Below are 42489 nucleotides of genomic sequence, written 5' to 3' on the forward strand. Positions count from 1 at the left end.
CGAGCCCGGAAACGGCGCTCTCAAGGACGCGTTCGGCACCGTTCGCGAGCCCGGAAACGGCGCTCTCAAGGACGCGTTCGGCACCGTTCGCGAGCCCGGAAGCGACGCTCTCAAGGACGCGTTCGGCACCGTTCGCGAGCCCGGAAACGGCGCTCTCAAGGACGCGTTCGGCACCGTTCGCGAGCCCGGAAACGGCGCTCTCAAGGACGCGTTCGGCACCGTTCGCGAGCTCGGAAACGACGCCCTCAACCGCCCGCCCAGGGCTAGGGTTGCCGTTCTTTCATGGTCTCGTATGGCTTGAGCTCGTCATGGATGCCGCCGGACGACTTACGCCGAGTGGGACGGTTCCCTCCTCGATCGGGCAGCTTCGCCGCCCCTGGGGGTTCCTGGTATGCCCTTGGGTGTCCGGTTGAGGAGGGAACCGTCCCGCGACCCACCACGATCACCCCACGATCGATGCACCCGTGCGCCTTGCCTCCTCCCCCTCCGAGAGAGGGCCGGGGTCTGGGGCGGAGCCCCATGCTTCTCGCTGCCGCTCATCGAGGCAGGGCCGGCCGAGCGGGTGCCGCGCGGCGCTGTGCGCCGCGCGCGCGTCTTTGCCTTGGTGGAGCTGAATTCGGCAGTGTGGCCGAACCAGGCATGCGGGCCCGCGGCGCCTGTCATCATGACTGGTTGCTATTCGAGCCGCCCCGTGGGGGCGGCAACAACAGGTCGCGCTCCGGGTGGCTCTCGCCGGTGACCTTGCCCTGGACTCCGAGGTCCTGGCGGGCGGCGTTGTGGAACTCGTTGATGGCGGCGAAAATGGCGCGGTTGCGGGCGCGCCACTCGTCGAGGGTGCCGTGGACCTTGCCGCCGGCCTGCCAGTCGATTTCGATGGCTGCCGCGTTGAGCTGGTGTGCTGCCTCTACGACCTCGTCGCCGCCGAGGAGCATGATGCGCTCGAATGCGCGGCCACGCTGCCAGCCGGCGTCCGCCAGCCCAGCGATGAGCTCGTGCTCGCCCTTGTTGCTCGTGTGGATGCCTTCCTTGTGCTCGTAGAGCTGGACGGCCAGGAAGACGCACGACCTGATCTTGTCGATATAGCCCTCGTACGCGTTGAGCTTCTTCTCGTCCCACCTGGTCAGCAGCTCGTGTTGTTTCCGGTGCCGCTCCATCGCATGGTTGGTGAGGTGCGTTGTCAGCGCACCCACGAGGACGGCTGCGATCGTCACAAGCTGCTCGGCCGCGGCCATGTCGCCCCCAAGACATGAAGTTCTCTTGATGTCTTGGGGATTCTAGGAGTTGGACGGGATGGGCTGCCCTACGAACGGCTGACTTGGCGCAGGTCTGTCGGCTCGCGCTGTGGGCATGCAGGCTGAAACATTGGGGGGCGGGCCGGCTGGCGTTGTGGCCCCCGGGACGGGCGCGTGACACTGTGACAGCTGCGACGGCTGCGCCCGATGTTTCAGCCGGACCCCGGACGGAAGCGAATCCCGCTGCGTGCGGAGACCCGCGGTCGCTCAGGGGTTGATCGGTACCTCGTAGACCAGTTCGCAGAGGCCTGCGGGGAGGACGATGTCGGCTGTCTCGACCGCACGGCCGTCGTCGGCGACGTACGTGCGGCGGATGTGCGTGACGAGCGAGCCGCGCTGCACGCCGAGGAGTGAGGCTTCCTCGTCGGTCACGTGCCGGGGCTCGGGCTGTTCGGTGAAGTGGCTTACCGTGATGCCGATCTCCGCCATGCGGCTGACCACGCCGCGGCCGGCAAGAGGTCCGCCCTCCGGCAGGACGACGATCGTGCCAGCCGTGAGCTCGTAGGGCTCCCAACTGGTCGACAGCTGGATCGGCTTGCCGTCAGCGAAGTACTCGTAGGACGTGCGGACGCAGAGGTCACCCTCGGCGATGCCGAGGCGGGCCGCGATGTCAGCCGGCGCCGGAACCTTGGCGTCGGTGCGGCTTTCCCAGGTACCCCGCCGGCCGAGGCTGGTCATGTCGGCCTGGAAGGGAGAGCCTCCGCGGTCCTCGCGCGCCCGGGAGCGGACCAGTCGCAGCCGCTGGCGCGGCTCGGCGACGAAGGTGCCCGAGCCCGCGCGGCCTTCCAAAGCGCCCTGGAGGATGAGCAGTTCCTGCGCGCGACGCACGACATTGTCACCCACGCCGAACTCGCGTGCGAGCTGAGCGCGCGAGGGCAGACGGTCGCCCGGTGCCCATTCCCCGCTGGCGACGCGCTCTTGCAGGGCGTCTGCGATGCGCAGGTACGGAGGTTGCTCACGCATATGGAAAATCTAGTCCACTAGGTCTAATCTAGTTAACTAGATTCGCTCTGAGTGGCCAAGAAGCTACGGAGGGGTGTCCTGTGTTCCCGTGCGCTCGGGCACGTGCTGACGGCATCGCTGCTGGTCTCCTGGCCCTCGGGCTCGATCCGCAGATGAAGGATCACGGCAATCACGCCTGCATAGAGATGGAGGTGCCGGACTCGGCAATGGTCGAGTCGTGGGGAGGTCTCCTGGCGCTGCTGGAGACAGCCGACCAGTTCGGACTTGTCAGCAGCGCCAGCCGCGGCCTGATCGCATGGGCCGCCGTCCGCATGGATGCGCCCGCGACGGACGATGCAGTCGCCGTCGCGGGGCAGTGCCGTCAGCTGTATGGGAGCTGATCAGCGTGTTCGACCTTATCTGTCCCGCCCTGCCGCAGTACCGCGGTTCCACCGATGACAGCCGGAGGAGGTGAGCGCGGCATGGCTGTCCGATACACGCGCGTGGCCGACGACCTCCGGCGCCGGATCGGCTCCGGGGCGCTCGCAGCCGGCAGCAAGCTGCCCCCGGAAAGCGAGCTCGCCACGACCTACGAAGTCGGCTTGCCGACCCTCCGCAGGGCTCTGGAGGAGCTCCAGTCCGAAGGGTTGATCGAGAAGTTCCACGGCAGTGGGAACTTCGTTCGTCGCCCAGTCCAGCCGATCACTTACGCTGGCGGCCGCCACCCGCAGGGCCCGCCGACGGCTCACTCGTCTGCGCTGCGGATCAAGGTCAAGGTGGCCGAGGTCAAGGCGGCGGGTGAGCTCCAGTCGTTGCTCCGGGTCCGCGCCAATACCCCGGTGGTTGAGCGTCTCTACCTCAGCGAGCTGGCCGGTCGCGTGTGCAGTCTGGCGCGTGTCTACGTGCCGCGTGCGCTGGACGCTCCTCTCCCGGAAGCTCCGTGGTCGCCCTGGGGCGACGACATCCGCGCGCATCTGCTCGCGCGCGGCATCTCGTGCACGGCGACTGCCGATCGCGTCACCGCGCGCTTTCCGAGCGCCAGGGAGGCTGACGCGCTTCGCATCGTCGCCCGGATTCCTGTCCTGGCGATCGAGCGCACGTCGGTGGACAGCGCCGGACGCGTTGTGATGGGCGTGTTGCTGGTGCTCCCCAGCGATCGAGCCGAGGCGGTTTTCTCGACCGGCGGAGCCGAGTTGACGGAGGCCGGGAAGTGACGGGGCACAGCGGGAGGTCTCAGGCATGGCTGTCCCGTCACCAGAAGTCCGTCGGCGCGGCCCGAAGTCTGCTCCGAGAGTTTCTGGCCGACGTCGACGACGGGCAACTGTTCCTGAGGTCCGGCGAGCTGGTCCTGTCCGAGCTGGTCAACAACGCCCTTCAGCACGCTCGGGTGCCAGGCCGTTTGATCTTCGTCCGATTCGACATGGAACCCGGGCTGCTCTGCATCGAGGTTCACGACGCCAGCCGGCGGCTCCCGAAGATGCGCACGGCGGGCAGTGAGGACGAGTCCGGCCGCGGTCTGAGGTTGGTTGACCAACTCGCGAAGGAGTGGGGCGTGCTCCCCCGTGAGGGTGTGGGCAAGTCGGTCTGGGCGTTGGTTGCCCCGGCGGATGGGGGCGCGTCGTGAGCGCTGACCAGACCGCGCAGCATCAGCGAGAGGTCGAGGAGAACACGCCGATGCCCAGCATGAACGGTGGAGAGACCAACGCCTTCGGCCCGGTCGTGGCCTCGATCGACGGCATCATGCCCGAGGCGGAGTTCGACCGGCTCCCCGACGCGCTTGCGGCACTGCTCGGGGAGGTCGACCAGCTGACGGTGTGGGCATGGCACCGGGACTTCATTGAGTGCGGCCTCGGCCGGCCCGGTGCGGCGGGATTCATCGCGGGTCAGGTGCGGAGGGCGGGCAGCTGGACGCTGGCGCTGTACGTCGGCGACCTGTTGGAGCCTGCGGAGCCCCACATGATCAGGATCCGTCCGGCCCATACGGGCGGCACGGAGACGAACGCGCAGGCTTCTGTTCAGCCCAGCGCACTCGGCTGACGGACTTCGAACAGGGAGGGGAAGTGCAGCCGCTCCGGGCCGATCGCGCCCGTAGGCCGGCCAGGCCACCCCGGTCCTGAGGCGCTGACTACGGCTGAGCCCGGACACATCTCCAGGACGGAGAGGTGTCCGGGCTCTTGCTGTTCCGGCCGCGGGACGAATTGCTCAGGCCACGGCGGGGTACTGCCACGCCAGCCCCGCGAGCAGCTCCGCCCTGGCTTCGATGACCGCCATCCGGGCCTCGCGCTCGGCGCTGTCGACGTGGGCGGCCTGGCTGGTCACTTGGCCGGGCCACTTGCGGTAGTGCAGGCCGACTTCCGGGGAGAACCAGCCGCGGCTCACCGCGCTGAGCGCGAGGAGGAGGCCGGTGTCCTCGGAGGCAGGGAGGGCCATCCAGGCGCCGAGGGCCAGCAGCAGGTCGCGCCGGATGCAGAGCGTCGCCGGGTGGACCTGGGCGCGGTAGCCGTGGGCCTTCCAGTGATCCAGGACGGCGCCGCGTTCGATGGGGCCGGCGGGCGGGTCCTGGTCGAAGCCGACGAACGAGCCGTCCGGGAGCAGGTCAAGGACGCGCGAGGTCGTCCAGCCGATCTCGGGGTTCGAGGTGAGCGCGGCGATATCGCGGGCGAGGGCGCCGGGGGCCAGCATGTCGTCGGCGTCCAGCACCTTCACGTACTCGCCCTCGGCCCGCGCCAGCGCCATGGTCCTGGCCATGCCCGCGCCACCCGGTCGGCCTTGGCGGAAGCTGATCCGGACGTCGTCGGGGACGTAGGGGGCGACCTGGTCGCTCTTGCCGTCTTCCTGGATCAGCCAGAGCCAGTCCCAGCCCTCCGGTAGTTCCTGCTCGCAGAGCGACTTGTAGGCGTCCGGCAGGAACGGCGCGGCCGGCGGGTGGACGGCAGTGACGATGATGATGTGCCGCTGCACGGCCCTCACCACCTTTCCAGTTGAGTGGTGAAGGTCAGCTCCGTGCGGTCGCCCGGGAGGGTGACGTCAGCGATGTCCACGACGCGCCCCTTGACGTCGAAGGATGTCTTTCGCAGGACCAGGACGGCGGTGCCGGGCGGCAACTCCAGTTCCTCGGTCTCTTCGGCCGTCGGCGGCCGCGCGGTGACGCGCTCGACGATCCGGTCGACCTCTATGCCGACCGTGTGGAGCTGGTTTTGCGTCCCGCCGGGCCAGGGTTCCTTCGTGGCGTCCAGAAGGTCGGGGTTGCCCGCGATCATGTCGTGGACCAGGTACGAACGGGTGAGGTTGAAGGGGGCCGTTTCCGTGCGGTAGCGCGTACGGAAGGTGCGCTCCAGCAGCGTCGTTCCTTCCGCCACTCCGAAGGCGGCGGCCCACTCTGCGTCCGCGGTGATCCGCTGGTACTCGGCAGCGAAGACCAGGTCGTCCAGCTCCAGCCCGGTGTCGCGCTCCGTCGCACCAGTCTGTTGGCGCTCCGTCAGCGAGCCGCGCGCGCGGTCCTTCTCCCACTGGTGCCGGTCGTTGCTGCGCTGTACGAGCTTGCGGGCCTTGCGGACGAAGTTGCCGCGGCCGTGCTGCTTCTCGATCAGCCCTTCGGACTGGAGGAGGGCCAAGGCCTGGCGGATGGTCGGGAGGCTCTTGCTGTACCGCTCGACGAGGCTCGTCTCTGCTGGCAACCGGTCGCCGGGCTTCAGCTCGCCGGCCCGGATGAGCCGGCGCAGGTCGTCCGCGATGCGCTCGTACGCCTTCGCCATGGTGATCACCGTCCTAGTCGGCTAGCGGACACCAGCATACGAGTCCTCAAGAGGACTTGACGAGTTGGGGTGGCGTAGCTCATAGTCATGGGCAACTCCTAAAGAGGACCTGAAGACAGGATCTCTTGAGGAGTTGCGGGCGGCTGCGCACGGCCGGATCCGCTTCCGATCCCGAGGGGGGCCAAAATGCGACTCGCAATCGGTGACGTCGTCCGCGACCGGAGCGACATGGCGCTGGGCACGGTGGCCGGTGCCGCCGAACAGGCGGACGGCAGCGTCGTGGTGATCCAGCTCTCCGGCGGGGAGCTGCGCCAGGTTCGGCGCTACGACCTGGAGCTGGTGGGCCGCCGACCCGAGTCGGAGCCGGACGGCGGGAGTGTGGCGTCGTGGGGCGTCCGCACCTTCGCGTTCGCCGTGGCGACGCTCGGCGGCGGAGCCGAGCTGGCCTCTGGGGGCGGCTGGCTGTTGGCCTTCCTGGTCGGCCTCGGGTCCTCCTCTGCTGTCATGGCGGCCTTCCAGGCCGTGCAGCGGATGGCCGCCCCGCGGCGCATCCACGTCTGAGTAATCCGTTGCCGGCGGCAGCGGTCGACGGATCAAGGAAGCCCGCTGCCCTGGCTCTCTCCATCCCTCCAGGAGCAGGAGAAGCATGCGCACTTCGTTACACGATCGACGGCCCGACAGGGCTGATGAGTTCGAAGAGCAGGCCAGCCCGCTGTCGGCAGACGAGCAACTCCCGGAGTTTCTCCGTGAGTTGTTCGTCGGCCGGGCGGGCGAGTCCGACACTGAGCGCGCTGTTCGCGTGGACGCTGCCCGGGGCATCCTGGCGGATCTCCGCGAAGACGAGCCCGAGCTGGTCGCGTACGTCGCGGAGCTGCTGCTGGACGCCGCCACGTTCGTGACACGCTGCGCCGACTGCCGGTCTTTCCGGCCGGGGAGGGCCGCGTGAGTCGGCCGACCGTTTACAGTCCGCGGGCCGCACGGCAGTTGGACGCGGTCGCCGTAGAGCTCGCGCGGGCACAGGCCGGGCGGGACCGCGCCGAGGCCGAGGCCCTGGCGCTGAGCGCGCGTATGGCCGCCGAGCGGGGGCGCCAGGAGGCGCTAGCCGAGTTGAGGGCGGTCGCGGAGGCCGAGCGCGAGCGGCGCAGGGCGCGGCGGCGCTCCGAGCGGGCACGAAGGTGGGCCGCCCGCCGGGAAGCCCTGTTCGGCCGTGCGGTGCTGCTGGCCACTCTGGCGGTGATCGCACTGTTCGTGGTGGTGGCGCTGCCGGGGCAGATCAGCTTCCTCGCCCAGCGTTGGCCGCTGCCGATGGCGCTGGCCGGCGGCGGTGCGTTGGAGTCCCTGACGTGGGTCTTCGCACTGCAAGGCCGGGTGCGGGACGCGCGCGGCCTATCCGCGGCAGTGCACCACGCAGGCATCTGGGTTGCCGCCCTGGTTGCCGCGGGCATCAATCTCACCCACGGCGCGCAGATGTGGGGGACCGGCTTCGCGGTCGTGGCCGCGTGCGCCTCGCTCGCCGCGCCGATCACCTGGCACATGTACCTGCACTCGCAGCGGCAGGATGCCGGCGACCCGCGCCAGGCGCGGCGCGACCGCCAGCGGAGGCGCCATCACCGCAAGGTGGCGCAGACCGCGAGGTGGCTGTCCAGCGCGCTGCCTTCGGAGCTGACGCCGGAGGAGTTGTGGGCGCTGGCCTGGCGGGCGGTGCACGGTGCCGAGCCGGGGGTTACTGCGGACCTGCTCACCGCACACGCCAAGGCGTCAGGGTCGGTGGCGAAGCACCTGCGCCCGGGGGACCGGGCCGGCGTGGAACTGCTCGCCCGGCCAGCCGCCAGCTGGCCCACGCTGGGGACGACCGATGTGCGGACCGCTGTGGAAGCCGGCTTCGCCGTTGCCCGTCCGGTCGCCGAACTCCTTCAGGCCGACGCTAGCGGCTCTGCACCGGCCGTGCCGCCGGCAGGGCGTACAACGCCATACAGCCAGCTCAGAGGCCGTACAAGCGCACCACGTACGCCCCGTACAACCTCCGTACCGGGCGCGCCGGACGACGTCGCGATGGAGGCGAAACGCCGTGCGGCACGGGCCTCCATCCGGCGCACCCTTGCCGACGGCCGCGTTCCCTCGCCGACCGAGATTGGGCGGACCCACGGCATGTCCCCCGAGTGGGGTGCCAAGCAGATCCGAACCGTCCGGACGGAACGTCGATCCGGCCCCGTCGGTGCGACCGACAAGTGACCGAGTCATCCCCAAGCTGAATGGACTATGCGATGAGCCTCATCGTGACGTACGTGCACGCCTCTCCCGGGATCACGGTCACCGGGAAGCGACAGGCCGACGGTTGCCCCGTTCTGACACTGGCGACCGAGACGGGTGAGGTCGACATCTTCGGCCCGAACCCGAGGTTCGACGGTCCCGCCGCGCACCTCGCGTTCGCGGAGTCGCTGGCCCTCGCGGCGCACACGTTCCTGGAGCTTGCCCGGGACTACGCCGCCGGGGCGCAGCCGTGGCAGCTGGACCGGCCGGGCGGAGTCGAGCCGGAGAACGTCCCGGACGTCGTCGCCGAAGCCGACACGTCGCGCTCGCTCTGAGACGCCGACGAACTCCCGGAACGCGCACCGCCTGGCAGCACAGCGCGTTCCGGGCCCCTTCGCCACCGATGTGAGGAAGGATCCACAGTGAACCACGACAACGAGGACGACGACGCGCGTGAGCTGTTCGAGCGCCTCGAAGCCGAGTTGAACGCCGACCGCACCGGCCGCCCGGCCGGCCTCGGCCAGGGCGAGCAGCACAGCGCCGGTCCGGCCCTGGCCGTTAGCCACGGCAACCCGGAGACGGACTCGGTGTACGAGAGCGCACCCGCGGCCCCGGTCGACAAGCCGGCGCCCGCCGGTCCGGGGTGGCTGGAGCGCGTCCAGGCGGAGAAGCGCCGACCGGTGGTCCCGGCCTGGCTCCGGAGCAAAGCCGAGTTCCAGGCAGCGGCTCGCTGGACGGCGGGCCACTATGCCCACACCATCGCCTTCCACGCGGCCCGTCTGCCTGCCTACGCGGGCAAGCTTGCGGTGCGCTCGCCCCGCGGTGCGTCCCGCGCGATGCGGGAGTTCCGCCGTTGGACGCGCGACCTCGAAGGCGAGCCGATCCGCGCGTACGCCGTCGCCACCGAGGACGCCGAGCTGTACCTGAAGCTGACCCGTCAGCGCGACCGGCGGGTTGCCGCGCGCGGCTGGCTCACCATCCTGTACGTCCTGATCGCCGCCGCGTTCGTCCCGCTGCTGGTGCTGAGCACACCCGGTTGGATCCAACTGGCACTCGTCGCCGCAGTTGTGCTCGGCCTCGGCGCAGCAGGCGCACCGGCCGATCAGCCGCTGATCTCCCGCGCGGTGATTGCGGCGACGGTGCAGCGACTGACCTCCGAGATGGTGGAGCGGGCCCTGTCCGTGCTGGCCATCAGCGGTATCACCCAGTACCTCTCCAAGGGTGGCCGCATGGAGTTCACGGCCCCGATCACCCGCGACGGGCCCGGATGGCGCGCCGACGTCCAGCTCCCGCCCGGAGTCACGGTCGGCGAGGTGATGGAGAAGCGCGACAAGCTGGCCTCCGGTCTGCGCCGGCCGCTGGGCTGCGTGTGGCCGGAGCCGATGGCGGGCGAGCACCCAGGCATGATGGCACTCTGGGTCGGCGACCAGGACATGAACAAGACGCGTCAGCCGGAGTGGCCACTGCTCAAGGCCGGGACCGTGGACCTGTTCAAGGCGGTCGGCTTCGCTACCGACCAGCGCGGTCGTTGGGTCGACGTCACCCTGATGTACGTCGCGGGCGTCATCGGCGCCATCCCGCGCATGGGCAAGACCTTCCTGCTGCGCCTGCTCCTGCTGATCGCGGCCCTGGACCCGCGCGCCGAGCTGCACACCTACGACCTCAAAGGCACCGGCGACCTGGACCCGGTCGGGGAGAAGGTCTCGCACCGCCACCGGGCCGGCGAGGACGACGAGGACATCAAGTACGCCCTGGAGGACATGCGCGCGATCCGCGAGGAACTGCGCCGCCGCGCCAAGGTGATTCGCTCCCTTCCGCGAGACATCTGCCCGGAGTCCAAGGTCACCAGCGAGCTGGCCGACAAGAAGTCGCTGGGCCTGCACCCGATCGTCATCGGCGTCGACGAGTGCCAGAAGTGGTTTGAACACCAGCTCTATGGGCGTGAGTTGGAGGAGATCTGCACGGACCTCGTCAAGCGCGGTCCGGCGACCGGCATCGTTCTCCTGCTCGCCACGCAGCGCCCGGACGCCAAGTCGCTGCCGACCGGCATCAGCGCCAACGCCTCCGTCCGGCTGTGCCTCAAGGTCATGGGCCAGCTGGAGAACGACATGGTCCTGGGCACCAGCTCCTACCGCAACGGCATCCGGGCCACCACGTTCGCGTGGGCCGACAAGGGCATCGCCTACTTCGTCGGCGAAGGCGCGGACGCCCGGATCGTGCGGGCCGTCAACGTCGACGCCCCCACGGCCGAAGCCATCGCCACCCGCGCCCGAGCAGTGCGAGAGCGGGCCGGCCTGCTCGCCGGATACGCCGCCGGCAAGGACAGCGAGTCGGCAGCCGGGCCGTCCTACGACCTGCTGGCGGACATCCTCGCCGTCGTCCCGGCCGCCGAGGCGAAGGTGTGGTCGGAGACCGTCGTCGCCCGACTCGCGGAGCTCCGCTCGGAGGTCTACGCCGGGTGGGCGCCCGACCAGCTGACCGCCGCGCTCAAGCCGCACGGCATCAGCACCGGCCAGGTCTGGGGCACCGCCGAGGACGGCAAGGGCGCCAACCGGCGCGGCATCACCCGCGCTCACATCGTTGCCGCCACTACGAAGCGTGATCAGAAGGGCGACGCGGCCTGACCTCCGTCGGCGCTAGGTCTAGCACCGGCATCCGCTAGACCTAGCGGCCCCGCTAGCACGCTCAAACCGCCCTGAACAGGGATCTATCGCCTAGCGCCCCGTATCTCGGGGTGCCCGTAAACACCAGGGAGGACGCATGTCCAGCGCCCTGCTGTCCGCTAGCCCCGGCCTGCTGCTCATCACGCTTGGTTACGCATTGCTCTGTGTGGCCAGCCCGTTCGGCGATTGCCGCAGGTGTCGCGGCTTCGGTTTTCACCTCAAGTACGACCGCCGCGGTCGACCCTCCCGCGGGAAGCACTGCCGCCGCTGCGACGGCATCGGCAAGCGCATCCGCGTCGGACGCCACCTGTACAACCTCGCGCGCCGCCTGTGGGCCGGCGCCCGCTGACATCCTCACGAAGGGAGTCCGGCCATGGCCGTCACCGTCTCCACCGCACTGATCTTCTTCGCCATCACCGCGGTCCTTGTCTGGGCCAAGCGAGTCAGCATCCTCGCCGCCGCTGCGATCTGGCTCTCGGGCTTCACCGCCGCCGCGACCGTGGTGGCAAGCCCCATCCACGCGCTGCTCACCGCACTCACCACGGCCGGCCACTGAGCCACCAGTCGACTCGGTGACAGCCGACGCCCGACCGGCAGCACGGCCGGTTGCTGATGCGTCAGCCATACCCGGGGCAGCAGACGACGGATCAGGAAGCCCGCTGCCCCGGCCTCCATCCCATCCAGGAACAAGGAGGTGCTCCAAGGATGCACCACACCACCCCCTCCCCGCTGCTGCGGGCCGCATTCAAGGCCATCGAACGCGGTTGGCACGTCTTCCCGTTGGTGCCCGGCGAGAAGCGTCCCGCGGTCAGGGGCTGGGAATCGCGCGCCACGATCGACCGCTGGCGCGCCGCCCGGTGCTGGACCGCGGGCCGCTACAACGTCGGTGTCGCCACGGGTCCCTCCCGGCTGGTGGTCATCGACCTGGACGTCCCCAAGCACAGCCAGGACCGGCCGCCAGCCGGGACACCGGCCGTCGTGGCTGACGGCCGGGACACCCTTGCTCACCTCGCCGAGCGAGCCGGGAAGCCGTTCCCGGGTGAGACCCACACCGTTCGAACCCGCCGCGGGCTCCACCTCTACTTCGCGGCCCCCGCGGGTGTGGAGCTGCGGAACACCGCCTCGGTCCTCGGGTGGAAGGTCGACACCCGGGCCTGTGGCGGCTACGTGGTCGGCGCCGGCAGCACGGTGGACGGCAACCGCTACCTGGTGCTCCGCGACGAAGAACCCGCGCCGCTGCCGGACTGGATCCGTGAGCTCCTCGTGCCGAGGTCCCTGCCGCCGCAGGTGCACGTCACCACCAAGCTGACCGCGGGCGACCGCCACCGCGCCTACCTGGACGCTGCGGAGGGACGTGAGCTGGAGCGCGTCACCAGCGCCCGCCCGGGGCAGCGGAACCAAGCCCTGTACCTCGCCTCCGTGGCGCTGGGTCAGCTCGTGGCCGGTGGCGAGCTGTCCGCCTCCGAGATCGCCGAGCGGCTCGTCTCAACGGCCCTGGCGAAGGGTCTGGCCGAGCGGGAAGCCCGCGCCACCGTCGCCTCGGGCTTCCGCGCCGGGGCCAAGCGTCCGCGTACGGTCGCGCGGGGGAGGGCGGCGTGAGCGAGCCCTCGTACATCCCGGGAGCCGGCTCGCCGGAGCCGCTGCCGTTGCAGCCTGCGCAGCAGCGCATCCGTACCGCTTGGACCGCCGACGAGCTGATGGCCGCCCAGTTCCCCGAGCCGCGCTGGGCGGTGCCCGGCATCATCTCGGAGGGGGTCAACCTCCTCGCGGGGCCGCCCAAGGTCGGCAAGTCGTGGCTCTCGCTCGGACTGGCGCTCTCGGTCGCCGCAGGCGGCCAGGCCCTTGAGCGGGTCCCGGTGGACTCCGGTCCGGTGCTGTACCTGGCGTTGGAGGACACCGCGCGTCGGCTGCAGACCCGGATGCGCAAGCTCCTCGGTACCGCTCCGGCGCCGTCCACGCTGACGCTCGCCACCTCGTGCCCGGCGCTGCCGCAGGGCGGAAGCGAGGCCATCGCGCAGTGGGTCGAGCGCCACCCGGACGCCCGGATGGTCATCATCGACGTCTTCGCGAAGATGCGCGGACCGTCCATGCCCGGTGCTTCCGCCTACGACGCGGACTACGCGGCTGTGGGGCACGCCAAGCGGATCGCCGATCACTACGGCATCGCGATCGTGCTCGTCCACCACGTCCGCAAGGCCGGCTCGGACGACTTCCTCGCCGAGGTCTCGGGCACCAACGGCCTGGCCGGTGCCGCCGACGCGACCCTGGTCCTGAAGCGCGCCCGGGGCCAGGCCGACGGGGTCCTTCACGTCACCGGACGCGACGTGGACGAGACCGAGTACGCGCTCCGCTTCCACCCGGAGGCGGGTGCCTGGCAGCTCCTCGAAGGCACCGCGGCCGACCACACCATCGGCGACACCCGCGCCGCGATCCTGCGCTACGTGCGCGCGAACCCCGGGGCCAGGCCGAAGCAGATCACCGAGGGGACCGGCCTGGAGCCGGCGCTCGTCCGGCAGACCTGCTCGCGCATGGCCAACGATGCTCAGCTCTTGAGGCGGGCCGGCGGCTACGCCGTCCCGGTCGAGACGGGGGGACAGGGATGACCAGTCACAGCCGTCACAGTGTCACACCCGTCACGGCCGGCCCGCGGTACAGGAGCCGTGAGCAGCTTCCCACGCCCGTGCTCTACCGAGTGGCTGACGTTATGGAGCTCCTGCACATGAGCCGGAGCGTCATCTACGAGCTGATCCGCGAGGGCCGTCTCCGGACCGTCCACGAGGGCCGTAGCCGACTGATCCCGGCCGCCGCCATCACCGAATACGTCGCGCTGCTGGAGCGCGAAGCGAGGGGGAAGCAGTGACCACCCGACGCAGCCGGGGAGACGGCGGGCTCCATTGGGACGAGAAGCGGCAGCGCTGGATTGCGACCGCCAGCCTGGGCTTCGATCCAAGCGGCAAGCGGATCGTGAAGCGGGGGAGCGGCAAGACCAAGACCGAAGCGAAGAACAAGCTGAAGGAGGTCCTGCGGGACTTCGAGGACGGCTTGGCCATCGCGCCCACCAACTACACGGTGGAGAACGCGGTCAACGACTGGCTGACCTACGGCCTCGCCGGTCGCGACGACCAGACCGTGACGACCTGCACGATCCTGTGCCGAACCCACGTAACCCCGGCCCTCGGCGCCCGCAAGCTCCGGGACCTCAGCGCAGAGGACGTGGACAGGTGGTTGGCCGCCAAGGCGAAGACCCTCAGCACGCGTACCCTCCAGGGCCTCCACTCCTGTCTGAACCGAGCCGTCAAGCGCGCCATGGCCCGGGACAAGGTGAAGCGCAACGTGGTCGAGCTGTGCTCCGTCCCCACAGGCCAGCCCGGTCGGCCGTCGAAGTCGCTGACGTTCGCTCAGGCCGAGTCCGTCCTGAGGGCGGCAGAGAAGACTTCCATGTACGCCTACATCGTGGTGTCCCTGCTCACCGGGGCCCGCACCGAGGAGCTTCGCGCGCTGACCTGGGATCACACGTTCCTCAAGGGCCGGCCGGATGCCGTTCCGCCGATCCCGCCCCACATGGCGGTGTGGCGCTCGGTCCGGGCCGGCGGCGACACCAAGACCCGCAAGTCCCGCCGTACGATCGCGCTCCCTTCCCGGTGCGTCGAGGCGCTCTGGGACCACTGGGTGGACCAGGGGTGGGACCGCCTCGCCGCCGGCGACAAGTGGGAGGAGAACAACCTCGTCTTCCACTCCGCCGTTGGTACCGAGCTGGACCCGTCCCACGTCCGCCGGGCCTTCCGGACGGCCATCGCCAAGGCGGACGGGATCAACGCCGCCGACTGGACGCCCCGTGAGCTACGCCACAGCTTCGTGTCCCTGCTCTCGGACAGGGGCGTGCCCCTGGAGGAGATCTCCCGTCTCGTCGGCCACTCCAGCACGACGGTCACGGAGGAGGTCTACCGGCACCAGATCCGTCCGGTGATTCAGACCGGGGCGACGGTCATGGACGATCTGTTTTCCGAAACCTCTGAGGCTTAGTCACGCAGTTAGTCACGCACAACGAGGAAGGGCCCTACCGGATCTCTCCGGCAGGGCCCTTACCTGCTACTACTGGGTCGGGGTGGCGGGATTTGAACCCACGGCCTCTTCGTCCCGAACGAAGCGCGCTACCAAGCTGCGCCACACCCCGGTCTTTCTGTTTGTCGCTCCGTCTCCTTCGCGACGAGTAGAACTCTACCGGACGCTCGCCGAGACACGAAATCCGATTCCCGGCGGGCGTCCGGGGCGGGTCAGCGGGCGGCCGGGGTGAGGGTGAGGAGGGTGGCCTCGGGGGGGCAGGCGAAGCGGACGGGGGTGTAGCGGTTGGTGCCGCAGCCGGCGGAGACGTGGAGGTAGGAGCGGCGGCCGCCGGCGGTGTGGGTGGAGAGGCCCTTGACCCGCTTGGCGTCGAGGTCGCAGTTGGTGACCAGGGCGCCGTAGAAGGGGATGCAGAGCTGGCCGCCGTGGGTGTGGCCGGCGAGGATCAGCGGGTAGCGGTCGGCCGTGAAGGCGTCCAGGACGCGCAGGTAGGGCGCGTGGACGACGGCGAGGGAGAGGTCGGCGTCGGCGGACGGGCCGCCCGTGACCTCGCTGTAGCGGTCGCGGCGGATGTGCGGGTCGTCGAGGCCGGTGAACTCGAGGTCGAGGCCGCCGAGGGTGAGGCGGCCGCGGGTGTTGGTCAGGTCGAGCCAGCCGGCCGCGTCGAAGCCGTCGCGGAGCTTCTCCCAGGGGTTGTGGACGGCGCCGACGATGCCGCGGTTGCCGGTGCCGTCGGGGTTGTTCATGCCGTGGATGCCGCTGCGCATCGCCTGGAGGTAGCGGGCCGGGTTCTTGCGGGCCGGGCCGTAGTAGTCGTTGGAGCCGAAGACGTACACGCCGGGGAACTCCATCAGCGGCCCGAGCGCGTCGAGGGCGGCGGGGACGCCGAGCGGGTCGGAGAGGTTGTCGCCGGTGTTCACGACGAGGTCGGGGCGCAGGCCCGCGAGGCTCTTCAGCCACCGCTGCTTCTTGCCCTGGCCGCTCACCATGTGGATGTCGGAGACCTGCAGTACCCGGAGGGGGCGGGCGCCCCGGGGCAGGACGGGGACCTCGACCCGGCGCAGCCGGAAGGAACGGACCTCGTACCCGGCGGAGTAGGCGAGGCAGGCGGCGCCGGTGGCGGCGATTCCGAGGGGGACGGAGTACAGCGGTCGCATCGTTCCATGCTCTCAGACGGCGGATCAGCTGGTGAACGTCCGTCCGCCCGGATGGGATGCGGGTAGGGGGGCGGATGGGGAAGGGGGTGGGAGGCGGACGGGGAAGCGGGCCGGGGCGCGGGCACCCCGGCTACTCCGGCTGCTCCGGTTCCCGCCGGGCCCGCAGCGCCCGGACCTTGTTGCGGTTGCCGCAGCGTTCCATGGAGCACCAGCGCCGCCGCCCCGGCCGGGAGGTGTCGACGAAGATCAGGTAGCAGTTGTGCGCGCCGCACTCGCGGATGCGGTCCGCGTGCGGGCCCGTGAGCAGGGCTATCGCGTCCCGGGCGACGGTGGAGGCCAACTGGTCGCCGTCGGCGGGCAGGGGGGCGCCGCGGTGCCGTCGGGGGCGATCCTGGGGACGAGCGGGGGGTGTTCGGCGGCTCGGTTGAGGACGGCGTAGTCGGCGGCGGCGCCGCGTTCGCCGCGGGCCCTGGCCGCGGTGAGCCGCCAGAGGGCGTCGCGCAGGGTGCGGGCGGCGGTGAGCTGGGCGTCGGTGATCCGGACGGCGTCCGCAGGCAGGCGCAGCCGCGAGGCGGGCAGCCAGGCGGTGAGGTCGTCGGGTCGGTGCAGGACCTCCCAGCGGGCGTGGCTGCCGGGGCCACCGGTGGTGAGCAGTTCGAGGCAGAGCGCGCCGGGGTCGAAGTGGAAGCCGGTGCCGCTCGGTGCGGTCAGCAGCAGCCCGGGGACGACGGTCGGCCAGGCTTCGGCACCTTCGGTCATGTAACCACTCTAATGGGTTACCGGACCGGTCCGCAGGGCCTGTCCGTGGCCCGTGACCGTTAATGCCGGGCACCCGAACGCCGCAGGTGGGAGACTCGGGGCCATGACGACGCTCAAGGCGCAGCTGCAGGAGGACCTCACGGCTGCCATCAAGGACCGGGACGAGCTGCGCTCGTCCACCATCCGGCTCACGCTCTCCGCGGTCACCGCGGAGGAGGTGGCGGGCAAGACGAAGCGCGAGCTGTCCGACGCCGAGGTGCTCAAGGTGGTCACCCGCGAGGCGAAGAAGCGCCGCGAGGCCGCCGAGGCGTTCGACGCCGCGGGCCGGACCGACCAGGCCGCCCGGGAGCGGCAGGAGGGCGAGCTGCTCGCCTCCTACCTGCCCAAGCAGCTCTCGGACGACGAGCTCACCGCCATCGTGGCCGCCGCGGTCGCGGAGAGCGGGGCCACCGGTCCGCAGGGCATGGGCGCCGTGATGAAGCTGGTGCGCCCGAAGGTGGACGGCCTGGCCGAGGGCGGCCGCGTCGCCGCCGCGGTGAAGGCCGCGCTGGCCGGCTGAGCCCCGGTCCGGGCACAGCGGCAGGAGCCGCGCAGCAACGAACGCGGAGGGCGCCTCCCGAGTGATCTCGGTAGGCGCCCTCCGCGTTCGTTGTCGGCCGGGCGGTCGGCTCAGCCGGTGCCGCCGTTACCGCCGCCGCCGTGCTTGCCGCCGTTTCCGTTCCCGCCGATGAAGCCCGGGGGGAAGGTGAAGCCGCCGCCGATCATCCCGCCGGCGTTGGTGCCGCCGCCGGGGTTGCCGCCGGGGTTGGCCGGGGGCGGCGGGTTGGCACCGGGCTGGGTGTTCGGGTCGCCGGCCGGCGGGCTGGCGGGCGCGGTCGCGTTCGGGTCCGGCTTGGGCTGCGGGTCCGGGATGTTGATCGTCTGGATGGGCTCCAGGGGCGTGCCCTTGAGCGCCTGGTTCATCGCCATCTGCCAGATCGGGCCGGGGCCGTCGGCGCCGAACACCTCGGTGAAGTGCTTGCCGCCGATGGTGATGTCCTTCATCTTCACGCCGCCGGCCGGGCCGCCGAGCCAGACCGAGGTGGCGAGCGACGGGGTGTAGCCGCTGAACCAGGCGGCCTTCTTCTCGTCGGTGGTACCGGTCTTGCCGGCGATCTTGCGACCGTCGTCGAGGCCGAGGGCGGCGGCCGTGCCCTTCTCGGTCACGTTGAGCAGGATGGTGTTGAGCGCGTCCGCGGTGTTCTCGGAGAAGGCCTGGCTGCACTGGGACTGCGGGACCTTGATGTCCTTGCCGTCGACCGTGCTGATCTTGTTGATCGCGATCGGGGTGCAGTACTTGCCGCGGGCGGCGAAGGTGGCGTACACGTTCGCCATGGTCAGCGGGCTGAGTTCGAGCGAGCCGAGGACCATCGAGGGGACCTCCTTGAACTCGCCGCCCTGGGCCGACTGGGAGATGCCCAGCTTGTTGGCCATCTGCTTGATCGCGCAGAGGCCGGTCTGCTGCTCCATCTCGACGAAGTAGGTGTTCACCGAGAGGGCCATGGCCTGCTTGAGCTCGTACGGGCCGACCTCGCCCGTCGACTCGTTCTTCACCGTGGCCTTGCCCTGCCCGGGCTGGGGGACGTTCTTCCAGGTGCCCGAGCAGGTCGACATGCTCGGGTACTCGATCTTGTTCTCGGACGGGAACGCCTGGGTGGGCGACATGCCCGACTCCAGGGCCGCCGCGGCGAGGATCGGCTTGAAGGTCGAACCGGTCTGGAAGCCGTTGCCGCCGCCCATCGCCGCGTCGACGTTCAGGTTCACCACGGTCTGGTTCTTGTTCGGGTCCAGGCCGTACGGGCGGGTCTGGGCCATGGCGAGGATCTTGCCGCTGCCCGGCTCCATCATGGTCGCGGCGGCCGACACCGAGTCGGTCACGTTGACCTTCTTGGTGACGGCGTTCTGCGCGGCGGCCTGCTTGTCCGGGTCGAGCGTCGTGTAGATGTTCAGGCCGCCGGTGTCCCACAGCTTCTTGCGGTCCGCCGTGGACTTGCCGAAGGTCGGGTCCTGCTTGATCACGTGGCGCACGTAGTCGCAGAAGAAGCCCATGCCGGCCTGGGCGGTGATGCAGCCGTTCTGCGGGTCCTTGTACTTCAGACCCAGCGGGGAGGCCTTCGCCTCCTTGGCCTGGTCCGGGGTGATGTGCTTGTTCTCGAGCATCTTGTCGATGACGACGTTGCGGCGCTTGACCGTGTTGTCCGGGTAGCGCACCGGGTCGTACGACGACGGGTTCTGCACCATGCCGGCGAGGGTGGCCGCCTCGGCGATGGTGAGGTCCTTGTTGCTCTTGCTGAAGTAGCGCTGCGACGCCGCCTCGACCCCGTAGGCCTGGTGGCCGTAGAAGGTGATGTTGAGGTAGTTGGTGAGGATCTGGTCCTTCGTCAGGTCCTCTTCCAGCTTGATCGCGTACTTGAGCTCCTGGATCTTGCGGCCCAGGGTCTTGCGCTGCGCCTCCAGGACGGCGGCCTGGTCGTCGCCGGCCTTCTCGACGTTGACGTTCTTCACGTACTGCTGGGTGAGCGTCGAGGCGCCCTGCGAGGCCGTGCCGCTCTCGGCGTTCTTGCTGACGGCCCGGAGGATGCCCTTGAGGTCGACGGCGCCGTGCTCGTAGAAGCGGGCGTCCTCGATGTCGACCTGCGCGTGCCGCATGAAGGGCGACATCTGGTCGGCGGTGAGGACGGTGCGGTCGCGCTCGTAGACCTTGGCGATCAGGCCGCCCTTGGCATCGAAGATCTGCGTCGCCTGGGTGAGCGGCGGCGTCTTGAAATCGTCGGGGATGTTCTCGAAGCTCTCCGCCGTGTCCTTGGCGGTGAGGCCGAGCGCGCCGACGGCGGGCAGCGCGAGGCCCGCCAGCAGGACTCCGGAGAGCACGCTGACGCCCAGGAACTTCACTCCGTGTCCCGCGAAGTCCAGCGGTGACCCGCGGCGCTCGCCGCGCGGAGCTCCGGTGTTGCCTGGGGGCTGGGGTGCCTGGGGGCGCTTCGGTGCCATGGGGAGAACCCTACGTCGCCGAATCCCCTCCATAGGGGCAGGTGTTCGCCTAGGCTTGTCACAAGCTTGCGACAGCTTCGGTGCGTCAGCATGACTCACTCGTGTGAGTGGGAAGACTTGCCCGAATTGCCGCTTTCCTGGCGGATTTCGAGGCCGCTGCGGGCTGCTGCACCCGGGTGAACGGTAGCGCTCCGTGATGACGCGCGCGGCCAGAGTTGCCGTGTCGCGCTTGGCAAGGCTTGCGACCTGCGATCACTCCAACGAGTGAGCTGACCGATACCCATAGTCCAATCGGGTCATTCGAGATTGAGCCCGAAGGGGCTGTTGCAAGCTGTCGTTCTTCCGTAACGTCCTCAACTGGCAACGGTGAATATGCCGTTGCCGCCGTGGGGGAGCCTCGAAACATCGGGAGAGGACGGCGCCGGCATGGGCTGGGTTGACGACTGGAGTGCGCAGGCCGCCTGCCGCACGAGTGATCCGGACGAACTGTTCGTCCAGGGGGCGGCGCAGAACCGCGCGAAGGCGGTGTGCAGCGGGTGCCCCGTCCGTACGGAGTGCCTCGCGGACGCGCTGGACAACCGCGTGGAGTTCGGGGTCTGGGGCGGGATGACGGAGCGCGAGCGCCGGGCGCTGCTGCGCCGCCGTCCGACGGTGATCTCCTGGCGCAGGCTGCTGGAGACGGCCCGGACGGAGTACGAGGAGTCCCTGGCCACCGGGGTGATACTGACGGACTACGCCCAGGCGGGCTGACCCGGCACGCGATCACTCGCCGGGCCGCCCCACCGGCCCGGGCCGACACCAGGTGCGACACGCCGCACCCGTGCGACGCCCCACGGCTCCGCACCGTTCGCGGAGCAACGCGACACAACGCAAGGCAACGCCACACAGCGCGAGGTAATGCCGGACAAGGCAACGCCACACAGCGCAAGGCAACACCGGACAACGCCACGCAGGGCAACGCGCGCCCGCTCGACGCTGACGCCCCGCTCGACGCCGCGCCGCTCAGGACCGCCGGCCCCGCCGCGCTCCCTACGCCCCGCCGCTCAGCCTGTCCCCGATGGCCCGCAGCCCGTCCAGGTCGTGCACGTCGCCCGGCAGCGCGGGGACCTCCACGATCGGCACGTCCGGGTACACCGACACGAAGCGGTCCCTGGTCCGGCGCTCCCTCGCCATGATCTGCATCCGTTCGGCGTGCAGCCGCAGCAGTCCGGCCGCGAGCAGTTCCGCCTCGGGCGACGCGTGCTCCGAACCGTTCTCCTCCAGCGCCTCGGCGGCCGCGATCGCCCGTTCCGCCGTGAGCTGCGGGGCCCCGGAACCGTGCACCCGGTTGAGCACCAGTCCGGCCAGCGGCATCCGGTCCGCGGCCAGCCGGTCGACGAAGTAGGCGGCCTCGCGCAGCGCGTCCCGCTCCGGCGCGGCGACCACCAGGAAGGCCGTGCCCGGCGCCTTGAGCAGCTGGTACGTGCGGTCGGCCCGCTCGCGGAAGCCGCCGAACATCGAGTCCATCGCGCTGACGAAGGTCTGCACGTCGGTGAGGAGCTGGGCGCCGAAGATCTTGCCCAGGGTGCCGGTGAGCAGGCCCATGCCGACGTTGAGGAACTTCATCGCGCTGCGGCCGCCGACCTTGGCCGGGGCGGTCAGGATCCGGATCACCCTGCCGTCGAGGAAGGACCCGAGCCGGTTGGGCGCGTCCAGGAAGTCCAGCGCCGAGCGGGAGGGCGGGGTGTCGACGACGATCAGGTCCCACTCCTCGGCCGCGCGCAGCTGGCCGAGCTTCTCCATGGCCATGTACTCCTGCGTGCCCGCGAAGCCGGCCGACAGGGACTGGTAGAACGGGTTCTCCATGATCGCCTTGGCCCGTTCGGGTTCGGCGTGGGCGAGCACGACCTCGTCGAAGGTCCGCTTCATGTCGAGCATCATGGCCTGGAGCTCCCCCTCGCCGCCCACCCCCTTGACCACGCGAGGGGTGTTGTCGAGCTCGGTCAGACCCATGGACTGGGCGAGGCGGCGGGCCGGATCGATCGTCAGGACGACGACCTTGCGCCCGCGTTCGGCGGCGCGCAGCCCGATCGCCGCGGCGGTGGTGGTCTTGCCGACCCCGCCGGAGCCGCAGCAGACGATGATCCTCGTCTTCGGGTCGTCGATCAGCGCGTCCACCGCGAGCAGGCTGCCCGTGCCGCGCACACCGTTCGTCGTCGTGCTCACGCCGCCCCCTGCCGCTTGAGTTCGCCCGCCAGCCGGTACAGCCCGCCGAGGTCCACGCCCTCGCCGAGCAGCGGGAGTTCGTAGGTGGGGAGCTTCAGGTGCTGGAGGTCGGCGCGCTGCGCGCGCTCCAGCTCGACCCGTTCGGCGTGCTCGCGGGCCTGCTCCAGGAGCGGGTCGAGCAGCGGGTCGACGGCGGCCCGGACGGTCTCCGGCTTGCGCGAGTGCCCGCCGAGCCCGGCCTCGCCGAGGGCCAGGGCGACCTCCTCCCGGTGGTCCCCGTCCGCCGCGGCGACCGCGGCCGCGTCCAGCAGCGGCGGCCGGACCATGTTGATCATCACGCCGCCGATCGGGAGCCCCGACTCGCGCAGCTCGGCGAAGCCGTCGACCGTCTCCTGCACCGGCATCTCCTCCAGCAGGGTGACCAGGTGCACCGCGGTCTCCGGCGACTTCAGCACCCGCATCACGGCCTGCGCCTGGGTGTGTATCGGCCCGATCCTGGCCAGGCCGGCCACCTCGGAGTTGACGTTCAGGAAGCGGGTGATGCGGCCGGTCGGCGGGGCGTCCATCACGATCGCGTCGTAGCTGCGGCGGCCGTCCGGGCCCTTGCGGCGGGAGGCCTCGCAGGCCTTGCCGGTGAGCAGGACGTCCCGGACGCCGGGTGCGATGGTGGTCGCGAAGTCGACGAAGCCGACCTTCTGCAGGGCCTTGCCGGCCCGGCCGAGCTTGTAGAACATCTCCAGGTACTCGAGCAGGGCCTGCTCGGTGTCGATGGCCAGCGCGAAGACCTCGCCGCTGCCGCCCGGGGCACCGCTGCCGCCCCGGCCGCCGGATCCGCCCGGGCCACCGGACCCGCCCGGCGGGTCCGTGTCGTCCGCGACGGCCGGCAGGCCGAGCTGCCGCCGGGAGACCGAGGCGATCCGGCGCTCCTCGTACGGCAGCGCGGCGATCCCGAACAGTTCGGCGATGCCCTGCCGGCCCTCCACCTCGACCAGCAGCACCCGGCCGCCCTCGGCGGCCAGGGCCAGCGCCAGCGCGGCGGCCAGGGTGGTCTTCCCGGTGCCGCCCTTGCCGCTGACCACGTGCAGCCGGACGCCCTCCCAGTCGGGGTCGCGCCGGGCCGCCTGGCCGGGGGTGCGTGCCACGCTCCGTCTCCGTCCGTCTCCGAGGGCCGTGGGCCGCTCCGTCGGCCGGCCCGCTCTCCGGTTGCCCTCTCGCGAGAGTAACCAGGGAGCGGGCCGGATGCCCGGAGCACCGGGGGGACCGGGCCTGAATCATGCCCGGTTTGTGGGCCACCTCACACGCCGGTCCGTCAGCGGGGCCGATCGCCGCGGCCGCTCGTCTAGAGTCTGGCCATGACCAAGTGGGAATACATGACGGCGCCGCTGCTGGTGCACGCCACCAAGCAGATCCTGGACAACTTCGGCTCGGACGGCTGGGAGCTGGTCCAGGTCGTGCAGGGTCCCAACCCGGAGACCCTGGTGGCCTACTTCAAGCGGGAGAAGAACGCATGAGCAAGGTCGAGTCGAAGCTCGCCGAGCTGGGTCTGAGCCTGCCGCCGGTGGCCGCCCCGGTCGCCGCGTACGTCCCGGCCCTGCGCGCGGGCGAGTTCGTGTTCACCTCCGGCCAGCTGCCGGTCGTCGACGGCAAGCTGCCGACCACCGGCAAGGTCGGCGCCGAGGTGTCCCCGGAGGAGGCCAAGGAGCTCGCGCAGACCTGCGCGCTGAACGCCCTGGCCGCCATCAAGTCGGTGATCGGTGACCTCGACCTGATCGAGCGCGTCGTCAAGGTCGTCGGCTTCGTCGCCTCCGCCCCCGACTTCACCGGCCAGCCGGCCGTGATCAACGGCGCCAGCGAGCTGCTCGGCAAGGTGCTCGGCGAGGCCGGCGTGCACGCCCGCAGCGCGGTCGGCGTCGCGGTGCTGCCGCTGGACGCCCCGGTCGAGGTCGAGCTCCAGGTGCGGGTCAAGAGCGCCTGACCGCTCCGGTCGTGATCATGAAGGCGGGGTCGGGCCTGTCCAACCCCGCCTTCGTGCGCTTAGCATCCGGGCATGGACCATCGAGCCACGACGCTCCCGATGCCGCCCGGCTGGCCTGCCCGGATCCGGGCGGTCGACTCCGGCGCGGCGACCCCGCCGGCGGCGAAGCCCGCCGCGACGGTGGTGCTGCTGCGCGACGCCGCCACCGGGCCCGAGGCCTACCTGCTGCGCCGCCGCACCTCGATGGCCTTCGCCGCCGGCATGTACGCCTACCCGGGTGGCGGGGTGGACCCGCGGGACGCCGAGGCCGAGCTCGCCTGGGCCGGGCCCGGCCCCGAGGAGTGGGCGCGGCGCCTCGGCGTGGACGCCCGGACGGCGCAGGCGGTGGTCTGCGCGGCCGTCCGCGAGACCTTCGAGGAGGCCGGCGTGCTGCTGGCCGGCCCGGACGCGCGGAGCATCGCCGAGCCGCGCGACTGGAGCGCCGAGCGGGCCGCGCTGGAGGCCCACGAGCTGTCCTTCGCCGACTTCCTCCGCGCGCACGGCCTGGTGCTGCGCAGCGACCTGCTGGGCGGCTGGGCCCGCTGGATCACCCCGGAGTTCGAGGAGCGCCGGTACGACACCTGGTTCTTCGTCGCCGCCCTGCCGTCCGGCCAGCGGGCCGCGCTGGAGGTCGGCGAGGCGGACCGGGTGGCCTGGATGGCGCCCGCCGAGGCGGTCCGCGGCTACGACGAGGGCCGGTTCGGCATGCTGCCGCCGACCGTCACGGTGCTGCGCGAGCTGTCGTCGGTGCGGAGCGCCGCCGAGGCGCTGGCCGCGGCCGGGCAGCGCGCACTGGACCCGGTGCTGGGCCGGGCCGAGGTCCGCGGCGACCGCATGACCGTTCGATGGCCTGGGTATGACGAGCTGACCATCGACGGCGACTTCCCCGAAGCCTGAGCCCGGCCCGCGAGCCCTTCGCGGACCCTTCGCAGGCCCCCTCCGCAGACTTTTCCCAGCCCCTTCCACAGACCCTCCACAGACCCTCCGCAGACCCGAGCACCACCGCAGGGACTCCACCACCGCAGAGAGAGGACCGACGCCCGATGACCCACAACGACGTGGCTCGCCGGACGGCACCCGAGATGCCCGCCCGCCGCCTGACCCCGCGCACCGCCGCCTGCGACCAGCCGGTCCCGTTCATCGAGGTGGCCCAGCGGGCCCTCGTCCGGGCGCTGCCGCTGCGCGCCCTGCACCGCGACGGCGAGGGCGGCCGGTGAGCGGACTCCTCCCGGGTGACCCCGCCGCCGAGGTCGGCGGCGAGGCCACCCCGCGGGCGCTCTGCGTGCTGGCGCCGAACCCGTCGCCGATGACGCTGGACGGCACCAACACCTGGCTGCTCTCCGAGCCCGGCTCGGACCTCGCGGCGGTGATCGACCCGGGCCCGCTGCACGAGGGCCACCTGCGCCGGGTGATCGACCTCGCGGAACAGCAGGGCAAGCGCGTGGCGCTCACCCTGCTCACCCACGGCCACGCCGACCACTCCGAGGGCGCGGCCCGCTTCGCCGAGCTCACCGGCAGCAAGGTCCTGGCGCTGGACCCGGCGCACCGGCTCGGCTCCGAGGGCCTGGTCGGCGGGCAGCGCCTGGACGTGGGCGGCCTGGACCTGCGGGTGGTCGGCACCCCCGGGCACACCTCGGACTCGCTGACCTTCCACCTGCCCGCCGACGGCGCGATCCTCACCGGCGACACCGTCCTCGGCCGCGGTACCACGATGGTCGCCCACCCGGACGGCCGCCTGGGCGACTACCTGGACTCGCTGCGCCGCCTGCACACGATGGCCTCCGAGCACGGTGTGCGGACCGTCCTGCCCGGTCACGGGCCGGTGCTCGCGGACGCCCTGGGCGCCGTCGACTACTACCTCGCCCACCGGGCCACCCGGCTCGCCCAGGTGGAGACGGCGGTCGAGGCGGGCTGCCGGACCGCGGCCGAGGTGGTGGCCCGGGTGTACGCGGACGTGGACCGCGCGCTGTGGCCCGCCGCCGAGCTATCGGTGCGGGCGCAGATGGAGTACCTGGAGGAGCACGGGCTGATCCCGTACCTCGACTGACCGGCGGGAACGCCGAAGGGCCCGGCCTCCTCGACGGAGGGCGGGCCCTTCGGCACGCCGGGGCGCCCCGGGAAGCCGGGCGGGTCAGCGCGAGCGGCGCGACAGCCGCTCGACGTCCATCAGGACGACGGCACGGGCCTCCAGCTTCAGCCAGCCGCGGCCGGCGAAGTCGGCGAGCGCCTTGTTGACCGTCTCGCGGGAGGCGCCGACCAGCTGGGCGAGCTCCTCCTGGGTGAGGTCGTGGGCGACGTGGATGCCCTCCTCGGACTGCACGCCGAAGCGGCGGGAGAGGTCGAGCAAGGCCTTCGCGACGCGACCGGGCACGTCGGAGAAGACCAGGTCGGACATCACGTCGTTGGTCCGGCGCAGGCGGCGGGCGATGGCCCGCAGCAGCGCGATGGACACCTCGGGGCGGGCGTGCAGCCAGGGCTGGAGGTCGCCGTGGCCGAGGCCGAGCAGCTTGACCTCGGTCAGTGCGCTGGCGGTGGCGGTGCGCGGGCCCGGGTCGAACAGCGACAGCTCGCCGATCATCTCGCTGGGGCCGAGGACGGCGAGCATGTTCTCGCGTCCGTCCGGCGAGGCGCGGTGGAGCTTGACCTTGCCCTCGGCGACGACGTACAGCCGGTCGCCCGGGTCGCCCTCGTGGAACAGCGACTCACCACGGGCGAGGGTGACCTCGGTCATGGAAGCGCGCAGCTCGCCGGCCTGTTCGTCGTCGAGTGCCGCGAAGAGTGCGGCGCGCCGCAGAACGTCGTCCACGTGCTTCCTCCTTCTCGGCCGGTCGGCGGGTGGGCCGTCCGGCGCAAGTTCCGTTCTGTGCTCTGCATCACCAAGCATGGCGCATGTCGCTCCGATCATATGAGGAGGGGGTGCACCGAGGTGTCCTTCGCGGGGCCATTCGTACGGTTCGGTCCCCGTGTCCGTGCGGTGGGCGCCGGTCGGCGCGGCGACGCGCCGAACCGGGGTCGCCCGGCCCCTCCCCCGAGCGGGCCCGACGACCCCGGTGGTCCGGGTGGGCGCCGGTCAGGCGGCCGGCGGCGGCAGGGCGCGCAGCCGGCTGACCGGCGACAGGGCCAGCGGGACGAGCATCAGCGCCGAGCCGACGGCGATCGCGACGAGGCCCCGGCGCAGCCCGAGGGCCCCGCCGATGACGCCGCCGAGCAGTCCGCCCAGCGAGCCGCCGCCGAACAGCAGGGTGCGGAAGGCCGCGTTCATCCGGCCCATCAGCGGCTGCGGGGTCAGGGTCTGGCGCAGGCTGACCATCACCACGCCGGCCACGGCGAGGCCCAGGTAGCCGATGAAGAACGAGCCGACGAACAGGGCCGTGCGCACCGGCTTCGGGCCGTCCGCGAACGCGACCAGCAGCGGGCTCGCGAAGATCGCCGCCATCGACACCGCGTAGACGGGTCCGAGCCGGAACCGCCTGACGACCCGCCCGGAGACGGCCGCGCCGACCAGTCCGCCGACCGAGGAGGCGGAGAACACGACGCCGATCCAGGTGGGCGTCAGTCCCTGGTCGCGCACCGCGTACAGGACGAACACCGTCCACACCGAGACCATCGAGAAGTTGCAGAACGGACCGAGCAGCGCCAGCGGTCGCAGGACGCGGTCGCCGAACACCCAGCGCAGGCCCTCGGCCAGCTCCCGCCCGAGGTGGCGGCCCGCCGCGGGCGGCTCGGGGCGCGGTTCGGGCGTGCGGATCCACAGCAGCGTGAGCAGCGAGACCAGGTAGGAGAAGGCGTCCGCGACCAGTGCGACCGGCGCGGTCAGGGCGCCGATCAGCAGTCCGGCCAGGCCGGGCCCGGCCACGTCCGCGGTGGAGGCGGTGACGCCGAGCTTCTGGTTGGCCTCGACGTAGTGCTCCGGGTCCTTCACCAGGGTCGGGACGAAGGACATCCAGCCGACGTCGAACAGGACGGAGAAGACGCCGATCGCGCAGGCGAGTGCCAGCAGCACCGGCAGCGTCAGGCGGTGGGCCGCGGCCAGCAGCGGGACCAGTCCGACGAGCACCATCCGGGCGCCGTTGGCCAGCAGCATGGCGCGCCTGCGCGGCATCCGGTCGACCAGGACGCCGAAGACCAGCGCGAGGCCGAGGTAGGGCACCAGTTGCAGGAAGCGCAGCAGGCCGACCTGCTCGGGCGTGGCGTCGAAGGCGATGACGGCGGTGAGCGGCAGGGCGAGCGTGGTGACCTGGCTGCCGAGGAGCGAGAGGGTCTCGCCGGACCAGAACTTGAGGAAGTCCCGGTTGTGCCGCAGCCGGGCGGTCGGCGGCCGTTCGGCCGGACGGGTCTGCGGGCCGGGTCCGATCGCGGTGGCGGTCATCCGGTGGTACTCCCCCCGAGTCGATTCTTATGGTTGAGGGCTGATCAACCGTGAGAATCATGACAGTCGGACTTGATGGTTGCAAGGGGTGGCTACCATTAGGTCCATGGCTTCCGACACTGCTCAGGAACACCCGGCCCCGTCCTCCCCGGGCCTGCCGCTCGCCGTCGCGTTCGCGAACACGCTGGTCGCCGTCCGCGGGAAGGTCCGGGACACCGTCGCGACGCCGGAGGAACTCGCCGGCTGGCTCGGGTCCGAGGCCGACGCCCCCGGGCTGTCCGTCGACGAGGCGGACCTGGCCGCGTTCCGGGCGCTGCGCGACGCGGTCCGCGCCGTCCTGCACGCGCACGCCGAGGGGGAGCCGGTGCCCGCCGCCGAGGTCGGGCGGATCAACGAGGCGTCCGCCGCCGCCCCGCGCTGGCCCGTCCTGACGGCCGCCGGAACCGGGATCGCCGTCGTCCAGCGGACCGGCCGCGACGGGTTCCCCGCCGCCCTCGCGGCGCTCGCCCACGGCACCGCCGACCTGCTGGGCGGTCCGCTCGCGGCCGACCTGCGGGCCTGTCACGGGCCGGGCTGCGTCCAGTTCTTCGTCAAGGACCACCCGCGCCGCGAGTGGTGCGGGCCCGCCTGCGGCAACCGCGCCCGTGCCGCCCGCCACTACCACCGGCAGCGCGAGCAGCCGGTCTGACCTCCGGGGAAACCCGACGCCCGGGAAAACCCGACGCCCCAAGGAAACCAGGCCTTCGGGGAACCCGGCCCCGGAGAAAAGCAGTACGCCCCGGAGGACGGTTCCTCGGGGCGCACGGGGTGCCGGGGGAGTGTCAGGCGGTGAAGCCGACCTCGCCCAGGGCCTTCTCGATCTTGGCGCGGTGGGCCGCCTCCCACTCGTCCAGCGTCTCGGCGGCCTCCTTGGCCAGCTTCGCCCGGGCCGCCGCCAGCGTCTCCTCGCGCCGGGCGGCCGGCACCACCACGACGCCCTCCTCGTCCGCCACGACGACGTCGCCGGCCGCCACCAGCACGCCGCCGCACCGGACCTCGCCGCCGTGCGAGCCGAGTGCCCGCTTCGCCCCCGGGATCGGGATCACCCCGCGGGCGAACACCGGGAAGCCCGCCTCGCGCACCTCGCCGAGGTCGCGGATCAGGCCGTCGGCCACGAACGCGGCCACGCCCCGGCGCTGCGCGACCGCGCAGACGTTGCCGCCGGCGAGGGCGTGGTCGAGGTCGCCCGACTCGACGACGATGACGTCGCCGGGCGCGGCCCGGTAGATCGCCGCGTGCAGCATCAGGTTGTCGCCGGGCGGGCACTGCACGGTGAAGGCCGGTCCGGCCACCCGGGGCATGCCGGCCCACAGCGGGCGGACGCCGATGTCCATCACCTGGGCGCGGCCGAGCAGGTCGGCCAGGGTGGTGGTGGGAATGTCCGCGAACTGGTCCATCTGTGCCCCCGTCGTTCTCGACTGTTCGGTCGGTGCTCTCGGCGCATTATCGGACAGGCCGCGGCGGTGGCTCCGGGCGGCGGGGTATCCGGGCGGCAGGTGTCGGGGCGGCAGGTGTGCGGGTGGTCGGCCCGTCGGGCGGTCGCCTCGTCAGGCGGTCGGGCGGGCGAAGAACTCGGCCAGCACCGGCGCCAGGATGTCGGCGGCCACCTCGTGCGTCTGGTCCGCCAGCGTCCGGTACTCGGCGCCCGGCACGGCGGCCGCGACCTCGCGGGCCGGCGCGCGCAGCAGTTCCGGGCTGGCCCCGCCGTCCAGCACGAGCGCCGGGACGGCCACCCCGGCGAGGACCTCGGCCGGAACCGACCCGCCCGCCGCCGTGCCCACCGCGGCGGCGTCGTACGCGAGCGTGGGCGCGACCGCCTCGAAGGCCGGCCACATCGGCGCGCCGCGCATCTGGTCCACCATCTCGGCCGGCATGCCGACGAAGGCCATGAACCGGGCGGCGGCGTCGCTGCGGCGCCCGTCCGCGAGCGCCTCGGTCAGGTCGGTCACGTACGCGTCGAACCGCTCGCGCTGCCCGTCCCCGGTGCTGAACGGCGGCTCGTAGACGGCGATCCGGCTGATCGCGACCCCGCTCGCGGCGGCCCGCAGCGCGAGCGCCCCGCCGGAGGAGACGCCGATCACGTGGGCCGTGCCGCCGGTGGCCGCGATGACGGCCGCGAGGTCCTCGATCTCGCGCTCGACGGCGAACGGCGCGGTGTCCGCGCTGCCGCCGCGCCCGCGCCGGTCGTAGGTGTAGACGGTGTGGTGCGCGGCCAGCTGCTCGGCGACCGCGGCACCGGGCCCGAACGCCCGGTGGCAGAGGGCGCCGTCGACGAAGACGACGGCCGGGCCGGAGCCGGTGACGGTGTAGGCGATCTCGGTGCCGTCGGTGGAGGCAACGGTGCGGGAGGCAGTGGCGTTCACGGTGGGTCCCTTCGGGGCGTCGCTCGGGGTGAGTCGCTTTCGTAGGGGTAGACCGGGCGCGGGCGCGGAACTCATCGCTCTCCGGCGGATATTCCTTCGGGTCTTTTTTCGACGGTTCCACCGGATGCCGACGGTGCCGCGGCCGGACGCGCCCGAGCTCCGTCCACAGCCTGTGGACGGAGCTCGGGCAGGTTGGTCCGTGTGCACCACGAGGGCCGGCCGTCCCCTTGGCGACAGCGATCGACAGCTCGCCGCCGCCCGGCCCCTCACCGTGCCGATCATGCTTCTGACCATGACAGATGTCATTCCGGACCAGTGCCGCTCGACACTGACGGGCCCTCAGCGTCCCTCCGTAGTGTTCAGGCCATGGAGATCACGAAGAACGCCCCGACCGCCGCCCGCCGCACCGAGTGGAGCCTCGCCCTGCTGGGCGGCCTCAAGCACGGCGGCGAGTTCACGGCCCGCGAGCGCACCGTGCACGTCGCCGCGGTCGGCGGGGCCAAGCTCGACCACACCGACGCCGAACTCCCGGCCGGCCCGACCCACCTGGTCAAGGCGGCCGTGGTCGGCGGCGCGGAGCTGGCCTACCCCGAGGGCGCCTCGGCCGAGGTGGACGCCTTCTCGGTCCTCGGCGGCGTCGACCTGACCGTCCCGGTGGGCACCACGGTCGAGGTCCGCGGGTTCTCGCTGCTCGGCGGCCGCAGCCAGGGCGTGGTGGGCGAGCCCGGCGGCGCGGTCGTCAAGGTGCGCTCCTACTCGCTGGTCGGCGGCGTCAAGGTTCGCCAGGGCAGCTGACCCCCGCCCCGCTCGCCCCGCCCGGCCCGGTGGGGCCGGTGACGGCCAATGCGGCGCACGGGTTCGGCCGTCCGGCGTAGCCTTCGTCCATGGCAGAGAGCAAGGTCCGGAAGGCGGCGGCACCGAAGGCGAAGCCCGCGGTGAGGCCGAGGAAGCCCGAGTCCCGGCTGGCGATGGTGCGGCGGGCGCGCAGGATCAACCGGGAGCTCGCGGAGCTGTACCCGTACGCGCACCCGGAGCTGGACTTCGAGAACCCGTTCCAGCTGCTGGTGGCCACCGTGCTGTCGGCGCAGACGACGGACCTGCGGGTGAACCAGACGACGCCCGCGCTGTTCGCCCGCTACCCCGCCCCGGAGGACATGGCGGCGGCGAACCCGGAGGAGCTGGAGGAGATCATCCGCCCGACCGGGTTCTTCCGGAACAAGGCGAAATCGCTGATCGGCCTGTCGGTCGCGCTGCGCGACGACTTCGGCGGCGAGGTCCCGGGCCGCCTGGAGGACCTGGTGACCCTGCCCGGCGTCGGCCGCAAGACCGCCAACGTCGTCCTCGGCAACGCCTTCGGCGTCCCGGGGATCACCGTCGACACCCACTTCGGCCGCCTGGCGAGGCGGTTCGGCTGGACCACCGAGGATGACCCGGTGAAGGTCGAGCTGGCCGTCGGCGAGATCTTCCCCAAGTCCGAGTGGACGATGCTCTCGCACCGCGTGGTCTTCCACGGCCGCCGGATCTGCCACTCCCAGAAGCCCGCCTGCGGGGCCTGCCCGATCGCGCCGCTCTGCCCGTCGTACGGCGAGGGCGAGACGGACCCGGAGAAGGCCGCGAAGCTCCTCAAGTACGAGATGGGCGGCCGACCCGGCCAGCGGCTGAAGCCCCCGGGGGACTTCCCCGGCGAGGCCGCCGCGCGCGCCGACGCCGCCTCCCACCAGGGGCACGTCGCGGACCTGGCGGTGGGCGAGTGAGTGCGCCCGGGCCCGCGGTGCGGGAGATCGAGCGGGACGGCCTGCCGCGGTGGCTGGAGCCCGTCCGGGACGCGGCCGAGCGCGTGCTGCCCGAGCAGCTGAGCCGCTTCCTGCCGCCGGTGGAGGACGCCCGCACGGCCGCGGTGCTGATGCTCTTCGGGGACGGCGGGCAGGGCCCCGACCTGCTGCTGATCGAGCGGGCCCGCTCGCTGCGCTCGCACGCCGGGCAGCCGTCCTTCCCGGGCGGCGCGCTCGACCCGGAGGACGGCGACCCGGACGGTCCCGGACCGATCGCGGCGGCGCTGCGGGAGGCCTGGGAGGAGACCGGCCTGGACCCGGCCGGCGTGCAGGTGTTCGCCGCGCTGCCCGCCCTCTACATCCCGGTGAGCCGCTTCGTGGTGACCCCGGTCCTCGGCTGGTGGCGCGAGGAGTCGCCGGTGCGCCCGGTGGACGCTGGGGAGACCGGCGCCGTGTTCCGGGTGACGATCGCCGAGCTCGCGGACCCGGCGAACCGGGTCCGGCTGCGGCACCCGTCCGGTCACCTGGGCCCGGCGTTCGCGGTGGCCGGCCGGCTGGTCTGGGGCTTCACGGCCGGGGTGATCGACCGGGTGCTGCACCACAGCGGCCTGGAGCGGCCCTGGGACCCGTCCCGGATCGTCGACCTCTCGGACGACGCGCTGGCCCTGGTCCAGGGCGACACCGAAAGCTCGCGCGCGCTGCTGGGCCGCGAGGCCGGGACCTCGTGAGGGGCCGTCCGCACGGCCGTGCCGCCGGCCGTGGGAGGGTGTCCGGGTGAACGTCCTGGATGTGCTGCTGATCCTCGCCGCCGTCGGTTTCGCCGTGTCGGGCTACCGGCAGGGCTTCGTGGTGGGCGTGCTGTCCGTCGTCGGCTTCCTCGGCGGCGGCCTGGTCGCGGTGCAGCTGCTGCCGCTGCTGCTCGACCACCTGAGCCCCGGTACGACGGCCTCGGTGGTGGCCGTCGTCGTCGTGATCGTGTTCGCCGCGATAGGCCAGGCGGTCACCACGCACTTCGGCTGGAAGCTGCGCGGCCACATCGACCGGCGTCCGGCGCGGGTGCTGGACGCGGCCGGCGGGGCCGTCGTCAACGTGATCTCGATGCTGCTGGTGGCCTGGCTGATCGGTTCCGCGCTCGCCGGAACGTCCCTGCCGACGGTCTCCAAGCAGGTCCGCTCCTCGGCGATCCTCGGCGGCGTCCAGGACGCGCTGCCCGGTGACGCGCCGAACTGGTTCTCTGACTTCTCCAAGGTGCTCGCCCGCAACGGCTTCCCCCAGGTCTTCAACCCCTTCGAGCACGAGCCGATCACCCAGGTCGACACGCCCGACCCCGCGCTGGCCGCCAGCCCGGCGGTCGCGAAGGCCAGGCAGAGCCTGGTCAAGGTGGTCGGCACCGCCACCTCCTGCGGCAAGACCCTGGAGGGCAGCGGCTTCGTCTTCGCGCCGCACCGGGTGATGACCAACGCCCACGTGGTCGGCGGCGTCGACGAGCCGACCGTGCAGATCGGCGGCGTCGGACAGCTCTACGACGCGACGGTGGTCCGCTACGACTGGCAGCGCGACATCGCGGTCCTCGACGTGCCCAAGCTCAACGCGCCCCCGCTGACCTTCGCGGGGGAGGCCAGGACCAACGACAGCGCGATCGTGGCCGGCTTCCCCGAGAACGGCGCCTTCAACGTCCAGCCCGCCCGCATCCGCGGCCGCATCCAGGCCAACGGCCCGGACATCTACCACCGCGGCCAGGTCGTGCGCGACGTCTACTCCGTCCGCTCGCTGGTCCGCCAGGGCAACAGCGGTGGACCGCTGCTCACCCCGGACGGGCAGGTGTACGGCGTGGTGTTCGCCAAGTCGCTGGACAGCGCGGACACCGGGTACGTGCTCACGGCGGCCGAGGTGAAGGACGACGCCGAGAAGGGCGGCTCCGCCTCGGGGCGGGTGGACACCCAGGGCTGCGCGCTCTGACCCGGCCCGGGCCGGCCCGCCGCCGTGGGCCGCCCGGTCGCCGTCGGCGGGCCCGTCGTCGTGGACGGGCTCGCCGCGGGCCCGTCGTCGTGGGTGGGCTCGCCGTGGTCGGGCGGCCCGTTGGGCCGCGGTCGGCGCGCCGGTGCGGCGGGTCGGATATCCGTCGGACCGTCAGTCCGCCCTGGTAGCCTCGGCCGCGCTCACCCGTTCGGCTCAATCCGGCGCCGGTGCCGGAGTGAGGTCGACGGGAGGTCGTGGTAGTCCGATGATGGGTCACTCGCACGCGGTCAGCGGGGCGATGCTGTACGCGGCCTCGGCGCCGTTCCTGCCCCCGCTGCTGCTGCACACCACGCTCCAGCCGGCGGACATACTGATGGGCACGGTGCTGTGCGCGGGCGCGGCCCTGCTGCCCGACCTCGACCACCACGACGGCTCGATCGCCAACTTCCTCGGCCCGCTCTCCAAGGCGCTCTGCCGCTTCGTGGCCTGGGCCTCCGGCGGTCACCGGCACGCCACCCACTCGCTGCTGTTCGTCGCGCTGATGGGCGGCGGCACCTGGGCGGGCGTCACCTTCCTGGGCCGCAACTTCACCCTCGCGGTGACGTTCTTCCTGCTGGCGCTCGCGATCCGGGCGCTGCGGCTCTGCCCGCCCGGCGACGGCCCGGAGGCGTGGATCACCGTCGTCGGCCTGGCCGCGCTCGGCACCTTCGGGATGAACACCTGGATGCCGAACGCCCCCGGCTGGCTGCCGTACGCGGTCGGCCTGGGCACGCTGGCGCACCTGCTGGGCGACTGCCTGACGAAGAAGGGCGCGCCGCTGCTCTGGCCGCACAAGGAGCGCTACGAGATCGTGCTGATCAAGCGCAGCGGCAACAACGTCGAGACCAAGGTGCTGGTGCCGATCATGGCGGGTGCGACCTTCGTCCTGCTCTGGTTCACGGCGCTGTCGCCGACGATCGTGAACTGACGCGTGAACTGACGCGTGAACGGACGCCTGAACGGACGCGTGGGACCGGTGCGACGACCGTGAGCAGGCTCGTACTGCCCGGGTGAACCGGGCGGCACGTCGTTGACGACCGCGGCGCGGGACCTCAGGTCTCGCGCCGCAGCCGTGCGCCCACCCAGCGGGCGCGCCGGCCGAGGATGTGCGGGATGCCGAGCTGTCGCTGCGCCGCTCGCTGACGGCGGTCCGTGCCGTCGTAGCCGAGGTCGTCCGCCCAGTCGGTACGGGGGGCGGACCGGTGCGGGCTGTTCTGGCGTCGGCCGCGCGATGCGCCGCCGCGATCGGGCATCCAGGTCATACCGGAATGGATGCCCCTGGGCCGGTCGGGGTAACCGTCCGGACGCCATCGAAAGTGGCCTATGCGTTTGTCATATGAGCGCAACATCAAGGGAGTTGAGGTGGGCAGGGGTGACGGTCCTGCCCGGAGCGCTCACTCCTTGTGCAGACCGACCCAGTCCAGCAGCTCGGCCGTGAACTCCGCCGGCGCCTCCTCGTGCGGGAAGTGTCCGACGCCCGGCATCAGCCGCCACCGGTACGGCGCCGCCACGTACTCGCCGCCGCCGAGCGCGGTGTGCGACAGCAGCACCGGGTCCGCCGCCCCCTGGACGTGCAGCGTGGGCGCGGCGATCGGCTTCTTCATCCGGCGGGCGAACTGGATGCCGTCCGGACGGGCCATCGACCGCAGCAGCCAGCGGTACGGCTCGATCGAGCAGTGCGCGGTGCTGGGGATCCGGATCGCCTGCCGGTACGCGTGCACCGCGCCCTCGTCCAGCTTGTCCGGCCCGGTCCACTCGTCCAGGTAGCGGGCGACCAGCGCGGCGTCGTCGGCGACCAGGCGGCGCTCCGGTATCCACGGCCGCTGGAAGCCCAGCACGTGCTCGAAGGCGGCGATCTGCTTGCGGTCGGTGAGCAGTGCCCGGCGCAGGTCCCGCGGGTGCGCGGCGGACACCACGGTAAGGCTCTGGATCACCGACGGGCGCATCACCGCCGCCACCCAGGCCAGCGTGCCGCCGGAGGCGTGCCCGACCAGGTGGGCCCGGCGCTCGCCGAGCGAACGGATCACCCCGGTGATGTCCAGGGCGAGGTTGCCCGGGTCGTACCCGCGGGGGGTGCGGTCGCTGCCGCCGATGCCGCGCAGGTCGAGCGCGACCGCCCGGTAGCCGGCCTCGGCGAGCGCGGTCAGCTGGTGGCGCCAGGCCCACCAGTACTCCGGCCAGCCGTGCACCAGCAGCACCAGCGGGCCCTCGCCCAGCTCGGCGATGTGGAACCGGGCGCCGTTGGCGGCGAGGTCGCGGTGCGTCCACGGGCCGTCCTGCCGGATGCTCCAGGCCTCGGCCGCGGAGCTGCCGGGCGCCTCGGCCCCGGCGTCGCCCGGGGCCTTTCCGGCGCTCTCGCCGACGCCGTCCGCGGCCTTCGCGGCGGCCTCCCGGCCGGGCTCCCGGACGGGGCCGGAGTCGGCGGGCGGCTGCGCGGGCACGGGCTTCTGGTCAAGCGGCATACCGAGAGCGTGTCACATCCGTGCGCCGGACACGCGCCCGGCACTCGGAGTCGGTGCGCCCGGCGGGGCCCCGTCCTTACGGGATGCGGCCCAGCGCCCGGTCGATCTCCTCCTTGGTGGCCGGCCGCGGACGGGCGTTCTTCAGCACGTCGGCGGTCTTCTGCGCACCCTCGATGGTGCGGACCGGCTTCTCGATCTTCTTGAAGGAACGCCAGGCCAGCATGCCGAGCAGCACCGCGAGCAGCAGGTAGGCACCGGCCACGATCAGGAACGACCAGCCGAGCGACAGGCCCAGCGCGTGGATGCCGAAGGCCGCCGCGGCGCTCAGCATCGGGACGGCGGCCAGTGCCACCACGCCGGCGACCGTCAGCGACACGCCGCCGGAGACGCCGCGCTTGACGTCCGCCCGCAGCTCGGCCTTGGCGAGCGCGATCTCGTCGTGGACCAGCGCGGACAGGTCGGCGGTGGCCGCCGCGAACAGCTGCCCCACCGAACGCTCGCCCTCGTAGGGCGCCCGGCCGTTGCTGGACGGGTCTGCGGCTCCTGCGGGCATCAGCGGTTCTCCTCTGCGGCTGTGCGGCGTGACGCCGCCGCGCGGTGCGGTCCCGGGGGCCGGAGGGGGCCCGGGGGCGTCAGTGGACTGTCGACAGCTCAGAATCATGCCCCTACCGGCCAGTCGCACACCACTCCGGGGCCCCGCCGGGGGGACGTGTCCCGGAGCCCGAGGCCCCCCGGGGGCCCGGGGCGGGCCCCTGTGGTGCCGCAGGGGCCCCGTGGGTGTCGGGGGCGCCGGACGGGCGCCGGAGCGGGCCACGGGGCCCTGAGCGACCCTCAGCAGCCGTCCGGCGCTCCGGGGTGGTGCCGGTGGTCGGGATGGGTGGAACCGGCGGCCGGCTTCAGCGGGCCGCGCCCGGACCGGCGGCCGGACCGGCGCTCGGCCGGTCGTTGCCGGGGTGGGGCCGGTCGTGGCCGGGAGCCGGTCGGTCGCCGCCGGGGTGGGGCCGGTCGTTGCCGGGGTGCGGTTGCTCGCTGCCGGGGCGCGGCGCGAGCTCGGCCACCCGGGCCTGCCAGGCCGGGTCGTCCGGCTGGTAGACGTCCGGGACGCCGTCGCCGTCCGTGTCCCGGTCCTCCTCCTCGCACAGCGCGCGGTAGTGCCGGTTGCGGAGCTTGAGCAGCACGGTGGCGACCACCGCGCACAGCAGCGAGCCCACCAGGACGGCCGTCTTCGAACGGTCGGCGAGCGCCAGGTCCCCGGGGAAGGCCAGCTCGCTGATCAGCAGCGAGACGGTGAAGCCGATCCCCGCGAGCACCGCGACCGCGAACATGTCGGCCCACTTGAGCTGCGGGTTCAGCTCCGCCCGGGTGAACCGGGCGACCAGCCAGGTGCCCCCGAAGATGCCCACCGTCTTGCCGACCAGCAGCCCGAGGACGATGCCGAGCGGCGTGGCCTGGGTGAACACCTCGCGCAGCGCCGGGCCGGAGATCGTCACCCCGGCGGCGAACAGCGCGAACACCGGGACGGCCAGCCCGGCCGACAGCGGCCGGACCAGGTGCTCGATGTGCTCGCCGGGGGAGTGCTCCTCGTCGCCCTCGCGGTGGCAGCGCAGCATCAGGCCCATGGCGACGCCCGCGACCGTGGCGTGCACGCCGCTCTCGTGCATCAGCGCCCAGATGACGAAGGCCAGCGGCACGAACAGGTACCAGCCGTGCACCCCGCGCCGGTGCAGGAACCAGAACAGCGCCAGGCCGACGAAGGCCAGACCGAGCGCCCAGAACTTGATGCCGGAGCTGTAGAAGACCGCGATGATCAGGATCGCGATCAGGTCGTCCACGACGGCCAGGGTGAGCAGGAAGGCGCGCAGCGCCGAGGGCAGGTGGCTGCCGACCACGGCCAGGACGCCGAGGGCGAAGGCGATGTCGGTGGCGGTCGGGATCGCCCAGCCGCCCGGGTGCCCGCCGCTGCCCGAGTTGATCAGGGCGAACAAGGCCGCGGGCAGCGCGACACCGCAGACCGCGGCTATGACGGGCAGTACGGCGGCGCTCGGACTGCGCAGCTCGCCCGCGACGAACTCGCGCTTGAGCTCGATCCCGGCGACGAAGAAGAAGATCGTCAGCAGGCCGTCCTTGGCCCAGTCGCCGAGCGTCAGGTCCAGGTGCAGCGGGGCGGACGGGCCGACGGTGTGGTCGAGGACGCTCTCGTACGCGCCCGGCCAGACATTGGCCCAGACCAGCGCGACCACGGCGGCGACCAGCAGCAGGATGCCGCCGACCGTCTCGGTGCGCAGTGCCTCGGTGATGTAGGCGCGCTCGGGCAGGGGCAGCCGGCCTGGGAACTGCCGGCGGCGGGTCGTCGGCTCGTGGACGGGCGGCTGTCGGGTCACGCTCGGACCTCCTGCGGGCTGGGAACGGCAAACGGATGCACACGTGGTGCAAAGTGCCGACCAGACTTCCCGGCGCGCCCTGTGACGCCCGGATTCCTGTTCGAGGACCTTGATGCGTCCTTAGCAGTCTAACGGGAACGTCCGAGTGACATCCGGATTGTCCTACCTAAGGACTTAAGCCCTGGTGCTGTGTTCTGCACCCTCGCGGAGCACCGGCGCCGCACCCGAATGGCCCCGGCCGCGTGCAGACGAGTGAACGCGTTCCTATCGTCGGATGCAGGCGCCGCCCGATCCGGGCCCAGGCGTCATCCCCCGTCAAACCCCTTGCGCCGCTTCGGAGGCACCCCATGCCCAGACCGCCCCTCTTACCCGGTGAGACCGTCGTGTCCGCCGCTCTGCCCGCCGGCCCCTCCGGCCCCTCGGGATCATCCGACCCCTCCGGCCCTGGTGGCACCTCGGGCCCCTCGGGCCCCTCGGGCCGCTCTGGCTCCGACGAGCCCGAGCTCCCCACCGACCTCGACCACCTGCTCCGCCCGCTGTTCCACGCGGCCGGTCCCGGCGGGGGAGTCGCCGTCGCGGTGATCCGCGGCGACGAACGGACGGTCGCCTGCCGGGGACGCTCCGACCGTTCCGGCCGGCGCCCGGTCCGGGCCGACACCCGGTTCGAACTCGGTTCCGTGACGAAGACGTTCACCGGACTGCTGCTCGCCGAGATGGCCGCCCGGGGCGAGGTCCGGTACGACGACCCGATCGACCGTTACCTGCCTGCCGACGCCGCCCCCGGCTATCCGCACGAGCGGCCGATCACCCTGCTCCACCTGGCCACCCACACCTCGGGCCTGCCCCGGCTGCCGGTCGGCCTGCTGCCCGCGATGGCACCCCGGTGGTTCACCAGCCCGTACGACACGTTCGGCCCGGCCCACCTGCTCAGGGCCCTGCCGCGGACCCCCGTTCGGGGCACCCCCGGCACGCACGTGCGCTACTCGAGCCTCGGCTGCGGACTGCTCGGACTGCTGCTGGCCAACGCGGCCGGACAGCGCTACGACGACCTCCTGGCCGCCCGGGTCTGCGGGCCGCTCGGCCTGGTCGACACCTCCAGCGGCCCCGGCCGGGAGGAGGTCGCCGGGTACCGGCGCGGGCGCCGGGTGCCGTCCTTCCGGCTGCCGGCCCTGCCGGGCGCGGCCGCACTGCGCTCGACCGGCGACGACATGCTCCGCTACCTCCAGGCGCACCTGTCGCTGGACGCCGTTCCGCTCCCGGAACGGGCCGACGCGGCGGTGCTGCGGACGGCGCTCGGCGAGGTCCGCCGGCCGCGGGCGGGCCGGCGCCGGGGTGGTACCACCCGGATCTGCCTGGGCTGGAACCAGCGGTCGGTGCCCGCGGGGGCGGACCCGGACGAGGACGACGGCGAGGAACTCGTGTTCCACGCCGGCTCCACCCGGGGCTTCACCGCCTTCGCAGGCTTCAGCCCGCGTGCGCAGGTGGGGCTGGCGGTGATGGCCAGGGCACGGTCGCTGCGCAGCCGCGGCTTCGTCCAGAGCGCGTACGAGACCCTGCGGACCCTGACCGCGCAGCGGCGCGGCCCGGTGGGTCTGGACGCTCTGGAGACGCTGGAAGCTCCCGCGACGGTCGAGGGCAGGCGGTGACGTCCAGGTGGCGGGAGTCCTGTGACCTGTGACGGACCGTCCGTACGACGACGGGGCCCCGGGCGGTCATCACCGCCCGGGGCCCCGCCCGTTGCCTCACTCGGGTGTCAGCGCTCCGAGATCAGCGCTCCGAGATCAGCACTCCGATGTCAGTACCCGGGTGTCAGCGCGCTCAGCCGTTGCCGCCGGAGGGCGGGAGCTGGGCCTGGATCTGGCTCATGACGGTGCTGTCGGCGAGGGTGGTGGTGTCGCCGACTTCGCGGCCTTCGGCGATGTCGCGCAGGAGGCGGCGCATGATCTTGCCGGAGCGGGTTTTGGGGAGTTCGCCGACGACCTTGATCTGCTTGGGTTTGGCGATGGGGCCGAGGGTGCGGCCGACGTGGGCGCGCAGTTCGTCGACGAGGTCGGGGGTTTCGGTGATGCCGCCGCGCAGGATGACGAAGGCGACGATGGCCTGGCCGGTGGTGGGGTCGGTGGCGCCGACGACGGCGGACTCGGCGACGGAGGGGTGGCCGACGAGGGCGGATTCGACCTCGGTGGTGGAGATGTTGTGGCCGGAGACGAGCATGACGTCGTCGACGCGGCCCAGGAGCCAGATGTCGCCGTCCTCGTCCTTCTTGGCGCCGTCGCCGGCGAAGTAGCGCCCTTCGAAGCGGGACCAGTAGGTGTCGATGTAGCGCTGGTCGTCGCCCCAGATGGTGCGGAGCATGGAGGGCCAGGGTTCGGTGAGGACGAGGTAGCCGCCGGAGCCGTTGGGGACCTCGGTGCCGTTGTCGTCGACGACGGTGGCGGCGATGCCGGGCAGGGCGCGCTGGGCGGAGCCGGGCTTGGTCTCGGTGACGCCGGGCAGGGGGCTGATCATCATGGCGCCGGTCTCGGTCTGCCACCAGGTGTCGACGATGGGGGCCTTGCCGGCGCCGATGTGTTCGCGGTACCAGATCCACGCTTCGGGGTTGATGGGTTCGCCGACGCTGCCCAGGACGCGCAGGGTGGAGAGGTCGAACTTGGCGGGGATGTCGTCGCCCCACTTCATGAAGGTGCGGATCGCGGTGGGGGCGGTGTAGAGGATGGTGACGCCGTACTTCTGGACGATCTCCCAGAAGCGGCCCTGGTGGGGGGTGTCGGGGGTGCCTTCGTAGATGACCTGGGTGGCGCCGTTGGCCAGGGGGCCGTAGACGATGTAGGAGTGGCCGGTGACCCAGCCGATGTCGGCGGTGCACCAGTAGACGTCGGTCTCGGGCTTGAGGTCGAAGACGGCGTGGTGGGTGTAGGCGGCCTGGGTGAGGTAGCCGCCGGAGGTGTGCAGGATGCCCTTGGGCTTTCCGGTGGT

Annotated in this window: 49 protein-coding genes and 1 tRNA gene; 30 read left to right on the plus strand and 20 right to left on the minus strand. The window is 72.1% G+C overall.

Going from position 1 to position 42489, the window contains the following annotated elements; all coding sequences use genetic code 11:
- On the plus strand, positions 1 to 301 hold a 301-nt coding region (locus ACFV4G_RS25370), incomplete at its 5' end, for a hypothetical protein (protein WP_380444141.1).
- A gap of 361 nt (positions 302 to 662) precedes the next feature.
- On the opposite strand, the gene ACFV4G_RS25375 is transcribed toward ACFV4G_RS25370, so the two are convergent.
- Both ACFV4G_RS25375 and ACFV4G_RS25380 read right to left on the minus strand, forming a co-directional pair.
- The gene (locus ACFV4G_RS25375) at positions 663 to 1232 is read right to left on the minus strand and encodes a hypothetical protein (protein WP_380444143.1); all 570 of its coding nucleotides are present in this window, start codon (positions 1230 to 1232) and stop codon (positions 663 to 665) included.
- 267 nt (positions 1233 to 1499) lie between these two features.
- Positions 1500 to 2255 carry a GntR family transcriptional regulator gene (locus tag ACFV4G_RS25380; RefSeq protein WP_380444145.1) on the minus strand — a complete coding sequence of 252 codons (756 nt, stop codon included), beginning with the start codon at positions 2253 to 2255 and terminating at the stop codon, positions 1500 to 1502.
- Positions 2256 to 2407: 152 nt separating this feature from the next.
- On the opposite strand from ACFV4G_RS25380, the gene ACFV4G_RS25385 reads away from it, so the two are divergent.
- From ACFV4G_RS25385 to ACFV4G_RS25400, 4 genes are all read left to right on the plus strand, one after another.
- A complete protein-coding gene (locus ACFV4G_RS25385) occupies positions 2408 to 2635 on the plus strand; it encodes a hypothetical protein (RefSeq protein WP_380444147.1) in 228 nt (75 codons plus the stop codon).
- 102 nt (positions 2636 to 2737) lie between these two features.
- On the plus strand, positions 2738 to 3448 hold the full coding sequence (locus tag ACFV4G_RS25390; RefSeq protein WP_380444149.1) for a GntR family transcriptional regulator: 711 nt from the start codon (positions 2738 to 2740) through the stop codon (positions 3446 to 3448).
- Positions 3445 to 3858 carry an ATP-binding protein gene (locus ACFV4G_RS25395; RefSeq protein WP_380444151.1) on the plus strand — a complete coding sequence of 138 codons (414 nt, stop codon included), beginning with the start codon at positions 3445 to 3447 and terminating at the stop codon, positions 3856 to 3858. Before ACFV4G_RS25390 ends, ACFV4G_RS25395 begins: the two co-directional genes overlap by 4 nt.
- Positions 3855 to 4271, plus strand: coding sequence for a hypothetical protein (locus ACFV4G_RS25400; RefSeq protein ID WP_380444153.1), 417 nt, complete (start codon positions 3855 to 3857; stop codon positions 4269 to 4271). Before ACFV4G_RS25395 ends, ACFV4G_RS25400 begins: the two co-directional genes overlap by 4 nt.
- A gap of 165 nt (positions 4272 to 4436) precedes the next feature.
- Here the strand turns inward: ACFV4G_RS25400 and ACFV4G_RS25405 are convergent, their stop codons facing one another.
- Positions 4437 to 5195: a glycosyltransferase family 2 protein gene (locus tag ACFV4G_RS25405; protein ID WP_380444155.1), complete on the minus strand. Its 759-nt coding sequence runs from the start codon at positions 5193 to 5195 to the stop codon at positions 4437 to 4439.
- Between the two features lie 5 nt (positions 5196 to 5200).
- Positions 5201 to 5989 (minus strand): GntR family transcriptional regulator, encoded by a 789-nt coding sequence (locus ACFV4G_RS25410; RefSeq protein WP_380444157.1) that lies wholly within the window; start codon positions 5987 to 5989, stop codon positions 5201 to 5203.
- A gap of 186 nt (positions 5990 to 6175) precedes the next feature.
- On the opposite strand from ACFV4G_RS25410, the gene ACFV4G_RS25415 reads away from it, so the two are divergent.
- The 11 genes from ACFV4G_RS25415 (at position 6176) to ACFV4G_RS25465 (ending at position 14925) form a co-directional block, all read left to right on the plus strand.
- The gene (locus ACFV4G_RS25415) at positions 6176 to 6550 is read left to right on the plus strand and encodes a hypothetical protein (protein ID WP_380444159.1); all 375 of its coding nucleotides are present in this window, start codon (positions 6176 to 6178) and stop codon (positions 6548 to 6550) included.
- A gap of 85 nt (positions 6551 to 6635) precedes the next feature.
- Positions 6636 to 6935, plus strand: coding sequence for a hypothetical protein (locus tag ACFV4G_RS25420; RefSeq protein WP_380444161.1), 300 nt, complete (start codon positions 6636 to 6638; stop codon positions 6933 to 6935).
- Positions 6932 to 8221 carry a hypothetical protein gene (locus ACFV4G_RS25425; RefSeq protein ID WP_380444163.1) on the plus strand — a complete coding sequence of 430 codons (1290 nt, stop codon included), beginning with the start codon at positions 6932 to 6934 and terminating at the stop codon, positions 8219 to 8221. The genes ACFV4G_RS25420 and ACFV4G_RS25425 overlap by 4 nt, the downstream gene beginning before the upstream one ends.
- Positions 8222 to 8253: 32 nt before the next feature.
- Positions 8254 to 8574, plus strand: a complete 321-nt coding sequence (locus ACFV4G_RS25430; RefSeq protein ID WP_380444165.1) for a hypothetical protein — start codon at positions 8254 to 8256, stop codon at positions 8572 to 8574.
- 87 nt (positions 8575 to 8661) lie between these two features.
- Positions 8662 to 10863 carry a cell division protein FtsK gene (locus ACFV4G_RS25435; RefSeq protein ID WP_380444167.1) on the plus strand — a complete coding sequence of 734 codons (2202 nt, stop codon included), beginning with the start codon at positions 8662 to 8664 and terminating at the stop codon, positions 10861 to 10863.
- 136 nt (positions 10864 to 10999) lie between these two features.
- Complete coding sequence (locus tag ACFV4G_RS25440; protein ID WP_380444169.1) at positions 11000 to 11251, plus strand: hypothetical protein; 252 nt, start codon at positions 11000 to 11002, stop codon at positions 11249 to 11251.
- Positions 11252 to 11275: 24 nt separating this feature from the next.
- A complete protein-coding gene (locus ACFV4G_RS25445; RefSeq protein WP_380444171.1) occupies positions 11276 to 11458 on the plus strand; it encodes a hypothetical protein in 183 nt (60 codons plus the stop codon).
- Between the two features lie 149 nt (positions 11459 to 11607).
- A complete protein-coding gene (locus ACFV4G_RS25450; RefSeq protein ID WP_380444173.1) occupies positions 11608 to 12501 on the plus strand; it encodes a bifunctional DNA primase/polymerase in 894 nt (297 codons plus the stop codon).
- Positions 12498 to 13505: an AAA family ATPase gene (locus ACFV4G_RS25455; protein WP_380444175.1), complete on the plus strand. Its 1008-nt coding sequence runs from the start codon at positions 12498 to 12500 to the stop codon at positions 13503 to 13505. The genes ACFV4G_RS25450 and ACFV4G_RS25455 overlap by 4 nt, the downstream gene beginning before the upstream one ends.
- Positions 13502 to 13762, plus strand: coding sequence for a helix-turn-helix domain-containing protein (locus ACFV4G_RS25460; RefSeq protein ID WP_380444177.1), 261 nt, complete (start codon positions 13502 to 13504; stop codon positions 13760 to 13762). The genes ACFV4G_RS25455 and ACFV4G_RS25460 overlap by 4 nt, the downstream gene beginning before the upstream one ends.
- On the plus strand, positions 13759 to 14925 hold the full coding sequence (locus ACFV4G_RS25465) for a tyrosine-type recombinase/integrase (RefSeq protein ID WP_380444179.1): 1167 nt from the start codon (positions 13759 to 13761) through the stop codon (positions 14923 to 14925). Before ACFV4G_RS25460 ends, ACFV4G_RS25465 begins: the two co-directional genes overlap by 4 nt.
- Positions 14926 to 15002: 77 nt before the next feature.
- On the opposite strand, the gene ACFV4G_RS25470 is transcribed toward ACFV4G_RS25465, so the two are convergent.
- The 4 genes from ACFV4G_RS25470 to ACFV4G_RS25485 form a co-directional block, all read right to left on the minus strand.
- A tRNA-Pro gene (locus tag ACFV4G_RS25470) sits at positions 15003 to 15076 on the minus strand.
- Positions 15077 to 15176: 100 nt separating this feature from the next.
- Positions 15177 to 16121 carry a metallophosphoesterase gene (locus ACFV4G_RS25475; RefSeq protein ID WP_380444181.1) on the minus strand — a complete coding sequence of 315 codons (945 nt, stop codon included), beginning with the start codon at positions 16119 to 16121 and terminating at the stop codon, positions 15177 to 15179.
- Positions 16122 to 16251: 130 nt separating this feature from the next.
- On the minus strand, positions 16252 to 16461 hold the full coding sequence (locus ACFV4G_RS25480; protein WP_380444183.1) for a CGNR zinc finger domain-containing protein: 210 nt from the start codon (positions 16459 to 16461) through the stop codon (positions 16252 to 16254).
- On the minus strand, positions 16431 to 16880 hold the full coding sequence (locus tag ACFV4G_RS25485) for an ABATE domain-containing protein (protein ID WP_380444185.1): 450 nt from the start codon (positions 16878 to 16880) through the stop codon (positions 16431 to 16433). The genes ACFV4G_RS25480 and ACFV4G_RS25485 overlap by 31 nt, the downstream gene beginning before the upstream one ends.
- Positions 16881 to 16983: 103 nt before the next feature.
- Between ACFV4G_RS25485 and ACFV4G_RS25490 the strand changes: the two genes are divergently transcribed.
- Positions 16984 to 17439: a GatB/YqeY domain-containing protein gene (locus ACFV4G_RS25490; protein ID WP_380444187.1), complete on the plus strand. Its 456-nt coding sequence runs from the start codon at positions 16984 to 16986 to the stop codon at positions 17437 to 17439.
- A 110-nt stretch (positions 17440 to 17549) separates the two neighbouring features.
- Here the strand turns inward: ACFV4G_RS25490 and ACFV4G_RS25495 are convergent, their stop codons facing one another.
- Positions 17550 to 19910 carry a transglycosylase domain-containing protein gene (locus tag ACFV4G_RS25495; RefSeq protein ID WP_380444189.1) on the minus strand — a complete coding sequence of 787 codons (2361 nt, stop codon included), beginning with the start codon at positions 19908 to 19910 and terminating at the stop codon, positions 17550 to 17552.
- A 426-nt stretch (positions 19911 to 20336) separates the two neighbouring features.
- Here ACFV4G_RS25495 and ACFV4G_RS25500 point away from each other — a divergent pair, with 426 nt between their 5' ends.
- A complete protein-coding gene (locus ACFV4G_RS25500) occupies positions 20337 to 20660 on the plus strand; it encodes a WhiB family transcriptional regulator (RefSeq protein WP_030240986.1) in 324 nt (107 codons plus the stop codon).
- 279 nt (positions 20661 to 20939) lie between these two features.
- On the opposite strand, the gene ACFV4G_RS25505 is transcribed toward ACFV4G_RS25500, so the two are convergent.
- The gene (locus ACFV4G_RS25505; protein ID WP_380444191.1) at positions 20940 to 22115 is read right to left on the minus strand and encodes an ArsA family ATPase; all 1176 of its coding nucleotides are present in this window, start codon (positions 22113 to 22115) and stop codon (positions 20940 to 20942) included.
- Positions 22112 to 23257, minus strand: coding sequence for an ArsA-related P-loop ATPase (locus tag ACFV4G_RS25510; RefSeq protein ID WP_380444193.1), 1146 nt, complete (start codon positions 23255 to 23257; stop codon positions 22112 to 22114). The genes ACFV4G_RS25505 and ACFV4G_RS25510 overlap by 4 nt, the downstream gene beginning before the upstream one ends.
- A gap of 210 nt (positions 23258 to 23467) precedes the next feature.
- Between ACFV4G_RS25510 and ACFV4G_RS25515 the strand changes: the two genes are divergently transcribed.
- From ACFV4G_RS25515 to ACFV4G_RS25535, 5 genes are all read left to right on the plus strand, one after another.
- Positions 23468 to 23626: a DUF4177 domain-containing protein gene (locus ACFV4G_RS25515; RefSeq protein ID WP_380444195.1), complete on the plus strand. Its 159-nt coding sequence runs from the start codon at positions 23468 to 23470 to the stop codon at positions 23624 to 23626.
- On the plus strand, positions 23623 to 24090 hold the full coding sequence (locus ACFV4G_RS25520) for a RidA family protein (RefSeq protein ID WP_380444197.1): 468 nt from the start codon (positions 23623 to 23625) through the stop codon (positions 24088 to 24090). The genes ACFV4G_RS25515 and ACFV4G_RS25520 overlap by 4 nt, the downstream gene beginning before the upstream one ends.
- Positions 24091 to 24162: 72 nt before the next feature.
- The gene (locus ACFV4G_RS25525; RefSeq protein ID WP_380444199.1) at positions 24163 to 25026 is read left to right on the plus strand and encodes an NUDIX hydrolase; all 864 of its coding nucleotides are present in this window, start codon (positions 24163 to 24165) and stop codon (positions 25024 to 25026) included.
- 146 nt (positions 25027 to 25172) lie between these two features.
- Positions 25173 to 25346 carry a hypothetical protein gene (locus ACFV4G_RS25530; RefSeq protein ID WP_380444201.1) on the plus strand — a complete coding sequence of 58 codons (174 nt, stop codon included), beginning with the start codon at positions 25173 to 25175 and terminating at the stop codon, positions 25344 to 25346.
- Positions 25343 to 26176 carry an MBL fold metallo-hydrolase gene (locus ACFV4G_RS25535; RefSeq protein WP_380444203.1) on the plus strand — a complete coding sequence of 278 codons (834 nt, stop codon included), beginning with the start codon at positions 25343 to 25345 and terminating at the stop codon, positions 26174 to 26176. The genes ACFV4G_RS25530 and ACFV4G_RS25535 overlap by 4 nt, the downstream gene beginning before the upstream one ends.
- Before the next feature lie 84 nt (positions 26177 to 26260).
- Here ACFV4G_RS25535 and ACFV4G_RS25540 read toward each other — a convergent pair whose 3' ends face one another.
- Entirely contained in the window at positions 26261 to 26935 is a 675-nt protein-coding gene (locus tag ACFV4G_RS25540) for a Crp/Fnr family transcriptional regulator (protein ID WP_030240972.1), read from the minus strand.
- 264 nt (positions 26936 to 27199) lie between these two features.
- Complete coding sequence (locus ACFV4G_RS25545) at positions 27200 to 28498, minus strand: MFS transporter (protein WP_380444205.1); 1299 nt, start codon at positions 28496 to 28498, stop codon at positions 27200 to 27202.
- Between the two features lie 106 nt (positions 28499 to 28604).
- On the opposite strand from ACFV4G_RS25545, the gene ACFV4G_RS25550 reads away from it, so the two are divergent.
- Positions 28605 to 29186 (plus strand): CGNR zinc finger domain-containing protein, encoded by a 582-nt coding sequence (locus tag ACFV4G_RS25550; RefSeq protein ID WP_380444207.1) that lies wholly within the window; start codon positions 28605 to 28607, stop codon positions 29184 to 29186.
- A 133-nt stretch (positions 29187 to 29319) separates the two neighbouring features.
- Here the strand turns inward: ACFV4G_RS25550 and ACFV4G_RS25555 are convergent, their stop codons facing one another.
- Together ACFV4G_RS25555 and ACFV4G_RS25560 are read right to left on the minus strand one after the other, a co-directional pair.
- A complete protein-coding gene (locus ACFV4G_RS25555; RefSeq protein ID WP_359975306.1) occupies positions 29320 to 29934 on the minus strand; it encodes an RraA family protein in 615 nt (204 codons plus the stop codon).
- Positions 29935 to 30084: 150 nt separating this feature from the next.
- Positions 30085 to 30900, minus strand: a complete 816-nt coding sequence (locus ACFV4G_RS25560; RefSeq protein WP_380444209.1) for an alpha/beta fold hydrolase — start codon at positions 30898 to 30900, stop codon at positions 30085 to 30087.
- Between the two features lie 366 nt (positions 30901 to 31266).
- On the opposite strand from ACFV4G_RS25560, the gene ACFV4G_RS25565 reads away from it, so the two are divergent.
- The 5 genes from ACFV4G_RS25565 to ACFV4G_RS25585 all read left to right on the plus strand — a co-directional run bounded on the left by ACFV4G_RS25565 (position 31267) and on the right by ACFV4G_RS25585 (position 35598).
- Positions 31267 to 31695, plus strand: a complete 429-nt coding sequence (locus ACFV4G_RS25565; RefSeq protein ID WP_380444211.1) for a hypothetical protein — start codon at positions 31267 to 31269, stop codon at positions 31693 to 31695.
- A gap of 89 nt (positions 31696 to 31784) precedes the next feature.
- Positions 31785 to 32654 (plus strand): endonuclease III, encoded by an 870-nt coding sequence (gene nth, locus ACFV4G_RS25570; RefSeq protein ID WP_380444213.1) that lies wholly within the window; start codon positions 31785 to 31787, stop codon positions 32652 to 32654.
- The gene (locus tag ACFV4G_RS25575; protein ID WP_380444215.1) at positions 32651 to 33400 is read left to right on the plus strand and encodes an NUDIX hydrolase; all 750 of its coding nucleotides are present in this window, start codon (positions 32651 to 32653) and stop codon (positions 33398 to 33400) included. Before nth ends, ACFV4G_RS25575 begins: the two co-directional genes overlap by 4 nt.
- Before the next feature lie 46 nt (positions 33401 to 33446).
- Entirely contained in the window at positions 33447 to 34631 is a 1185-nt protein-coding gene (locus ACFV4G_RS25580; RefSeq protein WP_380444217.1) for a MarP family serine protease, read from the plus strand.
- A gap of 265 nt (positions 34632 to 34896) precedes the next feature.
- Positions 34897 to 35598: a metal-dependent hydrolase gene (locus tag ACFV4G_RS25585; RefSeq protein ID WP_380444219.1), complete on the plus strand. Its 702-nt coding sequence runs from the start codon at positions 34897 to 34899 to the stop codon at positions 35596 to 35598.
- A gap of 124 nt (positions 35599 to 35722) precedes the next feature.
- On the opposite strand, the gene ACFV4G_RS25590 is transcribed toward ACFV4G_RS25585, so the two are convergent.
- From ACFV4G_RS25590 to nhaA, 4 genes are all read right to left on the minus strand, one after another.
- Positions 35723 to 35932 (minus strand): hypothetical protein, encoded by a 210-nt coding sequence (locus ACFV4G_RS25590; RefSeq protein ID WP_329927312.1) that lies wholly within the window; start codon positions 35930 to 35932, stop codon positions 35723 to 35725.
- A 132-nt stretch (positions 35933 to 36064) separates the two neighbouring features.
- Positions 36065 to 37132: an alpha/beta fold hydrolase gene (locus ACFV4G_RS25595; protein ID WP_380444221.1), complete on the minus strand. Its 1068-nt coding sequence runs from the start codon at positions 37130 to 37132 to the stop codon at positions 36065 to 36067.
- Positions 37133 to 37208: 76 nt separating this feature from the next.
- Positions 37209 to 37685, minus strand: coding sequence for a phage holin family protein (locus ACFV4G_RS25600; RefSeq protein WP_380444223.1), 477 nt, complete (start codon positions 37683 to 37685; stop codon positions 37209 to 37211).
- A 343-nt stretch (positions 37686 to 38028) separates the two neighbouring features.
- Entirely contained in the window at positions 38029 to 39513 is a 1485-nt protein-coding gene (nhaA, locus tag ACFV4G_RS25605; RefSeq protein ID WP_380444225.1) for a Na+/H+ antiporter NhaA, read from the minus strand.
- 347 nt (positions 39514 to 39860) lie between these two features.
- Here nhaA and ACFV4G_RS25610 point away from each other — a divergent pair, with 347 nt between their 5' ends.
- Positions 39861 to 41159 carry a serine hydrolase domain-containing protein gene (locus ACFV4G_RS25610; RefSeq protein WP_380444227.1) on the plus strand — a complete coding sequence of 433 codons (1299 nt, stop codon included), beginning with the start codon at positions 39861 to 39863 and terminating at the stop codon, positions 41157 to 41159.
- A 172-nt stretch (positions 41160 to 41331) separates the two neighbouring features.
- On the opposite strand, the gene ACFV4G_RS25615 is transcribed toward ACFV4G_RS25610, so the two are convergent.
- Positions 41332 to 42489, minus strand: a 1158-nt coding sequence (locus ACFV4G_RS25615) for an acetate--CoA ligase (protein ID WP_380444229.1), incomplete at its 5' end; no start/stop codon positions are given.

This window comes from Kitasatospora sp. NPDC059747, from assembly GCF_042732955.1.
In the GTDB taxonomy this organism is placed as follows: domain Bacteria; phylum Actinomycetota; class Actinomycetes; order Streptomycetales; family Streptomycetaceae; genus Kitasatospora.

Bases quoted from the DNA above. Each gene is read 5' to 3' on its own strand.
- ACFV4G_RS25375 (WP_380444143.1), bottom strand. From the start codon at position 1,232: ATGGCCGCGGCCGAGCAGCTTGTGACGATCGCAGCCGTCCTCGTGGGT.
- ACFV4G_RS25380 (WP_380444145.1), bottom strand. From the start codon at position 2,255: ATGCGTGAGCAACCTCCGTACCTGCGCATCGCAGACGCCCTGCAAGAG.
- ACFV4G_RS25385 (WP_380444147.1), top strand. From the start codon at position 2,408: ATGAAGGATCACGGCAATCACGCCTGCATAGAGATGGAGGTGCCGGAC.
- ACFV4G_RS25410 (WP_380444157.1), bottom strand. From the start codon at position 5,989: ATGGCGAAGGCGTACGAGCGCATCGCGGACGACCTGCGCCGGCTCATC.
- ACFV4G_RS25415 (WP_380444159.1), top strand. From the start codon at position 6,176: ATGCGACTCGCAATCGGTGACGTCGTCCGCGACCGGAGCGACATGGCG.
- ACFV4G_RS25420 (WP_380444161.1), top strand. From the start codon at position 6,636: ATGCGCACTTCGTTACACGATCGACGGCCCGACAGGGCTGATGAGTTC.
- ACFV4G_RS25430 (WP_380444165.1), top strand. From the start codon at position 8,254: ATGAGCCTCATCGTGACGTACGTGCACGCCTCTCCCGGGATCACGGTC.
- ACFV4G_RS25440 (WP_380444169.1), top strand. From the start codon at position 11,000: ATGTCCAGCGCCCTGCTGTCCGCTAGCCCCGGCCTGCTGCTCATCACG.
- ACFV4G_RS25445 (WP_380444171.1), top strand. From the start codon at position 11,276: ATGGCCGTCACCGTCTCCACCGCACTGATCTTCTTCGCCATCACCGCG.
- ACFV4G_RS25450 (WP_380444173.1), top strand. From the start codon at position 11,608: ATGCACCACACCACCCCCTCCCCGCTGCTGCGGGCCGCATTCAAGGCC.
- ACFV4G_RS25460 (WP_380444177.1), top strand. From the start codon at position 13,502: ATGACCAGTCACAGCCGTCACAGTGTCACACCCGTCACGGCCGGCCCG.
- ACFV4G_RS25475 (WP_380444181.1), bottom strand. From the start codon at position 16,121: ATGCGACCGCTGTACTCCGTCCCCCTCGGAATCGCCGCCACCGGCGCC.
- ACFV4G_RS25485 (WP_380444185.1), bottom strand. From the start codon at position 16,880: ATGACCGAAGGTGCCGAAGCCTGGCCGACCGTCGTCCCCGGGCTGCTG.
- ACFV4G_RS25490 (WP_380444187.1), top strand. From the start codon at position 16,984: ATGACGACGCTCAAGGCGCAGCTGCAGGAGGACCTCACGGCTGCCATC.
- ACFV4G_RS25495 (WP_380444189.1), bottom strand. From the start codon at position 19,910: ATGGCACCGAAGCGCCCCCAGGCACCCCAGCCCCCAGGCAACACCGGA.
- ACFV4G_RS25500 (WP_030240986.1), top strand. From the start codon at position 20,337: ATGGGCTGGGTTGACGACTGGAGTGCGCAGGCCGCCTGCCGCACGAGT.
- ACFV4G_RS25515 (WP_380444195.1), top strand. From the start codon at position 23,468: ATGACCAAGTGGGAATACATGACGGCGCCGCTGCTGGTGCACGCCACC.
- ACFV4G_RS25520 (WP_380444197.1), top strand. From the start codon at position 23,623: ATGAGCAAGGTCGAGTCGAAGCTCGCCGAGCTGGGTCTGAGCCTGCCG.
- ACFV4G_RS25525 (WP_380444199.1), top strand. From the start codon at position 24,163: ATGGACCATCGAGCCACGACGCTCCCGATGCCGCCCGGCTGGCCTGCC.
- ACFV4G_RS25530 (WP_380444201.1), top strand. From the start codon at position 25,173: ATGACCCACAACGACGTGGCTCGCCGGACGGCACCCGAGATGCCCGCC.
- ACFV4G_RS25545 (WP_380444205.1), bottom strand. From the start codon at position 28,498: ATGACCGCCACCGCGATCGGACCCGGCCCGCAGACCCGTCCGGCCGAA.
- ACFV4G_RS25550 (WP_380444207.1), top strand. From the start codon at position 28,605: ATGGCTTCCGACACTGCTCAGGAACACCCGGCCCCGTCCTCCCCGGGC.
- ACFV4G_RS25555 (WP_359975306.1), bottom strand. From the start codon at position 29,934: ATGGACCAGTTCGCGGACATTCCCACCACCACCCTGGCCGACCTGCTC.
- ACFV4G_RS25565 (WP_380444211.1), top strand. From the start codon at position 31,267: ATGGAGATCACGAAGAACGCCCCGACCGCCGCCCGCCGCACCGAGTGG.
- nth (WP_380444213.1), top strand. From the start codon at position 31,785: ATGGCAGAGAGCAAGGTCCGGAAGGCGGCGGCACCGAAGGCGAAGCCC.
- ACFV4G_RS25585 (WP_380444219.1), top strand. From the start codon at position 34,897: ATGATGGGTCACTCGCACGCGGTCAGCGGGGCGATGCTGTACGCGGCC.
- ACFV4G_RS25590 (WP_329927312.1), bottom strand. From the start codon at position 35,932: ATGACCTGGATGCCCGATCGCGGCGGCGCATCGCGCGGCCGACGCCAG.
- ACFV4G_RS25595 (WP_380444221.1), bottom strand. From the start codon at position 37,132: ATGCCGCTTGACCAGAAGCCCGTGCCCGCGCAGCCGCCCGCCGACTCC.
- ACFV4G_RS25600 (WP_380444223.1), bottom strand. From the start codon at position 37,685: ATGCCCGCAGGAGCCGCAGACCCGTCCAGCAACGGCCGGGCGCCCTAC.
- ACFV4G_RS25610 (WP_380444227.1), top strand. From the start codon at position 39,861: ATGCCCAGACCGCCCCTCTTACCCGGTGAGACCGTCGTGTCCGCCGCT.